We start from the raw sequence: 55,288 nt of genomic DNA, 5'->3' as shown, positions 1-55,288 counted from the left end.
ACGAGGGCGTGCCGGGCCACCACCTCCAGGTGGGCCAGACGATGACACGCGAGGACAAGCTCAACCGCTTCCAGCGCCAGATGATGTGGTGCTCGGGCCACGGCGAGGGCTGGGCGCTCTACTCCGAGCGGCTCATGGACGAGCTCGGCTACTACGACGACGACCCGGCCGGGCGCCTCGGCATGCTCGACGCCCAGGCCTTCCGGGCCGCGCGCGTCGTGGTCGACATCGGCCTGCACTGCGAGTTCACCATCCCCGAGGACAACCCGTTCGGCTGGCGGCCGGGCGAGGCCTGGGACGGCGAGAAGATGCTCGAGTTCATGCGCGCGCACACCCGCACGATCGAGGACGACATGCTCAAGTTCGAGGTCAACCGATACCTCGGCTGGGCCGGACAAGCACCCTCGTACAAGGTCGGCGAGCGCCTCTGGATGCAGGCCCGCGAGGACTACAAGAACCGCAAGGGCGAGGCCTTCAGCCTCAAGGAGTTCCACACCGACGCCCTGAACCTCGGCTCGATGGGCCTGGACCCCTTCGCGGAGGCCCTCGGCCGCCTGTAGGGGCGATTCCGGCTCCGCCGAACGCGGCGTTCCAGGGCCGCCAGCGCCAAGTGGCGTTGGCGGCCCTCCTTCATACTGGTCGATCAGGCCGCACGTCCAGGTTGGAGAACGATGCACCCCGAAACACGCCTTGAGCCAGCAGCCGAAACACGGCGATGAGCGTTCCCGAGTACCGCGCGCTCCTCATCGGGAACAGCGATTTTCCCGAGGACCCTGCGCACCTCCTCCCGCTCGGGCCCGCCCCCGCCAACGACCTGAACCTCCTTCGGTCCGCCCTCATCGACGACCACATCGGCCTCTTCGACCGCAGACAGGTCACGCTGCTGCCCGAGGGGAGCCGGCGCGAAATGGGCATCGCGGTCCACGAGTTCTTCTCCGCGGCACGCCCGGGGGATGTGCTCCTGCTCTACTACAGCGGTCACGGCGTCCTCGACATCGACGACAATCTGTACCTGTGCGCGAAGGACTCCGTCGCCAGACTGCAGCATGCGACCGCGCTGAGCTCCAGCGAGATCAGCACTGCGATCTACCGGTCGCCCGCCACGACCGTCATCATCGTGCTCGACTGCTGCTATGCGGGATCCTTCAAGTCCGGCGGCCTCCCCACCGGCCAGCTGCAAGGCACCGGCCGGTTCGTACTCAGCAGCTGTCGGGCGAGCCAATTGAGCATGGCCGGCGCCAGTTCGAGCCTTTTCACGGCCGCACTCGTCGAAGGCCTTTACCGAGCCTCCCCGAACACCCAGCTCAGGCTCAGCGATCTGTACCTCCACGTCCACGAAGTGATGGCCGCGGGCGGCAGCGGCCAGGTGCCGAAATTCGACTTCAAGGGGGAAGGCGACGTCGTCATCGCACGCCGGGTCATCAGGCAGCCGCAGGCCCGTGACCGGGGCGACGACCGGTCACCGGACATCGACATCCGCAGCTTCGACGCCATCCCGGGCTTGTCGGTGCCGACCCGGTTCCGCCAAGGGGGCATGCGGCGAATCGACTGGATCGCCGACAGATACGTCGAGGACACCATCGCCCTCAGCCCCTTGACGGCGACCGCGATGGGCCTGCCGGGGCACGATCACGAACTCGACGACCTGTCGCCCGCGGGTTTCGCGTCCCAAGCGTCGCTGGACCGACACGCCGTCGCCGACCTGGAATCGACCGATCCGGTCGACGAGCGCGAACGCATCGCCAAGGACTCGATGTTGGAACGTCTGCGGCTGCGAGTGGAGCGGTACGACTCTGGCGACACCTACATGGACCTGAACGTCCTCGCCTCGTCAGTGCACAGCATCCGCCAGATCTTCGACCTGATGCCCAGAGACGGCAGGGAGGCCGCCGAGAACATAGCGTCGCGCCTGGACGCGGTACCCACCGCGATCGAGCAGTACACCGAGACGCTGCGCGCCGAGGCCGCCGAAGGCCGCGTCGCCGCCAAGCGGCAGGTCCTCGAAGTCGCCACGCACTGCGACAACTGGAACGGCGCCAAGGGCATCGAGACCGGCTTCTGGGCGAACCTCGTGAACTCGGTGACCATGGACGGCGAGCCGATCAAGACCGGGCCCCTTCACGTCGCCCTGAGCCTCGCCTCGAATCGGGCACGGACTGCGATGGGGACGTTCGCCGCCTTCCTGCGAGACGAACTGGCCCCGCAGGCACCGTCGAACGACGCGATCGGCCTGAAACGGTATGCGCGGGCCTCCCGATTCTTCATCGGAGCCGAAATCGACCTTGAAGCGACCTATGCGTGGGCGTGGAAGGAACTGGTCAAGATCAAGGCCGACATGGCGTCGACGGCGGCGCGCATCCACCCTGGCAAGACCATCGCTCAGACGATGCAGTTGCTCGATATCGATCCTGACCAGAACATCACCGACAAGGATGTGTTCCTCGGCTGGATCCAGGAGCTCACCGACCAGACCCTCGCCGACCTGGCCGACTCCCATTTCGACATCCCCGAACCGCTGCGCCGAGTCGACTGCAAAATCGCTCCCTCGGACGGCGGAGAGACGTACTACACCGGCCCCAGTGAGGACTTCCAACGACCGGGAGCAATGTGGTGGTCAATTCCGCCCGGTCAGCACCTGTTCAGCAAATGGCGCGAGAAGACCACGATCTTTCTCCTCGGCGTGCCCGGCCACCACCTGCAGACCGGGCAGACCATCGCCCGCGCCCACCTGCTCAACCGGTACCAGCGCCAAATGATGTGGTGCTCGGGGCACGGGTCCGGCTGGGCCCGGTACTGCGAACGGCTCATGGAGGAACTCGGCTACTACGAACGCGATCCCGCCGGGAAGCTCGGCATGCTCGACAATCACGCATTCCAAGCGGCCCGCGTGATCGCCGACATCGGTCTCCACTGCGAGTTCACCATCCCCGAGGCCAATCCCTTCGGGTGGCGGCCCGGTCAGCAATGGGACGGCGGCAAAATGTTCGAGTTCATCCGCATGAACACAAACACGGTTGCAGACGACATCCTCGGATTCGAGGTCAACCGGTACCTCGGATGGCCGGGGCAGGCCCCGTGTTACAAGGTCGGCGAGCGTCTGTGGATGCGCCTTCGCGAAGAGTGCGCCGCCCGCAAAGGCGGCGACTTCAGCCTGAAGGACTTCCACACGCACGCGCTGAACCTCGGCCCCATGGGGATGGGGCCGCTTGCGGACGCGATGAAGCGCTACTGACGGCGTGCCTCAGTGCTCGTGATCGAGCACGAGCTCCATCTCCGGCTTGCCGAACCAGGCCCGAAGGCGGTCCGCGCCGCGGCGCAGCGCCGCGATCTCCGCGGCGGTGAATCCCCGCACTCGCCACGTCTCGATCAGCAGGCTCTCCCGTTTGGGCGTGGCCTTCCAGTTCCCGATCAGCCGGCCGTCCAGCAGGATCGCCGAATTGAACTTCGGCCGGTTCGGGAATCTCGTGCGCGGCACCGAATGATGCAGCACCAGGTCCTTCGAATCCGTGTAGGAGCACAGCATCTCGTCGAAGCCCTGCACGAAGTCCACCACCGGGCCGCGCTCCTCGATCTCGGGAGGCTCGGCGCTGCAGTAGAGCGTGCGGCCGTCGATCTGGAGCTCCTCCAGACCGAGCCCGTCCAGCGCCGCCTTCGCATCGGTGACCTTCAGCGTCGCCCACCGGGTGAAGTCCTTCAACGTCGCCGGCCCGCGCGAAGTGAAGAACCGCAGCGCCAGCGCCCGGATCGCCTCGTCCTGCGCGACCGGCCCCGCCGGGACGCGCTCGTCGAAGTTCGCGTACGTCTGCTTGCCGCCCTTGGGGTTCCCTGAGCAGATGGCCGACCGCAGCTCGGCGTGCATCAGCAGATGCATCAGCCGCGAGCCCCTCGGGTCAGCGATCCCGGCGGTCGCCAGCGCCTCCGAGGCCTCGTCGCGGGTCAGGTGCCGCCCGCCCGCGGTGACCGCGGCGAGCACCTCCGTCGCGCGTCCGAGCTCGGCTGCGCTGAGCCCCCAGTTGCGGTTGTTCGGGTTCATGGACTGCAGGACGCGGTCGGAACTGGCGGCGAGCATCATGCGCAGGTCCTCGACGGGCACGGTGTGCCAGGTACCGCGGAGCACGTGCGTGCGCACCACCGCGCCCTGGTCGATGACCGCGTCGACCGCCTCGACGCTGCCGAACGCGAGCCCCTCGCCGTCAGGTTCGGTGCGCATCGCGGGGGTGAGCTTCGAAGGCTGGTACTCCTGGGACTGGACCGCGCCGAGGTGCTTGAACGCCTCCATCGGTGTGGCGAAACGCTCGCCCCAGAGGCGCTGGGAATGGGCTCGCCAGGCGGCGACCGCGCCCGGCTCGAGGTCCGTGCCGGTGCGGCCGGTGGGTGTTGCCATCCGCTCATGCTAACCGCCCCATACGACATGAGCGCTCCGCCGAACCGCTCGTCCGCCCGCGCCGGACCACATGCCACGAATCACCGGCCGCAACCTCGAACGATCGGGTGGACGTGGTTGCGAAGAACGGCCACAATTGCGGCATGTCCCTACCGAACGCGGTCCTCAGGCTCTCCACCGACGTCCTCGCCGAGATCAACGACGACGAGCGCCTCGCGTTCGCCTACGCGCACGGCCCCGCCCTGTCCGGATTCGGGGAGGACGCCGAACTGGTCTGCGTGTGGGAGACCGGTACCGTGCCCGCCGAGGCCAGCGCCGAAGCGGTGCACCTCACCGTCGAGCGCTTTCAGGAGCACCTGGACGCCCTCGACCGCGGCGAGGGCTGGCAGCGGCCCGGCGACGAGGCGCTGCACGTGATCGCGCGGTTCGCCGAGGGGACGCTCCTCGCCGACGACTCCGAGCTGGGCTCCAAGGCCCGCGCCGAGGTCACCGAGTTCCCGCAGGCACTGGCGGACGCTTCCCGCGAGGCCGTGGCCGGCGAGGTCGAGGCGCTTGCGAAGCGCCTGGGCGACGCGGCGGACCCGTGGGAGCTGGCCGAGACGCTCACCGAGGGCCTGCACCGCGCCTATGTGGCGCTGTTCGCGGCGGGCGGGTACTTCTTCCCGGGCCATGAGCACCGCGCGGCGTTCGTCGAGCGCTACGTGCTGGGCGACGAGGTGTCGGAGGCCGAGGCGGCCGTGTGGGCCGCGGCGGGAGCCCCACTCCCGGAGCGTGCCGAGGCGCTGCCCGCGGCTTGGCGGGCACTGGCGAAGACCGTCCTCGACAACTGCTGACCACCGGCCCGTCTGACTACGGATCAGAAGGTCGGGGGTTGAACTCCCTCGCGGCGCATGCCGCAATCCAGGCGCAATGACACAGCGCACATCCGCTTACCCGGTTGCAGATCGGTTTTCGCCCCAGGTAAGGTTATGCCCGGTCCTGATCGTAACGATCAAGCCGACCTGCGCCGCTAGCTCAACGGATAGAGCATCTGACTACGGATCAGAAGGTTGGGGGTTCGAATCCCTCGCGGCGCACCATCGAGAAAAGCCGGGTCTTCGACCCGGCTTTTCTCGTCTCTTGAGGATTCGCCTCAGAGGGCCTTCGGACTCAGGCCGTGCAGGTGACTTCCGGCGGTGCAGACGTGCCGGTGACGGTTCCTTGGAGACCGAAGACGACGCTCTGGCCGGCCGCGAGGCTCCCGTTCTGGGCGACGGCGGTCACGTTCTTGCCGGACTGGGTCAACTGGGCGCCCCACGAGTTGTAGACCGCCTCGTCCCCCGTATACGTCCAGTTCGCGGACCAGCCGCTCAGCGCCGTCGATCCGGTGTTCTCGACGGTCACGTTCGCCTGGAAGTTCCCCGGCCATCCGCCGGTGATCTCGTACGTGGCCTCGCAGTCGCCACTGGGTTCCGCTGGCGGGGAAGAGGTCTCGCTGCCTTCGCCGTTGCCGACCGGCGGCACCAGGTGCGGTTGGAGGATGTCGTACTTCGGCTGGTTCACGGTCCACCAGTCGTTGTCGACAAGGCCGCCGGTGTCGCCCGAGTTCGGGTTCCACGCCCAGAACGTGAACGACATCCCGTTGTCGGTCATGTAGTCCATGAGGGCTTCGAGCCACTGCCGGTCCAGCGGGTTCGCCAGCGTGCTGCCGAACTCGCCCACCAGGACCGGTGCCACGTCCTGCTTCTGGAGGTCGCCCCAGAAGTGGTCCCATACCGCGGGCAGGTTGTTCGGGAAGTCCGGGTCTTCGAACCACGGCTGCCTGTCGTAGACCGAGATCGCGTAGTCGTGGGCCGAGTACACCAGCTTGTCCGGCACGTCGAGACGCACCGGGAACTCGAACGCGGCGCTCAGGTTGCCGCCCCACCAGGTGCTCTCGTCATCGGTGGAGGGATCGTTGTCCCATTGGTTCGTCAGGCCTCCCGAGACCGTGCTGACGCCTTCGACGAGGATCAGCCAGTCGGGGTTGACGTCGAGGATCGCGTTGCCGATCCGTTCAGCCGCCAGTCGCCAGTCCCGGGCCTGGACGCCGCAGCCCCAGCACGCGCCGGTCGCGTTCGGCAGGGTCCCTTCGGCGTGCGGCTCGTTGAACAGGTCCGCGCCGACGACCGTGGGGTTGCCCGCGTACCGCTCGGCGAGCATCGTCCAGTCGTCGATGATGCTCTGCTCGGAGACCTGCGGCGTGTACCAGAGGGCGGTCTGGCCCGCGGCGCTCGGCCGGTGCCGGTCCAGGATGACCCGCATGCCGAGGTCGCCGGCGTGCTCGATGACGAGGTCGAGGATCTCCAAGGGGTGCAGGCCGACGAGGTCGGGGTTGGTGTAGTCGTTGATGCTCGTGGCCTCGGCTTCCGGGCGCAGTGAATCCCCCGTGTAGGGAATGCGCAGGGTGTTGAATCCGAGCTCGGCCATCCGGTCGAGCTGGCCCCGCCAGGTCGCCGGGGCGTTGGCCCAGAGGCCGTGGAACGTGTGGTTGTCGGTCTCCATCCCGAACCAGTTGATCCCGGTGAGCCGCACCTCCGCGCCGGTCGCGTCGACGATGCGGCTCCCGTCGGTGCTGAGGTAGCCGCTGCCGGTTCCTTGCGTCTGGGCGCTGGCGGACGCCGAGGGGAGCCCCAGCACGAAGAGGCCGGCCGCGACGAACACGACGAGCACGACGAGCACGACGAGCACACTCAGCATCGCTGCTGTTGCGGCTCTATGGAATTGGCTGATTCTGGTCACGTGCGGCATGCCGGTGCTCCTGACGTGAGACTGGACTGGGAGCGATCCCAAGAGTATCGTCCCTACATATTGATAGATCTAGATACATCTGTCAAGGTGGAGCCCCGCATCCGCGATCCCGGGCGCACCAGAGCCGACGGAGGCCGATCCATGGAAACCCGAGGAGCGCAACGGCGCAGGCGGCGGCTCACCGCAGTCGCCACGGCGTCCGGAGCACTGATCGCCGCGACGGCGGCGTTCGCGGCGGCGAGCCCGGCACACGCCGCCGCGTGCGAATCCGTCCAGTACAGCGTCGTCAGCAGCTGGAACGGCGGTCACCAGGCGAACGTGTCGCTCACCGCCGGATCCGAAGGCGTCAGCGGCTGGACGATCGGGTTCGACCTGCCCGGCACGGTCCAGAGCGCTTGGAACGTCGACTGGACCCAGTCCGGGACCACGTTCACCGGCTCAGATGCCGGGTGGAACGCCACCGTTTCGGCCGGCCAGACCAGGGAGCTGTTCGGGCTCATCGTCAGCGGGCCCGCAGCGGTACCGGAGTCATTCACCGTGAACGGCATCGCCTGCGACGAGGTGGAGGCCACCGACTCTCCCACCGGCGCCACCACACCACCGGAGGAGACCACACCGCCGCCGAGCGGCGAGGGCGACACGGGGAACGCGACCCACTTCAGCGGACTCGGATCGCCTTACGGCGGTTGCGGACTGCCGCAGTCCGAGCTGGAGACACAGGACTTCGTCGCGCTCAACGTCTACGACACCCCGGGCGACTACGACTTCTACCCGAGGCCGATCCCGCCCGACCTGGCCGACAAGATCGGGCTGTGGGACAACGGGCGCAACTGCGGCAGGTGGGTGCGCGTGAGCATCGGCGACTACTGCACCGGCATCAACGACGGCGCGCAGAGCCAGCCGTTCTGCCGCAACGGGTCCTGGACCGCCGACGAGTACAACGGCGCCACCCTCGACATGATCGTCGCCGACAGCTGCGGTGACGCGAACGCCTGGTGCCGCGACGACCCCTACCACCTCGACCTGGTCACCTCCTCCGTCAATCGGTTCGAACTCGGCGGCGAACCGGCCGGCGACCTGCTCGACCACTGGAACAACCGCCAGGTGTCCTGGTCGTTCATTCCCGCGCCGGACTACAGCGGCGACATCAAGATCGGGTTCCTCCAAGGCGCGCAGAAGTACTGGGGAGCCGTGTCGATCTCGCAGCTCGCCAACGGCATCCACGGCGTGGAGTACTTCGCCGACGGCGCTTGGCATCAGGCCGAGATGAACAGCGACATGGGACAGTCCTACATCCTCGAACCGACCGCCGAGGCCGGCACGGACTTCCAGATCCGCGTCACCGACGTCGAAGACCAGCTGATCAACGACGGCAGGGTCTACGAGTTCTCGCTGCCCTCGTCCTGCACCCCGTGCAGCACGGCCTACACCGAGGTCGCCTACACCACCTCATAGGCTCGACCGTCTCCGCGGCTGAGACCGAGAGCCCCTCGGATGCTGCTCGGAGGCCATTGTGGCCAGGTGGGCGGTCGTCCGCTTGGTCATGCGGTGGCGCCGATGTGGTGGGCGAGGTCGGGGACGAGCGGGTAGGGGTGCTCGGTCGGGAGGGCCTGACGGGCTTGGTCGGTCCGGTCGGCTTCGCGGTGGTCGGCGATCTGGTGGGCGAGTTCGGTGACGTCGATGATCGCGGTGATCCACTGGCCGGTGTAGCGGTCGACGGCTTCGGCGGAGAGGCCGATCTGGATCGAGCGGTGGTCGAGGCGGTTCAGGTGGAGGTCTCGTTCGGGGTCCCATTGGATTCGGACTGGGGAGGCGTCCATGCGCTTTCGCCAGGCGTCGGCCGTTTCGCCTTCGGCGGGTTTGCTGAGGCAGGAGTTGGCGAGGGCCCATTCGAAGCCGTCGCGGGTGATCGAGACGGCGAGGACGCGGGTCTGGCCGGGCTTGGCGGCCCAGCCGCAGCGGTACATCATCCACAGGAACGAGGGTTTGATCCAGGTCATGCGTTCGCGCTTGAAGGGCGGGACGAAGGTCTGGGCGGCGAGCGCGGGTTCGGCGATGGCGGGGTCGTACGCCTGGTAGACGGTGATCGTGTCGGCGTCGTAGTGGGCGCGGATCTGGCGGGGCGGGGTCATGCGGCGGAACTTACAAGGGCGGGTGGCCTTCGGCAAACGTTTTTGGGGACGGTCGCTGGACTCCGGAGTCGTGGTTCGCGGGCAACCCGCGGCCTGGGTGGGTGCGTAGGTTTTTGGACTGGTTTCGATGTCGCACACTGTTGGTGGTTCGCGGCCCGGATCGGGAACGGACCCTCCCTACCCCCACGAGGAGCAGCAATGAAAAGGCGCAACCTTCTTCGAGCGGTCGCCATCGGGGCGCCCCTGGCCGCGGCCGGGGCGGTCGGTGTCGGCGTCGCTTCGGCGGACACCGCGAACTTCAAGGTCATGGTCACCGAGCAGGTCACCAACAGGGTGTTCGTGTTCGACAAGAACAGTTCCTTCAGCGACGCCAACGCCTACAAGTGGTGGAGCCCCGGCACGGGCGGTTGGTCGAACCTGTCCGACTGCCGCATCAGGGACACGGCGCAGTTCGGCGCGATCGGGCTGGCCGCGGCCTCCGGCGGCAAGGTCGGGATCTGGAACATCACCACCGAGCGGGAGCAGGAGCTCAACGATGTGCTGTGGAGCGCCTCGCCGGGCGGGAACCCGCATGCGCTGGAGCGCATCCCGGAGATCGGCGCCTTTGTCGCGGCATCGTCGAACGGGTACTTGACGGTGTACGGGCCGACGGCGGTCTCCGACCCGTCGACGCTCGCGGCGGTGCAGACGGTGTCGCTCGCGGGCGCTCACGGCGTCGTGTGGGACCCGAACAACAAGCTGCTGTGGGCCTGCGGCGACAAGGTCGTGCAGGCGTACACGGTGTCGGGCACGTACCGGAACGTGCGGCTGAAGGCGTCGAGCAAGAAGGTGGCGCTCTCGGGCCTCGGGCACGACCTGCAGCCGGACTTCTCGAACTCGGCGAAGCTCCTGGTCTCGGACTCGTACGGCGTGTACTCGATCGACAAGACGACGCTGGCGAAGACGACGCTGCACACGACGACGCGCATCAAGGCGTACGTCAAGATGAGCACCGGCGAGTACTTCTACGTGCGCGGCGACAACGCCGGCTCGCGAGACTGGGGCAGCCCGACGGTGGTGTTCTCGCAGTCGGCCGACCGGACCCGGGACGGCGCGGAGTTCTACAAGGCCCGGTATTACACGACCGCCTACAACTAGCGCTGTGTAGTGACCGGCCCGTGCAGTGCTAAGTGCTGCACGGGCCGTTCACTATGCGGTGACGGCGACCTGGTCCCCGGTGGTGACGGTGCCGACCGCGAGGATGTCGGCGTAGAAGCCGAAGCAGGTGGCGCGGCCGAAGCCGGGCACGTCGAGGCGGTGGTGCCGGGCGAGGGTCTGCAGCAGGCCCCTGTCGGCCGGGGCGGGGCCGTGGGCGAGGGACGGGATGACGCAGCGCGGGGTCGGCACCGAGACCTGCACGACCAGGTCGGCGCCGATCGCGATCCGCTGCCCCGGACTCGGGTCTTCGGGCAGGTCGAGGATGAGGTTGGGGCGGAAGCAGGCCGGGTCCACTTCGGTGCCGTGCTCGGCGCTCAGGCGGTCGAGCGCGCCGGTGGTGACCAGGTGGAGCGCACCGAAGTCGAAGAAACGGCCGTCGCCGGCGCTGGACCGGACGTTCACGACGGCGTCGCCGCCGGGTTCGGCGTCGGCGGCCCATTCGGGGATCATGCCCGGTTCGTCGGGCCACCAGTGGTGTCGGCGCAGTTGCGGCGGCGCGGTGCGGGTGAGGCTCACGGGGCGCCCGAGCCAGGCCGAGACGGCGGCGTCGGCTTCGGGGCTCCCGGCGAGAGCGGGTGCCTGATCGGGGACGACGATGTGGACGTCGCCCGCTTCCCCTTGGGCCGGTACGTACTCGGCGCGCACGTCGAGGAGGCGCCCCCACAGGCGCGGCTGCTTGGCGGAGCCGATGGTGCCGTCGGCGTCGAGGCAGGTCCAGGTGCGGTCGCCGTCAAGGCCGTGCTTGCCGACGAAGGCCGCGGTGACGGGTTCGGCGGCGGCCGATTTGAGCGGGTGGCGGCGGATGCCGAGGACGCGGTTCACACCGGTGATCCTATGCCGCCCCGACTACGACCCGTCCGGGAAGAAGTAGAGGACCGGCGACTCGGCGACTTGCGCGGGAAGCTCTGTGTCCCACTGGCTTTCGCCGTCGTAGCCGATGAAGGAGACCGAGGGGCCGTCGCGGGACACGAAGCCTTCGTCGTGGAGCGTGTTGCAGCCGGAGCCTTCAGGGCCGACGGCCGCTCCGGACGCGAGGTCGACCACCCGCGTGCCGGATTCGGCGCGGATGGTGAAGCCCCCCTTGGAGGCGCCGTAGGGCCCGTAGTTGTCGACGACGCAGGCGTAGCGCCCGGTCGGGTCCACGTCGACGAGGCCGATGATGACCGGTTCGGCGCCTTGGAGGCCCGAAACCTGGATCGTCTCGAGCAGTTGGCCGTTCACGTCGATGCGGTACAGCTCCGTGAATTCCAGGTCGTGGTAGATCGCCTGGACCGAGCCGTCTTCGGAGGTGTACCAGCGCAACCGGCAGCCCTGCGGTTCGAGCGTCAACGTGGTGGGGAGCTGCCCGGCGTCGGGCGAGTACCACTCGGTGGCGCCCCAGGCCTGGACCGGGAAGGGGATCTCGTCGGTGTCGGCCCTCGTGTCGGGGTCGGTGTCGGCGCCCCAGACCGGGGCCCGGTGGGCGAGGACCGCGGAGCCGTCGGGGAGCCAGGCGGGATCGATGCACGCGTGGTCGACGGGGTACTCGACGGCGGTGGCGATCTCGCCGGTGTCGAGGTTCCCGAAGTTGAGCGCCGCTTCGGGGGTCCCTCCGGTGATCCACGCGGCATGGCGCTGGCGCGGGTCGATGCTCAGGGAGGACCGGAGGACGGAGCCGACGTCGCCTTCGCCGTCCCAGACGCCGCTGAGGTCGAGGACGGGTTCGACCGCGCTTTGATCGGTGCCGGGGTCCCAGCGGTAGAGCCGGTGGTCGTCGCCGAGGGCGTAGAACACTCCTGTGTCGGTTCCGGTATCGGTGCCGGACACGGAGTCGAGGTCGCAGGCTGCTGAGGCGCATGACAGCACGAGCGCCAGTGCGATCGTGAGGTGGCGCTTGCGTCGGCGTTGGAAAGTGCGGTGTCGGCGGGCGGTGGCGGGCGGGTGCGGGTCGTCCAAGGTGCGCTCCTTGCTGAAGGCCGGTCGCGGTCAGTCGCTTGCGACGGCGGCCTCATGTCGCTCGATGTCGTTGACTTTGTAGGTGCCGGCGTCCTGATCGGTCATGCCGTGCCAGCCGATGAGGTTGAGCCAGAGCATGGTGTTGGTGTTGGACGCGGTCGGATCGAAGTCTTCAGCGCCGAAACGGCTCCGGAGGGTCTTGAAGGCCGCGGTGGTCTTGGGTCCGAAGTCGCCGTCGATCGCCAGGTCCGTGACGCCGGCCAGATCCCGTGCGGCCCATTGGATGATGGTGGTGTCGGTCGTGTAGCCCCAGTTCATGGCGACGGCCTTGCGTCCGCGGTCGACGTGGATGTGGTTCCAGTGGGAGCCGTCGGGGTCGTTGTGCCGGTGCAGGACGATCCCGAAGTGCTTGCGGCAGGTGGCGATTACGGTCAGGTAGCGGCGGCGGAGATAGCGGCGGGCCCCGCCGTGGACGGCGGTGTCGACGAAGCAGTCGGAACCCCAGTCGAACCTGGTGAAGTCGATGGCGGCGCCGTACCGGTGGTAGCCGGGCTTGCAGACTTTCGCTCCTGCGAGACCGGTCCACTGATACGCGCGCGAGACGCCGGCGTAACCGTGGTACTTGCCGAGGGAGTGCAGGTCGCGGATGACCTTGCCGGCCTGGGTGTGGGCCTCCTCGTGCATGGTGAAGGAGGTGACGTTGGGGTGGACGCCGAAGCCGTTGCGGTCGTATCCGCTGCGGTAGCGCATCTTCCAACCGGTGTCGTAGAACCAGTTGCGGGTGATGTCGGGGTACTCGCAGGTCGAACGCGCGAACGCCGTGCTGCTGCTGGGGAATGTCATCGATCCTCCTTCAGGGTTCGCCCCTAGTCGGTGCTTCGGATGTGGATGGTGCTGCCGTCGGTCTCCAGCCACGTGCCGCGGCGGCCGGGGACGGCGAGGATCTCGCCGCGGCAGCCGCAATCGGGCGAGGATTCGAGGACGTCGCCTTCGGCGGTGAAGCGGGTCTGAGCGACGGTGCCGTCTCGGTCGGAGAAGACGCTGACATGGTCGGACGCTGCCACCGCGGCCATCGGGCGGCCGGCATCGGGCAGCCTGGCGGCTTGTTTGAGGACGCCGGTCTTCCCGGTGGTGCGGACGGTTTGGGTGCCGTCACCGTCGACGACGGCGATGAAAAGGCCGTGGTCAGTTTCGGTCAAGACGGTGCCGTAGCCCTCGCCGAGCCCGGAGGCGAGGGGCCGACCGGTCCAGGTGCGGCCGTGGTTCTTGCTGACGGCGAGGTGGCTGCGGGAGATCGCGGTGAGATGCGGGTCGGGGCAGCCTTCGATGACGACGGCGAGGCCGCGGTCGCCGACGGGCGCGATGGCGGTGGCGATGCCGGATCGGATCGCCTTCGGGACGGGAAGCTCGGCGTATTCGGCGGTCGCTTCGTCGATCCAGATGAGTGCGGGTCGGACCTCGCCGGGGACGCGTTCGACGGCGCCGGTGATCCAGAGGGCGTCGCCGAGCGCGGCCATCGAATGCGGGTGGAAGCCGGCGGGCAGGGGCAGCGGGAGCGACGGGCCGAGTTCGGCGGTCCCCTCGGGATCCGCTGCGGCTGTGAGGAGCCGGAGGGCGAAGTCGGTTTCGGTCGCGGGATCGGCGGTGAGGACCAGGAGTTCACCGCCCCGGCCTATCCAGCCCGCGGCGGCGGCGCGGATCTGCGGCAGCGCTGCGGCGCGGGCGGGTCGCGGGACGGTGAGGCCCGCGGTTCCAGCGGCGAAGAGGGCGGCGGCACCGGTGAGGACGGTGCGGCGTGTCAGGCCCAGTGGTTCAGGAACGGCCATCTGAGCACTATTACCAACGATGCCGCTCAATACCGGCGAATCAGCAACATTCATTCCATAGTGGGGGTGGGGCCGGCCGTCCCCACCTGAACGACCGGCCCCAGGGAATCCCGCGGCGCAGCCTGGAGCCGCGCGCCGCGGGAGGTTCAGGATCCGGGATCGGCGATGAGGGCGCGGGCACGCTCCAGGATCCAAGGGCACCACTCGTCGCCGCGCCACGAGCCGCGCCAGTCGGGGGTATCGGTCGGGTCGATGGTGAACCGGCAGACTTCGCCAGGACCGACCGGGTCGAAGCAGTCGATGAGGAAGTGGGCCGGTCGGTTCGGGTACCGGCCTTGGTCGAGCGGGATCGCATAGACGACGAAGAGGACATGGCCCCTTCGGAACTCGCCGAGGTAGCCGATCGACGCGGGTTCGCCGTCCGAGCGGAGGCTCTGCGGGTCAGCCGGATCCGGGCTGACGGTCAAAGCGCTACCCATCGCAGAAACGCACCCGGTAAGGACCGTTGCCGTTGTCGTCACCGCCGTCGTCGTCACGGACGTCGAAGGCGTGGCCGTTGTAGAAGACCTTGAAGGCGGCGTCCTCGATCCAGACCTTCCAATCTGGAGCGTAGGTACGCCACTCCTGACCCCAGGTCGCGTGGAGGTGGCCGGAGATGAGGCCGGACACGATCATCACGATGTCGGCGCAGTTGTCGTTTGCGAAGACCTGGAACGAGTCCGGCGCGGATGCGCTCGAAGCGCGGACTGTGTATTTGGTGTGCCCATCGGTGAATCGACCGCGCTCCAAAGGATCTCGCGGTGAGGGCTCGGTGCGGACGGCTTCGGTCATGTTGGCTCTCCTCCCGACGGAATGTGTCGTGGTCAGCTGAACACAACGTAAGCCCAGTTCAAGGGAGACTTCCAGATCGATTTGCGGTGCTCCGAAAAGGTGCCCCGAAAGCCTGCTCCGAAAATCGGTGCACCGAAATGGAGTTCCAAAATGGTGCACCGGAAGTCGCAACGGAATCGCCGCGCCCGAGGGTTGCGTTTTCGTTGCGGACTGTCATCATGAGTCGATGCGCAATTCACACATGATCCCGCGCCGGATCGGCGCAATCCTCAAGCGCTACATGGTCGCTCGCGAGCTGAGTGTGCGCGAGGCCGCGCGGTTCCTCGGCACGAACGCCACCAAGCTCGACCGATACCTCAAGGGGGAGAACCAGAAAGTCGAACCGGGCCTGATCATCGGCTGGCTCCACATGCTCGGCGCACCTGAGGAAGTGGTGCGAGAGGCCGAGGCGATGGCGGTTCAGACTCGCAGCCGGACCACGACGGGCTGGGAGAGCTCCTTGCCAGAGTGGTTCAGCCCCTTCGTCGGACTGGAGTCGGTGGCGACCGCTATCGACAGCTACCAACCCGAAGCGCTGCCCGGCATGCTCCAGACACGTGAATACGCCGAGGCGATGGCCGAGGCCAGCGTTCTTCAATCAGCCGAAGACGCTCAGGCCTCGATCGAGATTCGGCTTGCTCGCCAAGAGGTGCTGGAGCGGCAAGAAGGGCGCCCCTCTATGCGGTACGTCCTCACCGAGCAGTGCCTAAGGGTGATCGGGCAGTATGACTTCTGCGATGCCCAGATTCGGCGTCTCCACGAAATCAACGAGATCGACAGGGTTTCAGTCCATGTCGTTCCCACTAGCGCAGGTCTCCATGCTTCGGCGGGTGGACCATTCACCATCATGACCTTCGACGACACCCCCGACCCGGACACCGTGTACCTCGAATCCCAAAACGGGGCGCGTTACGAGAGTGCCCCGAAGCTGGTGGCGGGTTATCGTAGGCTTCTCACGGCGACCCTTGAAGTCGTCGATCCGTTGGAAAGGAGCCCGTGGATGTCCAAGTGGCGCAAGTCGACTCGCAGCAATCCCCAGGGAGATTGCGTGGAGTTCCGCAGCGCGAACGGAAGCTTCCTGGTCCGGGATTCGAAGCTTGGCGAATCTTCGCCGGTCCTCGGTATCGATTCGAGCAGCTTCACCGCGATGCTCGACAACCTGAAGCGGCGCTTAACAACTGAAGGCTGACCGGCCCCGAACGCTCGGGGCCGTCGCCATAAGTTCCACATAAGACCTGGCGACACACCGGTTCTGGGGGTTGACAACCCTGCGATCGCTGTTCATCCTGAAACCCGACACATTCTGTGATCGTGTCGCATCAATCGCATAGGCGTTCATTCGTAACGCCGCCCAGTGGCCTCACAGCTACCAACTTTGAACCACCGGGCGGCTCAACAGAGAAGGACTAACCTCAATGTCGTTCACGACAGTACCGCAGTCGACGCTGCCTGAAAACCGCCCGACACGGCTCGAAACCCACCCATCCGCGCCGCCCGAGCCCGTACCCGGTCCTCCTCCGGCACTTCCCCGAGTTCGTCCCCACCGAGCTCAGCCCCCGCAACTCCTTGGCCGTCGAATACGACCGCCCGCGACCTGAGCCGCGCACCGGCCGCCACCGCCGAGACGAGCGTCCCGCTCCGACCGCCGAAGAGGCCAATGCCGCCAGGCTCCGGGAGATCGCCTGGGACCGTTCCTCAGCAAGACTGCCGATTTCCCCGCGGCTCATGCGTGCCAACGCAAACCCTCGATCGCCGTCCGCATCGCCAGCGCGATCAAGCACGCATTCGCCACCATCACGCGCCGCTCGTGCACCCTCCCCACTGCCACCGCCTGACCCCTGCCGAAGCCCTGCCGCGCCCAGGCGGCAGCAAAGAGAAGGGAGGGCGCGTCCATGCCCCCTGGTAAACGACATGAGCTCATCACCGAACTGGTCGAACAGTCACCAATCTTGCTTGCCGGCCTGATCGAGGTGGAGTCCGGGAAACCGGTCCCCGACTTCGACAAGGTCTGGGCCGGAAAGGAGTCGGCCAATATCCGCTATCCGCAGGAGTTCCGCTCAGACGCGGTTCGCGTGTTCTTCCAGGATTCAGTCCCGCAGCTCGCGGTCATCGTCGAGATGCAGCACCGCCCGGAGAAGAAGAAGCGGATCGACTGGCCGCACTTTCTGTTCACCACCCGCGCCGTCTACGGCGGGTGCCCGACCTTCATGGTCGTCATCACCGTGTCGCGAAAGACCGCGACATGGGCCCGGGAGCTGATCGACGGTGGCGGCGGCATGGCGGTCATGCGGCCGATCGTGGTCTGCCTCGGCGAACTCGAACCCGGCGACGACCTCGCGGCCGTCCTGCTCGGCATGTTCGCCGAGAACGCCACTACCGAGGGCCTCCGAGAACTCGCGGAGGCCCTCGCGACCATTCCTGAAGAACCGGCCAAGCAGTATGCTGACATTCTGCTCGCCTGGCTTCAGGGGAAAGCCTTCGAGACGTGGAGAGATCTCATGAAGTATTCCGACATCCGATACCAGAACGCCTACGCCGAAGAGCTCCGCGCAGAAGGCGAGGCCCGAGGCGAGGCCCGAGGCGAGGCCCGTTCGATCCTCAGGGTGCTCGCTTCTCGGGGCATCGATGTCCCCGACCGGCTTGCCCGGAAGATCCTTGCCTGCCAAGACTCGTCCCGGTTGGAACACTGGCTAGATCAGGTCGCCTTCACCGACGACGTCGAGCGGCTCTTCAGCGAATAGACCAATGCCTGCTGATGGCGCGGCCGCAGAGCGGCCGCGCCATCAGTCGATCAAGCGCGCTTTCGCCACCGTCACGCGCCGCTCGCGCGCCCTCCCCACCGCCTGATTCCAGCCCATTTCCTGCCGCTCTTCTGCCGGTGTCTCGCCTTGTAAAGGCCCCCTGCCGTCTACCAGACTGTCCCTGATAGACCGATATTCGAGCATCACTCGTTATCCCAGTGGCAAAGTGACATCGACAAGATGTGCGTCCTTAAAGGAGAAACAACATTATGACTATGCGCCTCAAGGGAAGCCTGAGGAGAATGTCGGCGGTGCTCGCCGCATTCGCCGTCGCGTTCACCATCTCGGGACTCACGCTCGCCGGCACCGCCTCGGCCGCTCCGTCCGCCCCGGCGGACGAAGTCGGCGTTACGGCAGGGGTCTCTTGCTCGAAGGGAACCGGCTCGAGCACGGAGGGCAACGAAGTCATCCGATATGCCTGGGCGAAGTGCAGCGACGACTTCGGTGGCCAGTTCTACCGTTTCCGGCTCCTCTGGAGCTGCTCCGGTGAAAGCTGGGAGCGCACCACCACCTGGTACCGCGCCGACGGCCGGACGATCGTCGGGGCCTGCCCGGCGGGCAAGTTCGTCGACAGCACCCGAGTGATCACGGACTACGACGCTTAGGCGACACTCGATTCACGATCTGGCCGTTGGAGCTGAGAGCAGGACACGGCCAGGCTCGACCCTCTCCGCGCCGCGGGCGTCCTTTCGGGACTCCTGCGGCGCGCTGCTGCGGTGGGCCGCAGGGCGGCTTCCTCAGCCCTTGGCGACGGTGAGCTTGTCGCCTTGGTCGCTCGTGCCGACTTTGACCGTGTCGCCGTCGACCACCTTGCCCTCCAACAGTTCCCTGGAGAGCGGGTCGCCGATGGCGGTCTGGATCAGGCGGCGCAGCGGCCTCGCTCCGTAGACCGGGTCGAAGCCCCGGTCGGCGAGCCAGGACTTCGCCGAGTCGTTCACATCCAGCTTGAGGCGCCGCGTCTCCATGCGGTGCTCCAGGAAGCGCAGCTGGACTTCCACGATCGACTTCAGCTGGTCGTGCTCCAGGGCGTGGAAGATGACGATGTCGTCGAGGCGGTTCAGGAACTCCGGCTTGAAGTGGGTTCTGATGGCCGCCATGACCTGGTCGCGTTTGGCCGTGTCTTCCAGCAGAGGGTCGGTCAACGCTTGGGAGCCGAGGTTCGAGGTCATGATCAGGATGACGTTCCTGAAGTCGACCGTCCGGCCCTGGCCGTCGGTGAGGCGGCCGTCGTCCAGGACCTGCAGGAGGGTGTCGAAGACCCTCGGGTGGGCCTTCTCGACCTCGTCGAGGAGGACGACGGAGTAGGGGCGGCGGCGGACGGGCTCGGTGAGCTGACCGCCCTCTTCGTAGCCCACATACCCGGGCGGGGCGCCGATGAGGCGGGCCACCGAGTGCTGTTCGGTGTACTCCCCCATGTCGATGCGGATCATCGCCCGGTCGTCGTCGAACATGAACTGCGCCAGAGCTTTTGCGAGCTCGGTCTTGCCGACGCCCGTAGGCCCGGCGAAGATGAACGAGCCTGTCGGGCGGTTCGGGTCCGAGAGGCCCGCCCTTGCACGGCGGAGTGCGTCAGAGACGACGGTGACCGCTTCGAGTTGGCCCACAACGCGTTCGCCCAAGACCTCTTCAGCGTGGAGGAGCTTGTGGGATTCGGATTCCTGCAGGCGGCCTGCCGGGATGCCGGTCCAAGCGCTGACGACGTCGGCGATCTCGTCGGCGTCGATCTCCTCTTTCAGCATCGGCTGGTGGGCCGGGTCGGTGTCGGCGCTGGCGAGTTCGGCTTCGGCGGCCGTGAGCTGCTGTTCGAGTTCGGGGATGCGGCCGTAGCGGAGTTGGGCCGCCTTCTCGAGGTCGTATTCGCGTTCGGCCCGTTCGGCTTGGGTGCGGAGGTCGTCGAGTTCTTCCTTGAGGTCGGAGACCTTGCCTATGCGGTTCTTCTCCGACTCCCATTGGCGGGAGAGCGCGGCGAGTTTCTCGCGCTCGTCGGCGAGTTCGCGCTGGAGGAAGGCTAGGCGCTCGGCGGAGGCCGGGTCGTCCTTCTCGTTCTGGAGCGCGGTCTCCTCGATCTCGAGGCGGCGGACCGCGCGCTCGATGGTGTCGATCTCCTCTGGGCGGGAGTCGATCTCGATGCGCAGGCGGCTGGCGGCCTCGTCGACGAGGTCGATGGCCTTGTCGGGGAGCCGGCGGTCGGGAAGGTAGCGGGCCGAGAGCTGCGCGGCGGCGACGAGCGCGGAGTCGGTGATGCGCACGCCGTGGTGGACCTCGTAGCGCTCCTTGAGGCCGCGGAGGATCGCCACGCTGTCCTCGATGGAGGGCTCGCCGACGTACACCTGCTGGAAGCGGCGTTCGAGGGCGGCGTCCTTCTCGATGTGCTCGCGGTACTCGTTGAGGGTTGTCGCGCCGATCATGTGGAGCTCACCGCGTGCGAGGGCGGGCTTGAGCATGTTCGAAGCGTCAAGGGAGCCTTCGGACTTGCCCGCGCCGACCATGGTGTGCAGCTCGTCGATGAACGGGATGATCTCGCCGTCGGAGGACTTGATCTCCTCCAGGACGGACTTGAACCGCTCCTCGAACTGGCCGCGGTACTGCGCGCCGGCGATCATGCTGGCGAGGTCGAGGAGCATGACGCGGCGGTTGCGCAGCGACTCGGGGACGTCGCCGGCGACGATGCGCTGGGCGAGGCCTTCGACGATGGCGGTCTTGCCGACGCCGGGTTCGCCGATGAGGACCGGGTTGTTCTTGGTGCGGCGGGACAGGACCTGGATGACGCGGCGGATCTCGGTGTCGCGGCCGATCACCGGGTCCACTTTGCCGGAGCGGGCGGTCTCGGTGAGGTCGACGGCGTACTTCTCGAGGGCCTTGTAGCCCTGCTCGGGATCGGCGGTGGAGATCTTGCGGTCGCCGCCGCGCAGGGTGGGGAAGGCGCTGATGAGCTTCTTGTCGGTGGCGCCCTCGGCGGTCAGGAACGTGCCGACCTCGCCGCCGGCCTGGGCGAGGCCGGTGAGGAGGTGCTCGGTGGAGACGTACTCGTCGCCGTAGTCGGTGGCGATCTTGTCCGCGGCGTTGATGGCGCGCAGGGAATCGCGGGCCATGGACGGTTCGGAGACGGACGGCCCGGAGGCGGACGGGAGCTCGTCGATGCGGCGCTCGGTCTCGGCCGAGACGGTGCCCGGGGTGACGCCGACGAGCTGGAGGAGGCCGGGCGCCGTGGAGCCGTCGACGGTGAGGAGCGCGTCCAGCACGTGCCAGGGTTCGACCGCCGGGTTGCCGCCTGCGGCGGCGGTGCGGGCGGCCTGGGAGATCACTTCACGGCTCTTGGTGGTCAGACGGTTGACGTCCACTGTTCCCCTGCTCCTTTACGCTGTCCCCAGGATTGCGGGCCCTCATGCGCTCAGGCGGCCGACGCACCGGGGCACGGCTGCCGAAGCGACCCGAAGTTGAGTGTATCCGACTCAACTTCGACGGAAGATCCGATCCGTTTCGCCCGTAGCGTAAAGCCTCGGGCAGGTCGGCCCGAGGCGTATGCGTCAGCGTGGCGGCCTCGGCCAGATTCGCCCCTCGCCCGGGTTTCGGTCCCGCGCGAAGTACTCCTGCAGGAACGCGTTTCCTTTGGCGCCGTCCGGGCTGGCGCGGGTCTCCTCCTCGAAGAGCAGGTGGAGCACGTACTTGCAGGCCTGGTGCTCATCGGCGAACCGGCCCACGGGGGTCATGTGGCCTTCGAACTTCGGGCTGACCACCCACGCGTCGCCGTCCTGCAGGATGTTGATGGAGTTGCGGAGCGGGACGCCGATCGAGTAGTGGGCGCTGCCGTACCCCTTGGCGGCCAAGCGAGCGGGCAGGTCAGAAATCTGCATTCGTCACCTTATTCGCCTTCACGAACGCCGGTTTCGGGTGGGACGGAAACAGGTCCCCTTGCCGGAAGGCACGGGGACCTGTTCTCGTCGCTGTACTACTTCTTGGCGCCGGTCAATCCGAAGATCGACTTGATCTTGGCGAGGAGGCCCGGCTTGGCGGGCTTCTCGTCATTCTCGATCTCGGGGGCCTCCGCCTGGGACGGGACCACCTTCTCGGGGTCGTCCGGAGCTTCCTCCGGCTCGTCGATCGCCTCGGCGACCGGCTCCACGACGTCGTCGGCCTTGGGCTCGGCCGCTTCGGTTTCGGCCTCGGCGACTTCGACCGCGGGTTCGGGATCTGCGGCCGGCTCGGGCTCAGGTTCGGGCTCGGGCGCCACTTCGGCGACCGGTTCGGGCTCGGCCTCGGGCTCGACCGCTTCGGCCTCCACGACGTCGGGCGTCTCGACCGTTTCGGGCTCGGTCTCGACTTCGACCTCGGCGGGGGCCTCGACCTCGGGCGCTTCGACCTCAACCTCGGCCTCGACCGCTTCCTCGGCTGCTTCGTCGACCTCGTCCTCGGCACCCGCGACCAGCAGGTCCTTGAACTCGGCGAACGAAAGGACCGGCACGCCGGCCTCCTCGGCCTTCTTCAGCCGCGCCTCGGTGGGCTTGACAGTGTCATCGACGACCAGGTGAGTCACGGTCTTCGTGAACTGTTTCGCGAGGGCGACGTCAGCGTCGGACTCGGCGATGAGGCGGGCAGTTTCGGCGTCGGGGCCGGTGCCCAAGACGATGATCCGGACCTTATCTCCCGTCTTCGTCGGCACGGGGGACCTCCCTTATTCGGTGGTTAGCGGCTTGCAGGGGCACTACGGGCTACGCGCAAAGCTTTAGTTCAAGAGCGTACCGGGTACCAAGGGAGCTCCGGGCCAGCGGAGAGGACTTATTCGGACTCGATCCCTCGCCTTTGTTGCAGGGCGGTTTCGATGCCCTTCACTCGGTCGGACAGCAAGGTGATGGCCCCGACCGCCCTCGACATTGGATCGTCGCTCGAACCGCCGAGCGTCTGCTCCCTGCGGAACGCCTCTTTCACGGCCTCCCAGCGCGCCGCGCGTTCGGCGTCGAGGCGCCCGCGCAAGGAGCCGAGTTTCAGCAGATTGGCCTCCGCGCCGGACGCGAGGGTCTGCGCCTCGCCCGCGTAGTGGTCGTCGATGACGGCTTCGAGCTCGTCGTCGTTCATCACCGGAACCACTCGTTCGGCGAGGCGGTTCATGTTCCGGTAGGAGCCCTGGAGGAGGAACGGCGGCTCGGTGCGGGCGCTGTCGTCCATCGCCGCGGAGGCGATGTAGGCGAGGTTGTTGCCCAGCACGGTCTTCTGGATCCGCACGAGTTTGCGCAGCACGGAGAGGAGCTGGTCGAGCTCGCCCGCGCTGTAGGGGTGCTTCAGGTTCTCGGGGGCCGCGGTCGGGTCGCCGGAGGCGAGGCGGATGAGCAGCGAGGTGTCGGACCGCTCGCGTCCGGCGAGGGGCGCGGTGACCTTGTTGGAGGTGAGCGCGTTCTCGATGTAGGACTGGGCGAACACCTGGTCGCGTCCGGAGAGGACGTCGCCGAGGTTCCACACGTCGGCGCGGTTGGCGAGCATGTCGGGGATGCGGAACTTCTGGCCGGCCTCGGTGTACGGGTTGCCGGCCATGCACACCGCGAACCGCTTGCCGCGCAGGTCGTACGTGCGGGTGCGGCCGTTCCAGACGCCCTCCATCTTGCGCTGGGCGTCGCACAGCGAGATGAACTTCTGCAGCAGTTCGGGGTTGGTGTGCTGGATGTCGTCGAGGTAGAGCAGCACGTTGTTGCCGCATTCGAGCGCGAAGTTGATCTTCTGGACCTCGGCGCGGGCGGTCGCGTTCGGCGCGTCGTCGGGGTCGACGGAGACCGTCTCGTGGCCGAGGGCGGGGCCGTTCACCTTGACCAGGAGCATCCCGAGCCGGTCGGCCACGTATTCCATGAGCGTGGTCTTGCCGTAGCCGGGCGGGGAGATGAGCATGAGCATGCCGGACTGGTCGGTGCGGCGGCCCTCGCCCGAACCGGCGCCGATCTGCTTGGCGAGGTTGGAGCCGATGAGCGGCAGGTAGACGTCGTCGATGAGCTGGTTGCGCACGAAGCCGGCCATGGTCTTCGGCTTGAACTCCTCCACGCGGAGGGTGCGGCGGTGGCCGTCGATGAGTTCGGCGCGGCGGCGCTGGTAGGCGCGGTAGCCGGGGAGCACGGTGCGGCGGAACTGCGCGGTGCGGGCGAGGAACTCGTCGAGGCGCAGCGGCAGGACGCGGTTCTCGATGCGCGCGTGCGTGCCGAGCAGCCCGATGACGCGGCTGGAGAGTTCGGCGGTGACGTCGTAGGAGTCGACTTCGGCGAGGATCACGGCGAGGGCCTCGGGGAGGTCCGCTTCGTCGAAGCCCTCGGGTTCGGCCTGGTGCAGGAACGATTCGAGCCAGACGGCCGCGAGCTCCCATTTGGACATCATGTCGGATTCGAGGGCGCGCAGGTCGGATTCGAAGTCGGCCTTGGCACCCGGGCCGATCTGACGTTCGAACGCGGCCAGGAGCGAGCGGGCCCGCTGGGAGACGGCGAACCCGCCGGTGGGGTCGGCGAGCTCTTCGGCGAGGTACTCCCCGGCGAGGTCGGGGTCGACCTCGAGCGGGATGAGCGAGTTGTTGAGGTAGTGGTTGACGGCCTCGCCGAGGTCGGCGGCGAGTTCGGAGAGGGCGTCGGCGCGGCCGAACACGGCGCGGGCGCGGGCGAGCGAACGCGCCTGGGTTCGGATCGCGATCCGCTCCTCCTTCGGGATGCCGTGTCCCCAGTAGAGCTGGGCGGCGGCGCGTTCGGCGGAGCGGTAGCGCAGGAGCCCGGAGGCGGCGTAGAGGCGCAGGGCCTCGGCGAGGATCGCGGCGGCGTCGGCGTCGTGGACGCCGCGTTCGTAGCCTTCGTCGTAGCGTTCGGCCGCGGCGGTGGCGGTGAACGCCGGGAGGTCCTCGGAAAGGAGCTTCGCGGGGCCGTGCTCGGCGAGGAGTGCGGCGGCGAGGTGCTCGGCGCGGTAGACCTCGGGGTTCTCCGAGGGGAGGAACTGGTGCCAGTACGGGCGGGTGTCGGCGAAGCCGGGGTCGGTGACGACATGGCGGTAGTCGGTGCCGGTGAGGGAGAACGCGAGGTTCTCGCCGGAGGGAACGAGGGTGAGGTCGAGCGGCTGGGTGTTGACGGGGATGCGGTGCTCGCCGAACTTGACGGCGTCGCCGTCGAAGAGGTCGAGGCGGTCGGAGAGGGCCCGGCCGGCTTCGGCGCGGGCGGCGCTGATGCGGCCCTCGATCTCCTCGGCGCGCACGGTGTCGTCGAGGCCGCGCAGTTCGGCGATGACCTTGCGGAGGCGCTCGACCATCGGGTCCGTCGCGAAGTACGTGTTGACTTCGTCCAGTGAGGACAGTGTGGTGGTGCGGCGGGCGACGGCCTCGAGGATGCGGTCGGCCGACTGCGCGAGCTGCTCGGCGCGGCGGGCGGCCTCGTCGAGCAGGTGCTGCTTGCGGCCGGAGAAGGCCTCGTAGACGTCGGTGCGCTTGTTCGTGAGCTGCGTCAGGAACTCGTCGAAGTCGGCGAAGCGGGTCTCGAGGTTCTCGACGGTGAGCAGGAGCCGCCCGAGCTGCTCGTCGCACGCGGCGGGCGTGTCGGCGGCGCTGATGGCGGCCGTGACGGACTGCCCGAGGAGCGCGAACTCGGCCGCGAACTCCGCTTTGCCCTCGCCCACGGCGAGTTCGCGGCGGCGCGCGGCGAGGGTGGCGCGGGCGCGGTTGACGGCGGCGAGCACTTCGGAGACGCGCCCGAGGATCGCGGTGCGCACGACGGCGTCGCCGATCTCCAGGGTCGCAACGACTTCGGTGAGCGTCTCCAGGCCCCGCTGGCGGTTGTCGAGGTCTTCGAGGAGCGGGTCGGATTCGGCGACCGAGGCGATGGCTTCGGCTTTCCGTTCGAGGTCGGCGATCTGCTCGAAGTACGCGGTGAACGCGTCCTCGCGTTCGAGGAACGCGACGGCGCGGCGGCCCGTGCCGTCGAGGGTCTCGGTGACCTCGGCGGCGAGCGCTTCGATCCCGGGGAGGTCGATGTAGCGGGTCTCGCGCAGGGTGACGAGGTGGCCGCCGGCGCCGCGCAGTTCGGCGAGGAGCGCGACCCACTGCTCAGCGGACTTCGGGGCCTCGCCGCGGGCGCGGCGCAGCAGCTTGACCGTGTCGGTCTGGGCGAGCTCCAAGGCCTTCTGGGCTTCGGCGGTCAGTTCGGCCACGGTCGCATACTCGTCGAGCACGGCCTCGGCGGTGTCGCGGACCTTGGCGAGGCTCTCGTCGAGGCCGTGGAGTCCTTCGTCGCCGAGCCACGGGTAGTCGTCGAGGCAGCGGGTGGCGGTGGCGATGAGCGCTTCGAAGACCGCTTGGGCCGGTTCCATCTCGCGGACCATGCGGGCCACGGAGAGCGCGTCGGAGACGGCGCGCACGGCTTCGGCGTTGCCGATGCGGTGCACGGGGGTGTCGCCCGTTTCCGTTGCGGCGGCGTGGGCTTCGGAGACGAACGGGGTGGACCAGATCTGCATCGGGTGGACGCGGGTGGCCTCTTCGCCGGTGAAGCGGAAGGCCGCGAGGGTGCCGTCGTCGAAGACCGCGTAGCCGTGGACGCTCATCGGCGCGGCCACTTCCTTGCGGATGACGTTGTAGGGCAAGAGGAGTGAGCGGCCGTCGGCCTCGTGGTAGAAGACGAAGAGGACGTCTTCGCCGTTGGGGGAACGGATCACGCGCTTGAACCGCAGGTCCGTCACGTCGTGGTCGAAGGTCTTGAGCTTGCCTTCGTTGAGGTAGTAGCCGCCGGGGAAGATGAGGCCGTGGTCTTCGGGGAGTCGCCTGCAGGCCTGGCCGATCGCGTCGGCGCGCACGATGGTGCCGGTGCGGGAGTTGAAGATCAGGTAGCGGGTGACGGTCTCCTTGTAGGGGAGGATCCGCAGGAGGATGAGCGGCCCGATGCGCGCGTACGCGATGTCGGCGTCGGCGAGGGACTGGAGGGGCTCGGCGACGGGCTCGGAGTAGACGCCTTCGCCGGACTCGGTGTTGTCCTCGATCTTGACGGTGAGGTCGCCGTTGATGCACTCGACGAAGATCTCGTCCTCAATGGAGACGTGCGGGTGGCGGCCGGTGACGTGCTGCTCGCGAGTGGTGGCGACCCACTCGAAGTCGTAGGGCTCGGGCCAGACCGCGTCGGCGTCGCCGCGGGCGTCCATATAGGTCGCGGTGCCGTCGGCGGCGAGCTGCCAGCGCAGGACGCGCTGGTCGGTGAGCTGCTCGCCGATCTTGAAGACGGCGAGGAGGCGGCCGTCGACCTCGCGCACCTGGAGGAGCTCGGTGGAGCGGTAGTAGCGGTACATCTCGGTGAAGTCGGCGGTGAACTTCGGCTCGTCGAGGAGGTGGCCGGGTTCGGTGACCTCGGTGAAGGCGAAGTCGGATCCGTCGCGCTTGAAGTCGTGCAGGGCGAAGACGTCGGCGACGTTCGTGTGGGACTTGAGTCCCATGTGGACGTTGTAGCCGAAGAGGAGGCGGTCGTCGACGCGGGCGATGTCGCGGGGCACGCAGTTGTTGGACGTGCGGATGCGGGTGGTGCCCAGGAGGGTCAGGCCGGTGGAGCCGAAGGCTTCGGTGCGGGCGGCGTTGAGCGCTTCGGCACGGCCGGCGAGGTCGGCGGCGAAGTCGGCGAGCCGGGAGGACAGGACCTCGTACGTGCCGGCATCGAGAGTGCTGGCGGCGGGAGTGTCGGCGGTGTTCGCTTCGGCCATGAATTCCCCTGGTGGCGTTCGATTGCGGGCTTTCGGGCGGAGGCGCGGGGCAGAGCACCGCGCGGGCGGGCGGGATATAGGGCGTGCCCCTTCCCACCCGCATCCACCTCCGACCAACCGAAGAAATGGGACGACTCTCCCACACGGGTCTGACATCGACCGTTTCGGCTGGTCATCGGCGCGGACCTGCCGGCCCGCGCCGCTCATTGCATCGTGCGCGGGCTTGAGCACGCGCGCCGCTCAGTGCGTCGCGGGCGCGGGCCTCGCGGCCCGCGCCCGTTCGACTACTTGGCGATTTCGAGGGCCGGCTTCTCGGCGACGCCGAGTTCCTTGGCCTTGCCGAGGAGACCCGACAACATGTCGTGGTCGCCGCCGCCCTGCATGAGCTTGACGAGGGCGGCCGAGACGGTGAGGTTCTTGACGTCCTCGCTGCCGACACCGCTGAGCACACCCTTGAGGTCCTCGGCGAACGACGTCGAACCGTTGCCCCAGTTGGCGGCCACGGTCTGGGCGACCTCGGAGTGGGCCACGAAACCGTCCACGGCCTTGCCGTAGCCGATGGCGCCGACGACCCGGTCGAAGAACTCGGTGTCGCCGCCGACGATCGAGATGTCGGCACCGGTGAGTCCCGCGGAGATGACCCCGGCCTGCTGCTCGGCGATCGAGCGGCGAGCCTCGATCTCCATGCCCCGCAGTTCCTTCTCCATCTCCAGGCGCAGGCGGTACTCCTCGTGCCCGCGGCTGGCGTCGGAGAGCGCGTCCATCGCGACGGCCTTCTCGGTGAGACCCGCGGACTCGGCGAGGAGCTTCTCGCGCAAGGCGTTCGCCTCGGCAGTGCCCTTCGCGGCCGTCGCGGTCGCCTCGGCCTTGCCGATGGCGGCCTGGGCTTCGGCCTCGGCCAGGCCCTTCGCTTCGGCGGCCTTCGCCTCGGCGAGCCCGCCCTTCTCGATGGCGTCGGCCTCGGCCTCGCGGACCTGGACGGCGGCCAGACCCGGGGCGGCCGCGATGGCCTGGTCCCCTTCGGCCTGGCGGATCTTGGCGCGGGCCTCGAGCTCGGCGGCCTGCTGCGCGGCCTCGGCCTCGGTCAGGCGCTGACGGGCGAGGTGCTTGGACGCGGCCTCGCCGGCTTCGGCCTTCTTGATGTCCTTGACCAGGCTCTCCTGGGCTTCGGCCTCGGCGAGGATGATGACGCGCTGGCGTTCGCGCTCGGCCTCTTCGGTGGCGCGCAGGCGCTTGATGCCCTCTTCCTGCTCGGCGACGGTCTTCTCGACGGCGATGCGCTCGCGGATGACGTCGGCGATGTCGCGCTTCTGCGCCTCGAGCTCCTTCTGGGCCGCGATGCGGGCCAGCTCTTCCTCGCGTTCGCGGCCGACGACCTCGAGGATGCGGTCCTTCTCGATGCGCTCGGTCTCGACGGCGATCACGCGCTCGCGGTTCTTCTCGGCGACGGCGATCTCGCGGAGGCGGTTCTCGTGCTGGATGCCCGTGGCCTCTTCGGTCTTGATCCGGGCGGTCTCGCTCTTGAGGCGCTCCTCGGCCTGGACCTTCTGGACCTCGGCGCCTTCGCGGGCGCGGAGGGTCTCGATCTCGCGCTGCTGGCGGATCTCGGCCTCGGTCTGGCGGCGCTCGAGTTCGAGCACGGCCTCCCGGGCCTCGACGTCCTGGCGCTTGATCTCCTTCTCCTCGGTGCGGCGGTGCTCGTTCGTGGTGACCGCTTCGATCGCGGTGAGCTGGGTGATCTTGCGGATGCCCTGCGCGTCGAGGATGTTCTTGGGGTCGAGCTGGTCCATCGGGGTCTGCTCGAGGTAGTCGATGGCCGCGTCCTCGAGCGAGTAGCCGTTGAGGTCGGTGCCGATGACGTTGAGGATGCGGTCGCGGAACTCGTCGCGGTTCGTGTACAGGTCGGTGAAGTCGAGCTGCTTGCCGACGGTCTTGAGGGCCTCGGCGAACTTGGCGTTGAACAGCTCCTGGAGCGTGTCCTGGTCGGAGGCGCGCTTGGTGCCGATCGCGCCGGCGACGTTGAGGACGTCCTCGACGGTGGCGTTGACGCGCACGAAGAACGTGATGGAGATGTCGGCGCGGATGTTGTCCTGGCAGATCAGGCCGTCTTTGCCCGCGCGGTTGATCTCGATGGTCTTGACCGAGATGTCCATGTACTCGGCGCGGTGGATGATCGGCAGGACCAGGGCCGAGGTGAAGGACACTTTGCGCGTGCGCAGCTTCGTGACGACCAGGGCCTGGCCGGGCGCGACCTTCCGGTAGAGCCGGATGACCATGAGCAGTATGCCGAGGAAGACGAGCGCCGCGACCACGAGCGTGATCAGCGTCGCCGAGTTGGTGGCGTCCATGCGGTGGTTCCTAACGAGACTTCGGGGGAACGGGGACTTGGGGGCGGCGCGTGCGCGGCCGCTGGAGGGCCGGTCGCCGCTGCGGGCGTGACAACACCCTAACCGGGGCGGTCCAGTCGCGTGGTACACGAGATGCCTGACGGCACGAAATGGTGAGAGTCAAAACCGGTAATACCGTGGGATTACGGTCCGGTCCAATGTGATGCGGGGCTGGGCCCTGACGCTAGGGCTCCATGACGGCGAGGTCCGGCGGCAGCGACACCGGGACGACCAGGAAGACCCGGTCGATCTCGTCGTAGTCGAAGACGACGACCTTGGAGTGGCGCGCGAAGAGCTCGGGGTCGATGCCTTCGGGCTCGTGCGGGGAGCGGCGCACGTTGATGAGCAGCAGTTGGCCTTCCTCGTCGGTGATCTCGGCCTGGCCGGAGTCGAGGGTGACGGTGCCGGTGCGCACCACGCAGACCTTGCCGACGAGGTCGGCGTGCGCGGTGGCGGGCGCGTCCTCGAAGAGCTTCGCGAGCGGCGCCGTGAGCAGTTTCGCGCCGAGCATGCCCACGCCTATCCCCGCGACGAGCACGGCGGTGCCCGTGGCGGCGGGCGGGATGAACATGTCGGTGCTGCGCACCCAGGTGGTGCCGAGCACGGTCACTATCCAGCCCAAGGTGATCCAGAGCGAGAGCACGACGGTGAACGGGACCGCGCCGATCCCGAAGGCCGACCAGAAACCGCCTCCGGCGTCGAGCTCGGTCTCCGAGCCGACGTCCACGATGTCGACGTCGAGCGCGCCGACGATCACGGTGATCCAGTACAGGACCACGATGACGAGGCCGAAGGAGAAGACGACCGGCGGGAAGGATAGGGCGATATCCAGAAACTCACTCATGGGGCACGGGTCCTTCTTGGCGAATCCGAGGGGCGGCCCGCGGGCGCAGATGCGGGCTTCTTCGGTGCTGTACAGATTTACGGCTCGCGAGCTTCGCCTGGTCACATTTACGGCTCGCAAGCTTCGCCGAGGCTTGACTGCTCGCACGTGAGCTGCGCGCGGGCGGGCGGGCGTTGGCAGTCGGACGGATCTCTACGGGTCAGCGAGATCAGGCCTGCTTCTAGGGTAATGCACGCGCTCCTTCGGGGGAAGGTTGCGCAAAGCGGACTATCGAGCCGTGCGGCGGCCACTGCGGCCCGGCCGACATGGCTCCCCGCGATATGGTGTGACCGGTCGAACAGCCCCGGCTGCATCCACGAATCGCGCAAGGAGGTCCCGTGCCCGGTTTCCAGACCGCACTGGCGAACGCGGCCGCGGCCTGCGACGCGGCCCTCGCACGTCTCGGCCTCGTCGCGCAGCGCCTCGGCGACGCCGCCTTCCAAACCCCGGTGGACCCCGAACTCCTCGCGGCCGAACGCCAGATCGCCGACGCCGCCGCCGCTTCCGCGCAGCAGCTCCGCACCGATCCCGGTCTCCTGCACGCCGGTCGAGTGCTCCTCCATGAAGGACGATCGGTGCCGCTCATCGTGCCGTTCGGCGAACGCGGGCACCTCGCGACCTCGGTCGACGCCCGCGTCGAAGGCGTCGCGAACCTGGTGCGGGCCGCGATCCTCCACGCCGTGGCCACCCGCGAACCCGGCGGGCTGCGCGTCGTCGGCATCGACACCGCGACGCTCGGCGCGTCGTTCGCGCCGCTGCGCCCGCTCGCCGACGCGGGCGTGATCGAAGCGGTCGCCACGGACACGCGCGCCGCCGCCGACGCGGTCGCGCTGGCCGAATCCCAAGTGGCCGAGCACATCGCGGGCCGCCGCACCGACCGCATGCTGTTCGTCGTCGCCTCTCTCAGCGAGGCGCCTCGGACCCTCGTCGAGCGCATCGACGCTTTGGCGCGTTCGGGTCTGGCGCACGGCGTCACGGTGCTCGGCTGCGGCCTGCCCGACCTGCCGCAGGCGGCCGTCATGCACGCCTTGGAAGGCCGCGTGGAGATCACGAACCCGCCCGCGGCGCCGTTCGGGCGCGGCGACCGCCTGGCCGCGCCGGTCGACTGGCCCGAGACCCCCGATCCGTCCTTCGTCGCCGGTGAGGCGCTGCGGCTCGCCGAGCGCGCCAAGGCCGCCGCGACCCTCACCTTCGCCGACCTCATCCCGCCGACCCCCATGGCCGCCAGCCCGGCCCGGGGTCTGGAAGTCCTCATCGGACGCGACGCGGCCGGGGAGGTGCTGCTGCGCTTCGACGACGCGACCCCGCACTGGCTCGTGGGCGGGCGCACCGGCGGCGGCAAGACCGTGTTCCTCCTCGACGTCCTCTACGGGCTCGCCTCCCGTTACGCCCCTTCGGATCTGGCGCTGTTCCTGCTCGACTTCAAAGAGGGCGTCTCGTTCACCGAGTTCATCCCGACCGAGCGGGACCCGAGCTTCATCCCCCACGCGCGCGCCGTCGGCGTCGAATCCGACCGCGAATACGGCCTCGCCGTGCTGAAGACGCTGAACGAGGAGATGACGCGGCGCTCCAACGTCATGAAGCGCTACGGCGTCAACTCCTTCGCGGGGCTGCGCGACCACGAGGCGTATCCGCGGATCGTGTGCGTCGCCGACGAATTCCAGGTGCTCCTGGCCGGGAACGACCGAGTGGCTTCCGAAGCCGTTGCGCTGCTGGAGAACCTGGCCCGCAAGGGCCGCTCGTACGGCGTGCACCTCGTGCTCGCCTCGCAGACGATCTCCGGCATCGAAGCGCTGTGGGCGAAGAAGGACTCGATCTTCGGGCAGTTCCCGATGCGCATCGCCCTCCCCGGCGCCCGCACCGTCCTCGAGCCGAACAACGATGCGGCGTCGCGCATCTCGCTCGGGCAGGTCGTCGTCAACACCGAGGGCGGCACCGCCGGAGCCGACCGCGTCGCCCGCTTCCCCGACACGGATACCCAAGTGATGCACCGGCTCCGCGAACAGCTCGGCGAGGAGCACGCCGGAGTCGGCGCGCCGCGCGTGTTCTACGGCTACCGGCCCGTGCACCTCAACGAGACGCTGCCGGGCGAACGCAGAACCGGGCGCGCCCTGCTCGGCCGCGAGGTCTCGCTGCGCCTCGACGCCGCCGGGATCGACCTCGACCGCCGTCCCGGCAGGCACCTGGCCGTCCTCGGCTCCGACCCGGTGGGCGGCGAAGCGCTCGAAGCCGCCGTGGAATGCTTGGCGGGCAACGGCACCCGCATCCTCGGCGTCGACTTCACCGGCAACGCCGACCTCCGCCGGACCGCCGACCGGATCGCCCCCGAGGCCTTCGCCGCGTCCCTCGACGCGATCCCCGACGGCACCGTCATCGCCGCATGGGGCCTCGACGCCGCGGCCCTGGACATGAAGGCGCAGAAGGCCTTGCGCGATCTGCTGCGCACCGGCCCCACCCGAGACGTGCACCTGCTCGGCTGGTGGCGGAACTTCCGCCGCTTCACCGACGACATCGGCGGCTCCGCCGGCCGCGAGGACGTCGCCTGCGCGCTCGTCCTCAACCTCCCCGGCGGAGAGATCATGGGCCACTTCGGACAGCAGTTCCAGCATTGGAGCCCCAGGGCCGGAAGGGCACTGCTCATCGACCGCCACGCCGACACCGGCGGCGGCAGGCTCCTCGTCCCGTTCTCGCGGCCCGACGAGCCCGGTCCCGGCCCCCAGCGCAGCGGTGACAGCGCGATCGAGAGGATCCGCCAGTGAGCGCCTTCGACGACTACCTCGCCCAGCTGCGCCGTCTCGACGAGGCGCGACGCACCGCCGACGAGACCGCCGCGCGCACCGCCACGGTCACCGAATCCCTCGGCCAGCGCACCAGCCGCCTCACCGACCAGGCCGGGGCGCGGCGCGCCGCCGTCGACGAGCTCGCCCGCACCGCGCGCACCGCGCCCCCGCAGCGCCTCCCCGCGCCGCCGCCCCTGACCGGCGACCCGAACGCGGACATCGCCGCCGCCGAAGCGGACTTGCACGTGGCCGCAACGGAACTGGAGGAGGCCCGGTACCTGGCGCACCGGCCGCCGTGGCTGCCGCGCTGGCGATCGGACGAGCGCAACGGGCTCATCTACGGGCTCTTCGCGGTCGTCTGCGTCGTGGTGCAGCTGTTCGTGCTCCGCAATCTGCGCGCCGAAGACGCGCTCGGCGCGGTCCTCCTCGCGGCGGTGCTCATCGGCTGCCCGCTCGGGGCGTTCGGCTTGGGCTGGTTGACGATCGGCGTGGCGGCCCGTCCGAAGATCGGGGACGAGGAGAAGCGGCTCGAACGGAACTTCCGGCTCGGCCTGGTCGTGTGCGGATCGACCCTGGTAGTGGCCTTCCTCGGGTTCTTCAGCTAGTTTCGGCGCGTTCCGGCCTCAGACGCGGACGACCATCTTGCCGGTGTTCTTGCCGCGCATCATGTCGAGGAAGGCGTCGACCGAGTGCTCGACACCGTCCACGATGGTCTCGTCGTAGGCGATCTTGCCCTGGCCGAACCATTCGGTCATGCGCGCGCCGAATTCGGGGCGCAGGTGCAGGTGGCCGCCGAGCGTGAAGCCCTTGACAGTGAGGCTCTGCTGGATGATCTTGGCGAGGTTGTCGGGCCCGGGGGCCTTCTCGGTGCTGTTGTAGAGCGAGATCGCGCCGCACATGGCGATGCGGCCGTCGCGGTTCATGACGTCGAGCGCGGCCTCGAGGTGGTCGCCGCCGACGTTGTCGAAGAACACGTCCACGCCTTCGGGAGCGAGTGCCTTGAGCTGTTCGCGCACGGGCGCGTCCCTGTAGTTGAAAGCGGCGTCGTAGCCGTACTTCTCGGTGAGCAGCCGCACCTTCTCGGGGGTGCCGGCGGAGCCGATGACGCGGCCGGCGCCGAGGAGCTTCGCGATCTGGCCCACGGCGGTGCCGACGGCGCCCGCGGCGCCGGAGACGAACACGGTGTCGCCTTCCTTGAGGCCCGCGATCGCGGTGAGGCCGACGTAGGCGGTCATCCCGGTCATGCCGAGGATGCCCAGGTTCAAGGAGAGCGGCACGCCCGGGATCTCGGGGACGGCGGTGAACCCGGCGGCGTCCTCCTGCACGAGGTCGCGCCAGCCGTACTGGTGAAGCACGACCGTGCCGACGGGGAGCTCCGCGACGGTGGACTCGACGACGCGGCCGATGGCGCCGCCGGTCATGGTCTCGCCGAGGTTGAAGGGCGGGATGTAGCTCTTGGCGTCGTTCATGCGCCCGCGCATGTACGGGTCGACTGACAGAAACTCGTTGCCGGCCCCGGACCTGGCCCGGGGCCGGCTCACCGAGGCTGACCTTCTCGGTGCGGAAGTCCTCGTGCGTCGGCCATCCCTGCGGGCGGCGGACGAGCTGGATCTGGGTGCTGACGGCCTCTGACATGGCGATTCCCTTCGTTTTTGGAATGATCGTTCTACTAATATATACTGGAACGATCGTTACGCAAAGAGAGGTTGGTCATGGGGCGCACGCAGACCTTCGACACCGATGAAGTGGTCCGGGCCGCCCGAGGCGTGTTCTGGAAGCACGGCTACGAGGCCGCCTCCGTCCCCGCGCTCGAAACCGCCACCGGACTGCGCCGATCGAGCATCTACAACGCCTTCGGCAGCAAACGAGGCCTCTTCGACGCCGCCGTCGCCTCGTACCTCGACGAGATCATCCGCCCGCGGCTGGAACCGCTCCAGGCCGAGCCACCGGCCCCGAACGCCATCCTCGATTACCTGCACGGCCTGCGCGCCGGGCTCGAACGCGCCGGCTCGTTCACCTCCGCCAACGGATGCCTGCTCATCAACACCGCCGGAGCGCCGATCGCCGACGACGCCACCGTGCGCGAAACGGTCGCCGCCTACCGCGCGGAACTGCGCGAAGCCATCGGCAACGGCCTCCGCACCCACCTCGCCGACCTGCCCGCCGACCAGGTCGAGCGGCTCACCGAGACCTGCACGGCCCTGGTCGTCGCCGCCTACGCGCTCACCCGCGTCGACAACGCCAGCGCCCTCAGCAGCATCGACACGGCCCTGGACCTCATCGACAGGGCCTGAGACCAGGCTCTAAGAGTCCTTGCGGCGCTTGAGGAGATACACGAGCCCGACCGCCGGGAGCACCAGCGGAACGTACCCGTACCCGGACCCGAAGTGCGACCACACCGACGGCTCGGGGAACCATTGCGGCACCGCGAAACTCAACGCGCCCACCGCGAGCACCCCGGCCATCTCGATGCCCACCGCCAGCAGCGCGAGCGAGGCCGCGCCGCGGATGATCGCGATCGCGGCCACGAGGTAGATGAGCGCGGCGATCGCGCTCAACGCGATGCTCACCGGGGCGTCGCCGAACTTCGTCGCCACCTGGAACAGGGCCCTGGCCCCGGCCGAGACCGCGAAGACCACGTAGACCAGCACGATCAGCCGGCCGAACCCGGCCGCGAGCGAACGCGGCGCCGCCGCAGTGTCAGACATGGATCTGCAGCTCCCAGATCTGGTGGATCCGCAGCATGAGAGCGGCCACGATCAGCCCCGACGCCGCTACCGTCCCGATCCCCCAGCGGCTCCGGTCGATCGACCCCCAGAAGCACGCCGCGATCGGCACCAGGATCGTCGTCACCAGGTAGGAGAAGAACAGCGCCTGCCCCTCCCCCGCCTCGCCCGGGACGATCGCGATCGACACCGCGAGCTGCGCGAGCAGCAGCAGTTCCAAGACCACGACGCCGATGAGATGGCGGCGGCCCACCAGCTCTGAGCGGGCCGTGTCGACGAAGAACCAGGCGCTCATCGCCAGCGCGGCGGCCTGGACGGCGAGGTAGAGCCATTCGATCACGCCTCGACGCTAATACAGGCCCGCGGCGGCGAATCCGGGACCGCGCCCGGAAGTGGCCGCCGCGTAATCTTGCTCTGCCCGACAACCCCTCGGGCCCCTCCACAACTTCAGGAAACGGAGTCGCCGCATGCGCGCCTTCAAGTTCAGCGCCGCCGCGCTCGCCCTCGCGGTCTGGTTCGGCCTCAGCGCCGCGGTCGTGGTCTGGTGCGTCGGCTACCTGTTCTGGGGCGAGTACCGCACGGTGACCGCGACCGCGGACGGCGAGGACCCGAACTGCGTCGGCACCTGGTGCACCGACGGGTCCTGGATGCGCTCACCCGCGACCTACCAGGGCGAATCCGGCACCGAGACGATCACGATCATCGGCGACTACGAGCCCGGCATGCAGACCGACGTGCTCGTCGGCCCGCTCCCCGGCCTCGGCCTGCCCTCCCGGTTCGAGGCGATCCTCCCGCTGATCATCGCCTTCCCCGCGACGCTCACCTCAGGCCTCGCGAACCTCGCCTTCTGGACCTCGCGCAAGGACGACTGAGCGTCGGCCGCGCGGAAAGTCGGCGGTGTCCCCTGCCGCGACTAGACTTCGCGGCATGGCAGACCTCACGCATGTCGACTCCCACGGCGCAGCCCGCATGGTCGACGTCTCCGAGAAGGACGTCTCGCACCGTTCGGCGCTGGCTACCGGGCGGCTGAAGACCACCCCCGAGGTGGTCGCGGCGCTGCGCGAGAACTCGCTCGCGAAGGGCGATGCGCTGGCGACCGCCCGGATCGCGGGCATCATGGCGGCCAAGCGGACGCCGGACCTCGTGCCGCTGTGCCACCCGATCGCCGTCAGCGGCGTGAAGGTGGACCTGACAGTGACCGACGAGGGCGTGGACATCGCCGCGCGAGTGAAGACCGCCGACCGGACCGGCGTCGAGATGGAGGCCTTGACGGCCGTCTCGGTGGCGGCGCTGACATTGGTGGACATGGTCAAAGCGGTCGACCCGGCTGCGGTCATCACCGACATCCGGGTCGAAGAGAAGCTCGGAGGGAAGACAGGCTCATGGCACCGATAAGCGCGCTCGTCGTGGTGGCCTCGAATCGGGCCGCCGACGGGGTTTACGAGGACACGTCCGGGCCGATCCTTATCCAAGGGTTCGCGGCCGCCGGTTTCGACGTGGCCGGGCCGGTCGTCGTGCACGACGGCGAAGAGGTCGCGCAAGCCCTGCAGGACGCGGTCGACGACGGCTTCAACCTGGTCGTCACCTCCGGCGGCACCGGCCTCACCGAACTGGACCTCACCCCGGAGATGACCAGCCGGGTCGTGGACTTCCACATCCCGGGCCTCGCCGAGGCGATCCGCGCGGCCGGGCTCGCGAAGACGCCGCACGCGGCGCTCTCGCGCGGCATCGCGGGAGTCGCGGGCAAGACCCTGATCGTGAACCTGGCCGGGTCCCCGGGCGCCGCGAAGGACGGCCTGGCGGTGCTCACCGCCGAGCTCGTCGGGCACGCGGTGTCGCAGCTGCACGGCGGCGACCACACCCGCGCCGACGCGCCGGAGAAGGACGAGAACCCGGGTGCGCACAGGAGGCAGCCCTGATGACGAGCACGAGCCCGCTCCCCTGGGCTGAGGCCCGCGAGACCGCTTGGGCCGCAGGCTATGCGGCCCGGCCCGCTGCGGTCGAGCTGCCGTTCGCCGAAGCGGTCGGCTCGGCGCTGGCCGCCCCGCTCGTCGCCGTCTCGGACCTGCCCGCGTTCCCGACTTCAGCCGTCGACGGCTGGGCTGTGGCCGGTGCGGGTCCGTGGCGTATCGACGGTGAGGTGCTGGCCGGCCAGGTGCCGAAGGCGCTGGGGCTCGACCAGGCGGTCAAGATCGCGACCGGCGCGCAGGTCCCCGAAGGGGCCGAGGGCATCATCCGCTTGGAACACAGCAAGGTCGAAGACGGTCTAGTCGACGGTCCCGCGGCGCGCGAATGGCGCGAGGCGGGTGAGGAGGCCGTGCAGGGCGAAGCGCTGTTCGCGGCCGGTACTCCGATCAGTCCGCCCGTGGTCGGACTCGCCGCCGCAGCCGGGCATGCCACGCTGCCCTCGCACCCCAGGCCCGCTACGCGCGTCGTCGTCTTCGGCGACGAGCTGCTGACCTCAGGGGTCTCCCGCGAGGGCCGCGTGCGCGATTCCTTGGGGCCCATGGTCCCCCACATGCTGACGGCCGCCGGGGCCGCGGCCGGGCCGAGCATCGGACCGGTCGAGGACACCCTGGAGGCGCACGTCGCGGCGCTGCGCGAGGCGCTCGCGGACGCCGATCTGGTGTGCACCACCGGCGGCACCATGGTCGGCCCGGTCGACCACCTGCACGCCGCGCTCGCCGAGATCGGCGCCGAGTACGTGATCAACACCGTGGCCGTCCGTCCCGGGTTCCCGATGCTGTTGGCGCGCACCAAGGACGGCAAGTTCATCGCCGGGCTGCCGGGCAACCCGCAGTCCGCGGTGATCGCGGTCGTCTCGCTCGTCGCGCCGCTCCTGGCGGGCCTGCGCGGGCTGGCGCTGCCGCCGCTGGGCGCCGCTCGGCTCGCCGAGGACGTGCCGGGACGCGGCGGCTTCACCCATCTGGCCCTGGTCGACAGGGCCGGTCACCGGCTCGGCCACCACGGTTCGGCGATGCTGCGGGGCTTGGCCGGCGCCGCCGGTTTCGCCGTGATCGGCCCCGAGCAGGCCGGTGCCGCAGGCCAGACAGTCGAACTCGCCCTCGTACCTGGAGTGTGACCCCATGATCCGCGCACGCGTACTGGATGCCCCGCTCGACGTCGCCGAGCACGAGGCGGCCGTCTCCGCCGCCGAGGCCGGGGCGGTGGTCTCGTTCTCGGGCGTCGTCCGCAACCACGATCACGGTCGGGGCGTGCTCCGGCTCTCCTACGAGGGGCACCCCTCTTCGGATGAACTGCTGCGCACCATCGCCGAGGAGATCGCCGCGCGCCCGGGCGTTCGGGGCGTCGTCGTCTCGCACCGGGTCGGTGACCTCGCGATCGGCGACCCGGCCCTGGTCGCGGCCGTCGCCGCGGAGCACCGGAAGGAAGCGTTCGACGCCTGCGCCGACCTCGTCGACGAGGTGAAGGCCCGCCTGCCGATCTGGAAGCACCAGTTCTTCGACGACGGCACCGACGAGTGGGTCAACTGCCCTTAGGGCGTGTTGTCCCCATCGGCTTTCGGCTTGCGGCCCACGGTCTTCACGAGGACCACGCCGACCACCACGACCACGAGCAGGCCGAGCAGGATCGCGGCCAGCGCCGCGCCCGCGTTCGATTCCTCCCCTTCCCCGTCGACGCCGTCGGGCATGCCTCCGGTCGCCCGGCTCGTCGTCTCCGAAGGCGTCGGCTCGCCGGTCGCCGCGGCATCGCCAGTGGGCTCCGAGCCCGGCGCGTACAGCCCGTCGGGGATCGACTCGACGGTGAACGTCAGCGTGTCGTCCACCCGGTGGCCGTCTTCCGAGATCACCCGGAACGCCACCGTGTACTCGCCCGGGGTCGTGTACAGCATCGGCTGCGTGAACGTGTCCCCGTCGTAGGTCGGGTCGGCGACCTCGACGACCGCGCCGGTCGGGTCGGTCACCGCGATCTCGGTCGATGGCCCGTCGAGGAGTTCGGAGAACGAGGCCGAGACCGCGGCTGGCGCCTCCGCGATCACCGCGCCGTCCTCGGGGTCGGTGCCCGTCAGCGCCGCGTGCGCCGAGACCGGGGAGGCCAGGGCGAGCGTCAGGACGCCGCCGCCGGTGGCGGCCAGCGCGAGCGCGATGAGGCGCTTGGTTCCAGGGCGGTGTACGGGAGTTCGTTGCATTTCGCCATAGTGCCACGAACCGGTCGGTTCCCCATTGCGGGAAAGCTCACATCGCTTACCAGTTCACGGGTGAGACGTCGCGCATCGTGAGCACCGAATGCGAAATTGGCCCGGTTGGCGGAGATAGTACCGCTGACCCTCGTGTTGACGATCGCCTGAAGTTGTGGTGTGCTTACGTCCATGGTTGAACCGATCCGATGGGGAATCCTGGCGACCGGTGGAATCGCATCGACCTTTGTGGAAGATCTTGCCCTCCTCGACGATTGCCGCGTCACCGCTGTGGCCTCTCGATCGGCGGAGCGCGCCGCCGCGTTCGCCAAGAAACACGACATCCCCAAGGCCCTGGAATCCGTCCAGGCCCTCGCGGCGGACGACGAGGTCGACATCGTCTACGTCGCCACCCCGCACTCCCACCACTATCTGCCCACCTTGCAGCTCCTCGAAGCCGGCAAGCACGTCCTGTGCGAGAAGGCGTTCGCCTACAACGCCGCGCAGGCCCGCACCATGTTCGACGTCGCCCGCGAGCACCAGCGGTTCCTCATGGAGGCCATGTGGACCCGCTGCAATCCGGCCATCCGGGAGATGCGCCGCGCCATCAAGGAAGGCATGATCGGCGAGGTCGTGTCGGTCCACGGCAACTTCTCGTTCTCCGGGGACCTCCCCACCAGCCACCGGCTCCGCAACATCGAGCTCGCCGGGGGAGCGCTCCTCGACCTGGGGGTCTATCCGATCACCTTGGCGCACTTGGTGCTCGGGAAGCCCGACTCGGTCGTGGCCACCAGCGTCAAGGACACCACGGGCGTCGACGCGCAGACCGCCATCACCCTGCGCTATCCGAACGCGATCGCGCAGCTCTCCTGCTCCTACCGGGGCGGGCCCGCCAACGAGGTCACGATCTCCGGCACCGAGGGCCGCATCGAGCTGCGCGACTACGCTTACCGCCCAAGCGGTTACACGCTCGTGCGGTACAACGAGACGCCTCGCGAGTTCGAGGCGCCCTACGTCGGCCACGGTTACGTCCACGAGGCGCTCGAAGTGCACCGGGCGCTGCGCCAGGGGCGGCTCGAGTCGACGCTCGTGCCGCCGCAGGGCACCGTCGAGGTCATGCAGATCATGGACGAGGTGCGCACCCAGATCGGGCTGCGCTACCCCGGCGAGACCCACCCTAAGTAAGTCAGCTTTTCCTGGGCCCCAGGGAGATCAGTATTCGATCTCCTTGCGGGCCTCTTCTCGTTTCGCGGTGATCGCCGCGTGCTTCTCGCGCAGCCAGGCCACCCGGTTCTCGGCGGTCTCGATCGCGGTCTGCTCGGCCTGCTCGACGAGGACGCCGCGCCGTGCGGCCTCCTCTCGGAAGACCTGGTCGAGGTTCGGCAGCAGGGCCATCACGGGGCCGGTGAAGAAGCCGGTCTCGGCCTCCTTCGTGCGGATCCAGCCCTTGTACTCGATCTCGCAGACCACTTGGCGCCGACCGGCTTCGGGGTCGCGGATCGCGAGGTCGGCGACCATGGCCCAGATGGTGAAGATCGCTGACGTGGCCTTCTCGGAGACCCAGCCGCGGCCGGGCACCGGCGGCAGCAGGTTCTCGATGCTCTCGGTGAACGTGTCGGTGGAGAGCTTCTGGATGATCCCGTCCAGCGAGCGGGTGCGGATCGCCTTCACCTTGTGCCACTTGGCGGTCGAGCCGTCGAAGCCGACCTCTTCGGGGCCGATGTCAATGGTGCCGAAGTTGTCGAGCAGGCCCAGGAGCATCCCGGTCCCCATGGGCGGCTTGTTCCCCGAGGTGATGAGCTTGGCGAGGCTCCACTGCCAGTCCTGCTCGACCGGCGAGGAGGGCAGCGGCAGGCGCTTCAGCAGTTCCTCGAAGTCGCCTTCTTTGAAGGCGGACTTCGTGTCGCTCGCCAAGTTGACGGCGCCGTCGCGCTTCTCGACGGCATAGCCCGTCACCGCGTCCACTTTGCTCTTCGCGAAGCCGGTCGCGGCGTCGCGCTTCTCCCGTGCGGCGTCGACACCGACGTCGACGACCATCTTGCCCGCATCCTGCGCGCGCTGCTTCATCTGCTCAAGGCGGTCCTTCATACCCATGCGAGCAAGATACAGGCCTCGGGCTACAACGGGGTGACCCAGAGGAGCCGCGGTGGCCTACCTTGTCCAGAGCACTCGGTAACCCCCGTCGAGAGGACCCCGATGACGCCTGCCCGCGACGACCTGCCCCGGTACAGCCGCAACGGCCGGACGCTGAGCGCCTACCGAACCCGCGAGATCGCCTACCCCGCACCGCGTCCGCTGCGCGTGGGCGACAACGAGATCCGCGTCGTGAACGAGAACGCGACGGCGAAGGCCCGACCGTCGCGGCCCGCCGACGACCCCCGCACCGGCCTGCCGGACCGCAAGCCGAGGGCGGCGCTCCGCGAACCCGACCTCGTACCCGGGCCCGGCGAAGGGGTGCTCTCGATCCTGGTCGCGGGTGGCGACACCGCGCCGGTCGTCGGCGTCGACGGCGTCCCCGTCTCGGTCGGCAACGGCCAGCTCGACCTCGTGCTCCGCGCCGGGCCGCACACGGTCGAGGTGCAGAACCTCTCCACAGTCGACCCGGTGGTCGTAGATGTCGCGGAGGGCGGCGCGCATCGCCTGCAGTTCTTCGAGAACTGGATGGTCGGCCACCGCGTCCTCGGCGACCTGCCCGAGACCTTCGCGTTCGTGTCCACCAACGCGGGCTGCTGGTTGTGGCTGGTGGTGACCTCCCTGATCTGCGGCCTGCCGGTCGGCGGGATCATGAGCCTCATGCCGACCGAGACCTGGCATCTGGTGTCGGGCATCGTCATCGGCGTGCTCGCGGTGGCGTTCATCGTCTCCTGCTGGCCCCTGTACCGCCGTGCGAAGGCCAAGTACCAGCGCGACGTCGCCGCGCAGCACCGCACGATCATGCGCGAGCCCGTGCCCTACACCCCGGACGCGATCCTCTTGGGCGCCAACCCGTCAGCGGTGCCGCCGATGCCGGTCGGCGCGGCCGCGATCGACCTGCACCTGGAATGCGGCAGGCACTTGTGGGCGGGGCACCGGAAGATGGCGATGGGCTCGTTCCTGTCCCGCGCTTGGACGCGGCCGCCGCGCGTGCGCATCGACGGCGTCGAGCAGCCCGCGGCCTGGGGCCACTGGCGCTACCACGTGCCGCCTGGGGCGCACCAGATCATGGTCACCGTCGACGGCCGCCCGCTCGACCTCGACATCCCGGACCGCCACACCGGCCCGTCCGAGAAGCACCGCGAACGCACTGTCGAAGCCCGTGCGGGCCAGGCGGTTTCGGTCAAGGCCGAAGCCCACGTCTACGCGGTCTGGCGTCCCGCCACCGGCGACATCGAAACCTTCGAGCCCCGCCTCTGGCTGGAGACCGCCTAGTAGTGCTGCGGCGGCGGGGCCTGCTGCTGGGGCTGCTGCTGCGGCGGCGCGGCCTGATGGGGCGGGAAGCCCTGCTGCTGAGGATGACCGGGCTGCTGCGGGTACTGGGCCTGCTGCGGGGGGCCGGGCTGCGGGGCGTACTGGCCCGGCTGGACCGGCTGCGGCGCAGCGGGCCCGGCCTTGCGCCCGCGCAGGACGAGCACGAGAGTGATGGCCCCGAAGACACCGGTGAAGCCAGCAGCGCACTGAGGCTCCCTGTCGGGGGGTGGGGGCAAGGCATGACCGAAGCGACTATATGCATCCGCCGCAACCACGATCGGCTAGTCCGCGCTGATCGCGGCTACTTCCGGTACCGGCGCAGGTCGATGCTCGAGCCGTCCGCGAAAGCGATCCGGCGGTACACGCCGGCCGGTTTGAACCGCCGCAGGATGCGGGTCCGGCGGAGCCGGTCCACCTCGCTGTCGTATTGGTATTGGTTGTCGCGCACCTCGATGAGCGTGCGGATCGACACCGGCTCGGCGAACTCGCCCGGCTTGCCCGAGCCGCTCAGGAACTTCCCGTACGTGCGGCCCTCGACCGCGATGAACGCGATACGCCGGTCGGTGAACACCCACAGGCCGCGGCACCGCAGCGCGGGCGTCACCATGCGGCCCAATATGGACTCGCGCCCTTGTCCGCGCAGGACCACATTGGGGCCCTTCAGCTTGCGACCGTCGGGCCCGTCGACGCTCGCGCCGCTGAGGCCTTCGGCTAGGAAGGCGAGCACGATCAGGATGATCACGGAGCCGATGATCCACGCCAGCGCCAGCCATAGGAACTTGGCGATACGCCAAGCAACTTGCTCGAAAGTCCAAGGGGGCCTCGGGATGCCGTCGAACGCAGGCAGCTTCCACTGTGGAATCCAGTCGATGAGCCGCTCGCCGGGTTCCAGCCATTGGCGTTCGAGCATGCCCGGGGAGTCGAGCTTCAGGTCGAATCTAGGGGTTCGGGGCATCAGGGGGCCTTACTACCTGGGGGTTACACAACCTGCGCTTGCGGTCGAACTCGGGGCGCAGGTTCTCAGGCTGGGTCCCGCTCAAGCGCGGTTGATCGCCGCGTACTTCTGCTGCAGCGCAACAAGCTTGTGCGTGAACAGGTGGTCCTGCCTTTTCTTGGAATCCGCTCCCTCCACGAGCTGCGGGGTCGCGTAGACGAACCACCCGCCGCGCGCCATCCACACCACGCGGCGCATGTTGGGCTCGCCCTTCGCGGCCTCGGCCACGGCCTGCGCGGTCCCGGAATCTCTGGCCCACACAGTGACCTGCACCGAGGTGTCCAGGAAGTCGTTGACCTTGCCCGCGATCGCGCGCCCGATCAGGCTCTTCGTGAACCGGCCCTCCTTGATCACGGGCTTGTCCGCCGCGAAGGCCGTGGCCTTCGCGAACGCGCCCGGCGCATCGCACCAGGCGACCTCGTCGGGCACTTCGCCACGGCTGGAACGGTAGTCGCAGACCAGGTCGGGCATCGGCGCGGCGGCGGGCAGGACCCAGATCCGGTACGGGATGACCTTCCCGTCCTCGTCGGCGTCGCACACGCACAGGTTGTCGAACCGGACCCCGCCGCTCTCGCCGCGCACCAGGCTCCGCACCCGCTGCATCGGCAACCCGAAGGCGCGCAACCGCTCCAGCAGCGGACCCCACTGCGGCAAGGCGAACGCTTCGGCATCGCGCTTCACATCGACGTACTCGAGCCGGTTGAGGCGGGAATGCGACTTCCACAGCCGCGCCGCCTCGTCCACCTCGTCGATCTTCGTCGAGGGCCGGTCCAACGTGGCGTCCCCGAAGACCAGGTCTGTCACATAGACGAAGTTCTCGAGCTTGTGCCAGCGGCGCTCGTCCCCTGCGCCGCCCCACTCACCGGTCCCCGACAAGGCGCTATCCGACCTGGATCTTCGGGACGTTGATCATCTTCTCGAGGAACGGCAGGAACACGTTGAAGATGTCCCGCACCAGGTCGGGGGTCTCACCCAGGTTCTGCACGAACTGGACCGCGGCGTTGATGGCCTGGATCGCGCCGAGCACGAGCCCGGCGATCTGGGCCACGGTCATCGCGATGCACAGCGGGATCATCGCACCGAACGTGGCGGTGGAGGCGACCACCTGCGGCACGATCGTCTTGATGATCCAGGAGACGCCCTTCGCGATGAGCTTCTCCACCTGCTCGCGGAGCGACCGGGCGACACCGGCCATCATGTTGAGCACCTGCTGCATGCCCAACGCCAGGAAGCCCATGGCGTCCATCATGAGGCCGAGCTCCATGACGCGGGTGCGGGCCACGTCGCCGTCGTCTCCCAGCCGGCTCGCAAGCTCGCCCTCGACCGTCGAGTTCATGCAGTCGGCGATCGGTGGCATCGAGTTGCCGACGCCGTTCCAGTCGATCGACTGGAGGTCGTTCTTCAGCAGCGTGCCGCCGGCCTTGAGGGTGTCCTTGTTCTTGTACGCCTGATAGCCGGCCTTCAACGGGCTGTTCAGCTTGAAGCCCTGCTGCCCGAAGCCCTGCTGGTCGAGGGTGCTCAGCGCGCCTTGGCCGAAGTCGGCGCTCCAGGTGTCCTGGTGCCCCGGGGAGTCGGAGAAGTCGTTCATTCCGTGGTCGCTCAAGGGGCTTCCCTACTTCTGGACCATCGGGACGTTTTGGGTGTCCTTGGAGTACTCGTTCGCGGCGCCGGCCAAGCCGGTCGCAAGCTTCGTGAACTCCTCGCCCATCAGCGTGTCCACGTCCTCCCAGAACGCGCCCGAGTCCTCAAGGCCGGTCGCGACGCCGTCGATGCCCCCGCCCGCCTTGGTGAGCAGGTCGCGCCAGCCGTCGGCGAGCGAGAAGTAGAGCATCGACATCGGGATGCCGGCGATGCCCCACCTCCACGGGTCAGGGTCGGCCTCGGTCGAGTACTCAGCGGCCTTGTCGGCGTATGACATCGCCTCACACAGCTTGCCGGCCGCAGCGCGCAGCAGCTCGGGCTCGATTTCTTTAGCGGGCATGTGCTTCCGCTGCCAGGATGTCATCGGATGGGATGCGAGCACTGTCCTCCACGGTGCCCACGGCAGGTCAGCTCGGCCGCTCGGGCGAGATGCGGTCCAGCAGGGCCGTCATAGCCGGATCGGCGCTGAGGAACTGCTTGGCGAGCTCGGCGCTCTTCTCGGCGTGGGCGATCCGCGCCTGGGAGACCAGGGCGATGATCGTCGGCGCGAGCGACTGGCGCCTGCGCATCGCGTACTCGTCGATCTTGATCTCCGTGACCCGGGCGTTCCCGTCGAGCTTGACGCCGATGAGTCCGTCCTCGGAGTAGACCTCGAGCTCGGTGCTGGCCGCCTCCTGCATGTCTTCGTACCGGCGCAGAGTCTCCTCGGCCTGGCGCTGCATCGCCTCGAGCCGGGCCATCATCTCTTGCGGGTTCGGGCGTGGTTGATCGCTCATCGACGCTCCTCCTCTTCGGCGAAGGCACCGAGCGAACCCATGGCCGCCTGGATCGCCGACGTCAACTGGGCGTCGAGTTGCTCCTCGGCGGTGCGCAGGGTCGACACGATGACCTCACCGAGTTCCACACCGCTCAGCTCGAACGCGCTCATGCGCAGGTCGAGCTCCTCGATCCGGCCACCCGCAGCGGCCACGACACGGACCTCGCCGTGCTCGCTGACGGCCTCACCGCGAGCTTCGACGGCCATCCGCTCGATCTCCCTGGTGCGGGCCTGAATTGCTTCGCCGCTGTCGGACATCGGCTCTCCCCTCCTTCGCGCAACGCTCGGGTTCTCCTGCGCGCGGTCTCCCTGCGATGCTATAGCGCGCTGGCCAACGACCCCAAAGTACGCCCCACCTGTGGTTATGCTGGTCCAACGCGGCTGGCCCGCCGCGAACCGCCGAAATCCGGACGTGGCCGAATCATCCCAATTCGTCGACCAAACCCTTCACCGTCGCGAGCGTCTCGAACAGCTCGCGTTCCCAGGTCTCCCGCTCCCGGTATTGCGGCTCCATCGTGAACACGACCAGCCGGCGGCCGCGCACGGCCCAGCCGAACTTGAACGCCCCCGCGGCATCGGCCCAGGAGGACAACCACTCGTCCCGGCCGGGCGAGGCACTGTGCAGCCTCGGCGCATCAGGGGTGAGGAACGAGTCCACCGCGCCGACGAGATCCCTGCCCACCGCGGTCCGGCTGAGCCATCCGCTCCCCGCTTTACGCGGCTTCTGCGGCGGCAGCGGGCCATCGACGACCTGATATTCGCCGAGCTGCGGATACCAGTCCAGGTGATAAGGGCGTTTGCTCAAGAGCGCTCGGTCGTACACGAGATCCGGCCGAGTCCGCGACAGCTCTGCGCACACGAACCGGTAAGGCCACTTGGAACCGCCCGCGCCGAAGTTCCAAGCCGCGTAACTGATGAACGGCACCTCGTTCCAGCGGCCTTCAAAGAGGCCGCCGACCTCATTGAGCGGCAGGCACAGCTGCCGCATCTCCGCGAAGAACGCTGAGAGCCTCTGGTCCGCGGCGATCTCGGCTGCGGTCAGGTCCGCGCGATAGGGGAATCCGTACTCAGCGGCGAACTCGCCCCACTTGCGGTTCCGCTGCCGCGCCACCTGCTGCGGCGAGGGCGAACCGTCCCCGTCTTCCCCCGAGCCGGTGGCACTGCCGTCCGCGGTCGCGATCTGCGCCGCGATCTCCAGCGTCTTCACCAGGGGTCGGGTCTTCTTCTTCGGTTTCGGACCGTACGGGTAATCCACCTACGCCTCCTCACTCATAGCGGCAGGTGCGGCTTCGGGACCTGGACGAGCTCGGCGATGAACGGCTCGAAGATCGTGAAGACGTCCTGGATGAGACCGAGCAGGGCGCCGAGCCCCTGGAAGATCTGGATGGCGCCCTGGATCATCTGGATCGTGTCGAGCACAAGCCCGGCGATCTTCGCGACGGTCATGGCGATGCAGACCGGCGCGGCGGCACCGAGCGTCGCGGCGGACAGTGCGAGCTGCGGAGCGATGTACTTGATGACCCACACGACGCCGTCCGCGATCTTCCCCTGCACATAGGTGCGGAGCGCCTTGGCGAGACCCGCCATCATGTGCAGCACCATCTCCATGCCGCCGGCGAGGTGCCCCATGACGTCGAGCATGAGGCCCAGCTCCATGACGCGGGCGCGCGCCGCCGAACCTGCTTCGCCCTCCCATTGAGCGAGTTCACCCTCGACCACCGTGATCATGTGGTCGGCGATCGGCGGCATGGCATTGCCGACCTCCTGCCACATGTTGGCCGAGACGTTCATGCGAGCTTCGTTGCCGGTGACCACACCGAGAATGTCCTCAAGCGGCTGGAAGGTCTGGACGAGGAAGTCGACGATAGTGCCCGCCAGCCACTTGAGCGGGTCGATCCCCACCACGCCTTTGGACTTGTGCAGGAAACTCTCGTACTTGCCCTTCTGCCGATCCGCTTCCAGGGAGACGTCCCTGGTGCGGTCGTTGATGGTGTTCCAGTCCATCTTCAGATCCGCGCCGAGTCCTTTGGCGCGGTCCATGAAGCTGCCCCGGCCCTCGCCTCCCGCGAGGTCGGACCGCATCTGGTTGAGCCCGCCCTTGAAGGTGTCCCGGTTTTCGAAGACCGAGGTCGCCATCTTGAAGGGGCTGCTCACCAAGCGCTGGTGGTCGAGCACGTTGAGGGCGCCGTTGCCGACGTCGGCGATATTCCCGTTGGAGTCGTGGCCGAACTCGCCTTGCTGCGGCGAATCGGAGAAGTCCTGCATTCCGTTGTCGCTCATCGGTTCGTCGTCCTCAGGTGGTGGTGATCATCGGGGGGTTCTGGGTGGCGTCCTTGTAGTCGCCGTAGGCGCCGGAGAGGTCGGTGAGCAGGGAGCCGAACTCCTCGCCGATGACCGAGTCGATCTCCACGTAGCCGTTGCAGCTGTCCTCCAGGCGCTGGCTCAGGCCCTCGATGGCTTGGCCGGTGTCAGAGAGCAGGCTCCGCCAGCCATCCGCCAGCGCGAAGTAGATCGGGGCGGTCACGACGCCGGGCAGGCCCCACATCCACCATTCCGGGTCGGCCTCGGTCGAATACTCGGACGCCATGTCGGCGTATGAAACCGCTTCGCGCAGTTTTGATGCTGCCGCAGTCAGATCATCGGGATTCACGTCGATCGAGGGCATTGCGGGACCTCCTGGGGTGCGATGGGCTACACCGCAATAGTACAAATCGTGCGCCAACGAATGCGCGGTAAACGGTGCGTGGTGTGGGAACAGGGACAGCCCCGTTTCGATGTGAGAGGTCAAGTCCCGCGTACCGGCATCGGAAGTCGAGAGGCCGGCCGGCGCGCATGAACCGGTCGCCTCTGACCGGCTTGGTGAAAGCCGAAGGGGCCGAAGGGATGTCTCCCATCGGCCCCGTTCAGGTCTCGCTATGCGTAGGGGTCGGACTCTTCGTTGCCGATGCCCCACACGTCGTCGTCCTCGGTCAGCCAGGTGCCGGACTCTTGGTCGCCCTCACCTTGCCCGCCCATGCCGCGGCCGCCACCGGCGCCGCCCATCATGCCGCCCATGGCACCACGACCGGCACCCATGCCCTTGCCCATGCCCTTGGCGCCGCCTCTGCCACCGGCTCCAGCGCCAGCACCGCGGCCGCCACCGGCGCCGCCCATCATGCCGCCCATACCGGCGCCCATGCCGCCACCGGGCATGCCGCCACCGGCGCCACCGCCGAGGCCGCCACCGGGCCCGCCGCCGGGCATCCCGCCGCCAGGACCGCCGCCCAAGCCACCGCCACTGAGCCCGCCGCCGCCTCCGGAGGCCAGACCACCGGAAGGAAGATCGGGGTCGGTCGTCGAGGGCTTCCAGGGGTCCGAGTCGCCGGTCCCCGGTAGGTCGCCGACCTTGCCCGGATTGGGTTCGTAGACACCGTCCTCGCCGAGACCGCCGCCGTCGATTTCACCCATCGGAGGGGTGTCCATCCCGGGGTAGTCACCGGGGCCACCCGGCATGCCGCCACTGGGCATCCCGCCGCCGCCGCCACCGCCTCCTCCGCCGCCACCAGGCGGCGTGAGGTTGTTCTGGTTGTTGGCGGCGCCTGTCGCCTGCTGCTGGGTGGTCGGGTCGTTGTGTCCGGAGTAGGCCGAGTTCGCGTTGTACTCGCGGGTGAGGATGTCGTTGTTGATGTCCTCCGAGGCCTGCACGTAGTCCGTATTGACCTGGCTCATGGCTTCTTCGTTCTCGAGCAGGTACCGGTCGCGCTGCTCGACGTACAGGTTCTCCCAATCGGTGGACTTGTACGGGTAAATGCCGGGGGTGCCGCCCTGCTGTACCCAGCGGTCAATCTCGTCGTTGTGCGCCTGGTTGGCCTGCTGTTGTGACCTTGTCGCTTCTTCGATCTGCGTGTTGTACTCCTCCATGGTTCCCTGGGGGAACCCGACCATCTGGAGGGCGTAATCGGGGGTGATGTGGTTGCATTCCCCTTCGCTCCACCACGGAGGACGGCAGTGTGCGTAGTCGTCTTTGAAGAGGCCTACGAACCAGTTCTGCTCCTTAGTCCACAGTTGTGGAGCGGGGAACGCAATAAGGCCCTCGGAACCGCCCTGGGCGTCCCAGATCTCTCGAGCCTCTTCCATGAGCATCACACTGATCGCGTCAGCGCTGTCGACGACTTCCTGGGCGATCTTGATCATGCCTTCGACGTTCTTCTCGAACGAGTCGAAGTCATCGCCGGTCCACTCCTCGGCAAGCTGACCCAGGTAGGTCCCGAGCAACCCGGGAAGCTCCTGAAGCTTGACTACAACATCGACGTTCCACGCTTCCGCGATTCCGTCAAGGGCATGGTCCGCACAGCCATCCGGACGGATGGACCTGATGATGCGATCAAGGTCGGCCTTCTTGGGCATCGCGTGGGAGAGGTCATTCTCCGGGTACAAGTTGCTGCCATCAGCATAGGCGCCGTATGGAACCGCAGACATCAGGTTCTGCCAGGCGGTCTCGACCTCGACGTTGTTCTTGAGGGGGCATCCGTCTTCACCGCATGCAGAGCTTGAGGACTGGGTGTTGACGCTTTGCAGTGCCTCTGTATCCCCGGCGTGCCCGAGCTTCTCGAGTGTGACGGGTTTGGTTTCAGCCTCGAATTGATCTTCGAATGTCGGTCCTCTGTCACTCACCGGAGCTCACTCCCGCTTCTTCCAGACGTTCCGCAACCGCGCTCTGCACACCCGGCAGAGTCACATCCAACAGGTGGTCCCTGGCCTCATCCACTGTGAAATCAGCCTGGGTTCCGTCGCCACCGGCAACGAGCTGGCTGCCAGTCTCGAGCAGTACGACGATCAGGTACGAGCCGTCTCGCACGATTGCCGTGAATGCATCACCGACGCCGTAGTCCCCCAGGAACAGGGTGCCCTCATCCCAACCGTCGATTGGAATCTCCGCCACTGTGTCGCCATAGAGTTCTTGAGAACTCGTGACCAGTTCGGCGTAGCGCGTGGCTGCTTCCTCTTCGGAAGGCTTCGGGACGAGCGAAAGGGTCACGAGCCCGTCGGCATTGCTCGACGCATATTCAGGATCCTCAGCCCAAACCACGGTATTTGAACACATTGCATGGTCCGGAAGAATGCCGCCACCAGTCGGCTTGCTCAGGAGGTCGCCGGCCGAGACGCTGTTGAGGGATTCGACCAGTTCGTTGTAGCTGTCACCGAGGACCTCGCAAGGGTCCCAGCTGCTGATCTCAGTGTCGATCGCGGCGGCGCCGGAGTCCCCTCCGCCGTCTGCCGAGGTCTCGGATCCATCGGCGTCGTTTCCGCCGGGCGGGGTGGCGCCATCGTCGCCGCCCGTGCCACAGGCACCGAACATCAACAAGGCCGCCACTGAAACCGCAGCGGTGCCGGTTGCTTTGCGGATCTTCATTCAGCGCTCCTTGAAATGATTCGATACTCGGGATTTGCTTCTATGGTCATGACAGGCCTACATCAGCGCGTTCGAGTAGTCTTCCGAGCTGGCGCTGCTGTCGCCGCCGCCGCTTTCCGCGGTATTGCCCGAGGTGCTGCTGCTCGAGGCGAACTCGTCGTACTGGGTCTTGAAGTCGTCGACGTTGTATTCCTCGGAGGTCTCGTGGCCTTCGAGCGCCGCGTTCAACGCCTGGATGGTTCCGAACAGCGACTGGCGCAGCGCCTGGATGTTCCCCCACGCTGTCTGGTGCGAAGTCGCATACGTCGATGCGGCGGTGGTGCCCTCGGCGGTGGACCCGAAGGCCGGAGCCTTCTTCAAGGCCCCATCCTTCATGGAAGAGACTGGGCCGCCCTCGGCCTCGATGACGTCCTCGAGCCAATACAGAAGGAAGTCTCTGTACCGGGCTACCGCGTCAGGGTCGAACTTGCGCTCTGCCATGGGGGTCCTCCGGGGGCGGGGCTTACGGATATCAGGTCAAATTCAGGTTAGCAAAGGCTCGCAACCCGTGCAGGTCTGGCAAACAGGAGCTAAACGCCAGCTCAGCTGCACGATGCGACAGGCCTTACTCGCCGCCGGCGGCCAGGCGGTCGAGGGCGCGACTCGCCTCCGCGTTGGCATCCTGCGATCACCCTTGCCCCACAGAGGAATTCAAACGGGCCCAGACCCGTTGCACGCCAGCCGAGACAAGATCTAAAGGCTTGATTGATGCCGCCGACCTGGCGGCGTGCTCGATCTTCGCGCGGTAGGCCGCACGGGCTTCCTCGTCGATCGGCTTCTCGTGTTCGGCGCGCAACCCGGTCCGGCCGTCGAGGCCCTCGCGCAGGATATCGGCGTGCCCGGCATGCCGGATGGACTCGCCGAGGACATGGACCATGATGAGGAACAGGTTCGTGTCGGCATACGGCTCCCGCCACCACGGCACGCGGCCGGGGGCGTCAATGGGCAGCTCGCTGATCGTCGCGTCCGAGTGTTCCCAAGTGCGCCGGTAGAACCCGATGATCTGATCGCGGGTCTCGTGCTCGGTCGCCCACTGATCGCTGCCGTCGGAGTCCTGCCACCGGGGCAGCGGTTCCGGGGAAGGGCGGCCAAAGACCTCACCGAAGTACCTGGCCTCAACAGTGGCCACGTGCTTTACCAGGCCTAGGAGATTGGTCCCGGTCGCCGTCAAAGGTCGGCGGGCATCGTACTCGGACAAACCGTCGAGCTTCCATAGCAGCGCCTGGCGGTCCTGACGAAGTCTCCCATGGAGGTTGTCCTTCGCGAGTTCATCGATCATGTGGCGAGAGCCTGCCATAGACCGCTCGCGGTCTCAAGATCCCGCACATGGTCCGCAATGACCGGCTGCCGCTGTCGGTAGTGAGGCTGCCTGGCCTGATCAGGGAACATCCCGACCTGGCCTATTGGCAACCCGGATACGAACGAGCTTGCAGAACCTCAGTCGGTGAGTTCGATGCCGAGGTCGTCGTCCACACCCAAGACGAAGCCTGCTTGAGGGTTGTACATCGTCAAGCCCAGGGGGTCCCCGAGCGCGTACACTTTCGCCACAGTGTTCGCGGGGAGGCTGTCGTCGAGTTGCAGGACCAAACCCTCCTGCGAATAGCACTCGGCCGCAGAGGTCGGGCCTGGGTCACTTTCGAATCCCGGACCACCGAACTCGATGTCAGAGAAGGCCGCATGAACGTCTGACGCGAAGGTTTGAAGCTTCGGGTCGAGTTCATTGAATGCAACCGGGGCCTGATCGCTCAACGCACGTTGATAACGCGCTTCGGCCGCATCCTTTTCCGAAAGACCGACTTCGCTCCAGAACAACAATCTACGCATGACATCCATTCCAGCAAGCCGTGTATTCGAGACCGAGCGCCACATTCTCATGTCTTGAACGCCTTCGAGGAGTCCGTCGCCAGTCGTCATGGAGTTTCCACGCTGGCGAGGGCGTCACGTAGTTCTCCGACGAACGGACTCGGTGGAGCGTGACCTACAGCAATGCCCCGCGCTCCAGCAGGGTTCGCCAGGTATCCACATACCGGCCCTTGCGGTCCCGGCAGTCGTACAGCTCCCGGCCGATCACGACCTCCATCAGCTCCGGATACCTTGGCCCGAGCACGAATTCGTCAAAGAACTCGATGACACAGGCGTCGAACTCCCAGGTTTCGACTTGGTCGGGGTTCGCATAGCAGAAGGCGTAGTCGTCGCCGTTGAGATAGTAGACGCCGCCGTCTTCACGGTCGACCCGTATCACGGGCTCGCCAAGGAAATAGGGAATGTCATCCGGCATGCCCAGCTGCTGGTACCCGATGTCGAAGGGCTTGCCGAGCGGGCAGTCGGGATCCTCGTCGCGTTCCGCCCATGCCTCCGCGCTCGTGATCGACTCCGGCCGCACGAAGCGGAGGCAACTGCCTTGGAGCAGGCGGATCAAGCTGAAGACCGCCGTGAGGTCATCGAA

53 protein-coding genes, 2 tRNA genes and 1 pseudogene (2 of these 56 running past the window's edge) are annotated in these 55,288 nt (G+C 68.0%); 20 read left to right on the top strand and 36 right to left on the bottom strand.

The window, feature by feature from the left end:
• Together ACFO8M_RS12780 and ACFO8M_RS12775 are read left to right on the top strand one after the other, a co-directional pair.
• A protein-coding gene (locus tag ACFO8M_RS12780) for a DUF885 domain-containing protein (RefSeq protein ID WP_387975587.1) crosses the window boundary here: on the top strand, positions 1 to 560 show its final stretch. Its footprint begins 1,138 nt before the window's first position; only the last 560 of its 1,698 coding nucleotides appear in the window; the start codon falls outside the window, past its left edge; its stop codon occupies positions 558 to 560.
• 155 nt (positions 561 to 715) lie between these two features.
• Positions 716 to 3,232: a DUF885 family protein gene (locus ACFO8M_RS12775; RefSeq protein WP_387975584.1), complete on the top strand. Its 2,517-nt coding sequence runs from the start codon at positions 716 to 718 to the stop codon at positions 3,230 to 3,232.
• A 9-nt stretch (positions 3,233 to 3,241) separates the two neighbouring features.
• Here ACFO8M_RS12775 and ACFO8M_RS12770 read toward each other — a convergent pair whose 3' ends face one another.
• The gene (locus ACFO8M_RS12770; RefSeq protein ID WP_387975581.1) at positions 3,242 to 4,384 is read right to left on the bottom strand and encodes a winged helix DNA-binding domain-containing protein; all 1,143 of its coding nucleotides are present in this window, start codon (positions 4,382 to 4,384) and stop codon (positions 3,242 to 3,244) included.
• Between the two features lie 143 nt (positions 4,385 to 4,527).
• On the opposite strand from ACFO8M_RS12770, the gene ACFO8M_RS12765 reads away from it, so the two are divergent.
• From ACFO8M_RS12765 to ACFO8M_RS12755, 3 genes are all read left to right on the top strand, one after another.
• A complete protein-coding gene (locus ACFO8M_RS12765; RefSeq protein ID WP_387975578.1) occupies positions 4,528 to 5,217 on the top strand; it encodes a hypothetical protein in 690 nt (229 codons plus the stop codon).
• Positions 5,173 to 5,275 (top strand) — tRNA-Arg (locus ACFO8M_RS12760). The genes ACFO8M_RS12765 and ACFO8M_RS12760 overlap by 45 nt, the downstream gene beginning before the upstream one ends.
• 112 nt (positions 5,276 to 5,387) lie before the next feature.
• Positions 5,388 to 5,463: transfer RNA gene (locus tag ACFO8M_RS12755), tRNA-Arg, on the top strand.
• A gap of 70 nt (positions 5,464 to 5,533) precedes the next feature.
• Here ACFO8M_RS12755 and ACFO8M_RS12750 read toward each other — a convergent pair.
• Positions 5,534 to 7,102: a cellulase family glycosylhydrolase gene (locus tag ACFO8M_RS12750; RefSeq protein WP_387976375.1), complete on the bottom strand. Its 1,569-nt coding sequence runs from the start codon at positions 7,100 to 7,102 to the stop codon at positions 5,534 to 5,536.
• A gap of 192 nt (positions 7,103 to 7,294) precedes the next feature.
• Here ACFO8M_RS12750 and ACFO8M_RS12745 point away from each other — a divergent pair, with 192 nt between their 5' ends.
• Positions 7,295 to 8,608 carry a cellulose binding domain-containing protein gene (locus ACFO8M_RS12745; RefSeq protein ID WP_387975576.1) on the top strand — a complete coding sequence of 438 codons (1,314 nt, stop codon included), beginning with the start codon at positions 7,295 to 7,297 and terminating at the stop codon, positions 8,606 to 8,608.
• Positions 8,609 to 8,694: 86 nt separating this feature from the next.
• Here ACFO8M_RS12745 and ACFO8M_RS12740 read toward each other — a convergent pair whose 3' ends face one another.
• Positions 8,695 to 9,285, bottom strand: a complete 591-nt coding sequence (locus tag ACFO8M_RS12740; protein WP_387975574.1) for a DUF4291 domain-containing protein — start codon at positions 9,283 to 9,285, stop codon at positions 8,695 to 8,697.
• A gap of 198 nt (positions 9,286 to 9,483) precedes the next feature.
• Between ACFO8M_RS12740 and ACFO8M_RS12735 the strand changes: the two genes are divergently transcribed.
• Entirely contained in the window at positions 9,484 to 10,422 is a 939-nt protein-coding gene (locus ACFO8M_RS12735; protein ID WP_387975571.1) for a DUF6528 family protein, read from the top strand.
• A 51-nt stretch (positions 10,423 to 10,473) separates the two neighbouring features.
• Here the strand turns inward: ACFO8M_RS12735 and ACFO8M_RS12730 are convergent, their stop codons facing one another.
• The 6 genes from ACFO8M_RS12730 to ACFO8M_RS12705 all read right to left on the bottom strand — a co-directional run bounded on the left by ACFO8M_RS12730 (position 10,474) and on the right by ACFO8M_RS12705 (position 15,074).
• Positions 10,474 to 11,304 (bottom strand): MOSC domain-containing protein, encoded by an 831-nt coding sequence (locus tag ACFO8M_RS12730; protein ID WP_387975568.1) that lies wholly within the window; start codon positions 11,302 to 11,304, stop codon positions 10,474 to 10,476.
• A gap of 24 nt (positions 11,305 to 11,328) precedes the next feature.
• The gene (locus tag ACFO8M_RS12725) at positions 11,329 to 12,417 is read right to left on the bottom strand and encodes a hypothetical protein (RefSeq protein WP_387975565.1); all 1,089 of its coding nucleotides are present in this window, start codon (positions 12,415 to 12,417) and stop codon (positions 11,329 to 11,331) included.
• A 30-nt stretch (positions 12,418 to 12,447) separates the two neighbouring features.
• A complete protein-coding gene (locus ACFO8M_RS12720) occupies positions 12,448 to 13,260 on the bottom strand; it encodes a hypothetical protein (protein WP_387975562.1) in 813 nt (270 codons plus the stop codon).
• Positions 13,261 to 13,283: 23 nt separating this feature from the next.
• The gene (locus ACFO8M_RS12715; RefSeq protein WP_387975559.1) at positions 13,284 to 14,243 is read right to left on the bottom strand and encodes a hypothetical protein; all 960 of its coding nucleotides are present in this window, start codon (positions 14,241 to 14,243) and stop codon (positions 13,284 to 13,286) included.
• A gap of 146 nt (positions 14,244 to 14,389) precedes the next feature.
• Complete coding sequence (locus tag ACFO8M_RS12710) at positions 14,390 to 14,722, bottom strand: hypothetical protein (RefSeq protein WP_387975556.1); 333 nt, start codon at positions 14,720 to 14,722, stop codon at positions 14,390 to 14,392.
• Positions 14,715 to 15,074: a hypothetical protein gene (locus ACFO8M_RS12705; protein WP_387975554.1), complete on the bottom strand. Its 360-nt coding sequence runs from the start codon at positions 15,072 to 15,074 to the stop codon at positions 14,715 to 14,717. The genes ACFO8M_RS12710 and ACFO8M_RS12705 overlap by 8 nt, the downstream gene beginning before the upstream one ends.
• Positions 15,075 to 15,300: 226 nt before the next feature.
• On the opposite strand from ACFO8M_RS12705, the gene ACFO8M_RS12700 reads away from it, so the two are divergent.
• From ACFO8M_RS12700 to ACFO8M_RS12690, 3 genes are all read left to right on the top strand, one after another.
• On the top strand, positions 15,301 to 16,302 hold the full coding sequence (locus ACFO8M_RS12700; protein WP_387975551.1) for a Scr1 family TA system antitoxin-like transcriptional regulator: 1,002 nt from the start codon (positions 15,301 to 15,303) through the stop codon (positions 16,300 to 16,302).
• A 760-nt stretch (positions 16,303 to 17,062) separates the two neighbouring features.
• Positions 17,063 to 17,854 carry a hypothetical protein gene (locus ACFO8M_RS12695; protein ID WP_387975548.1) on the top strand — a complete coding sequence of 264 codons (792 nt, stop codon included), beginning with the start codon at positions 17,063 to 17,065 and terminating at the stop codon, positions 17,852 to 17,854.
• A 269-nt stretch (positions 17,855 to 18,123) separates the two neighbouring features.
• Positions 18,124 to 18,519 carry a hypothetical protein gene (locus tag ACFO8M_RS12690; protein ID WP_387975545.1) on the top strand — a complete coding sequence of 132 codons (396 nt, stop codon included), beginning with the start codon at positions 18,124 to 18,126 and terminating at the stop codon, positions 18,517 to 18,519.
• Between the two features lie 132 nt (positions 18,520 to 18,651).
• On the opposite strand, the gene clpB is transcribed toward ACFO8M_RS12690, so the two are convergent.
• From clpB to ACFO8M_RS12660, 6 genes are all read right to left on the bottom strand, one after another.
• The gene (clpB, locus tag ACFO8M_RS12685) at positions 18,652 to 21,255 is read right to left on the bottom strand and encodes an ATP-dependent chaperone ClpB (RefSeq protein ID WP_387975543.1); all 2,604 of its coding nucleotides are present in this window, start codon (positions 21,253 to 21,255) and stop codon (positions 18,652 to 18,654) included.
• 186 nt (positions 21,256 to 21,441) lie between these two features.
• Positions 21,442 to 21,768 (bottom strand): hypothetical protein, encoded by a 327-nt coding sequence (locus ACFO8M_RS12680; RefSeq protein WP_387975541.1) that lies wholly within the window; start codon positions 21,766 to 21,768, stop codon positions 21,442 to 21,444.
• A gap of 95 nt (positions 21,769 to 21,863) precedes the next feature.
• Positions 21,864 to 22,574, bottom strand: coding sequence for a hypothetical protein (locus tag ACFO8M_RS12675; protein ID WP_387975538.1), 711 nt, complete (start codon positions 22,572 to 22,574; stop codon positions 21,864 to 21,866).
• A 116-nt stretch (positions 22,575 to 22,690) separates the two neighbouring features.
• Complete coding sequence (locus ACFO8M_RS12670; protein WP_387975536.1) at positions 22,691 to 27,598, bottom strand: DNA repair ATPase; 4,908 nt, start codon at positions 27,596 to 27,598, stop codon at positions 22,691 to 22,693.
• Positions 27,599 to 27,882: 284 nt separating this feature from the next.
• Positions 27,883 to 29,946 carry a flotillin family protein gene (locus tag ACFO8M_RS12665; protein WP_387975533.1) on the bottom strand — a complete coding sequence of 688 codons (2,064 nt, stop codon included), beginning with the start codon at positions 29,944 to 29,946 and terminating at the stop codon, positions 27,883 to 27,885.
• Between the two features lie 223 nt (positions 29,947 to 30,169).
• Positions 30,170 to 30,829 (bottom strand): hypothetical protein, encoded by a 660-nt coding sequence (locus ACFO8M_RS12660; RefSeq protein WP_387975531.1) that lies wholly within the window; start codon positions 30,827 to 30,829, stop codon positions 30,170 to 30,172.
• 377 nt (positions 30,830 to 31,206) lie between these two features.
• On the opposite strand from ACFO8M_RS12660, the gene ACFO8M_RS12655 reads away from it, so the two are divergent.
• Together ACFO8M_RS12655 and ACFO8M_RS12650 are read left to right on the top strand one after the other, a co-directional pair.
• The gene (locus ACFO8M_RS12655) at positions 31,207 to 33,627 is read left to right on the top strand and encodes an FtsK/SpoIIIE domain-containing protein (RefSeq protein WP_387975528.1); all 2,421 of its coding nucleotides are present in this window, start codon (positions 31,207 to 31,209) and stop codon (positions 33,625 to 33,627) included.
• Complete coding sequence (locus tag ACFO8M_RS12650) at positions 33,624 to 34,253, top strand: hypothetical protein (RefSeq protein ID WP_387975525.1); 630 nt, start codon at positions 33,624 to 33,626, stop codon at positions 34,251 to 34,253. Before ACFO8M_RS12655 ends, ACFO8M_RS12650 begins: the two co-directional genes overlap by 4 nt.
• Before the next feature lie 18 nt (positions 34,254 to 34,271).
• On the opposite strand, the pseudogene ACFO8M_RS12645 reads toward ACFO8M_RS12650, so the two are convergent.
• Positions 34,272 to 35,283 (bottom strand): annotated as a pseudogene (locus tag ACFO8M_RS12645) (NADP-dependent oxidoreductase).
• Positions 35,284 to 35,360: 77 nt separating this feature from the next.
• Here ACFO8M_RS12645 and ACFO8M_RS12640 point away from each other — a divergent pair.
• Entirely contained in the window at positions 35,361 to 35,942 is a 582-nt protein-coding gene (locus tag ACFO8M_RS12640) for a TetR/AcrR family transcriptional regulator (protein ID WP_387975522.1), read from the top strand.
• A gap of 9 nt (positions 35,943 to 35,951) precedes the next feature.
• Here ACFO8M_RS12640 and ACFO8M_RS12635 read toward each other — a convergent pair whose 3' ends face one another.
• Together ACFO8M_RS12635 and ACFO8M_RS12630 are read right to left on the bottom strand one after the other, a co-directional pair.
• Positions 35,952 to 36,356 carry a hypothetical protein gene (locus tag ACFO8M_RS12635; RefSeq protein ID WP_387975519.1) on the bottom strand — a complete coding sequence of 135 codons (405 nt, stop codon included), beginning with the start codon at positions 36,354 to 36,356 and terminating at the stop codon, positions 35,952 to 35,954.
• On the bottom strand, positions 36,349 to 36,714 hold the full coding sequence (locus ACFO8M_RS12630) for a hypothetical protein (protein ID WP_387975517.1): 366 nt from the start codon (positions 36,712 to 36,714) through the stop codon (positions 36,349 to 36,351). Before ACFO8M_RS12630 ends, ACFO8M_RS12635 begins: the two co-directional genes overlap by 8 nt.
• A 127-nt stretch (positions 36,715 to 36,841) precedes the next feature.
• Here ACFO8M_RS12630 and ACFO8M_RS12625 point away from each other — a divergent pair, with 127 nt between their 5' ends.
• Genes ACFO8M_RS12625 through ACFO8M_RS12605 form a run of 5 tightly spaced genes read left to right on the top strand, consistent with a single transcriptional unit; the run spans position 36,842 to position 39,874 of the window.
• Positions 36,842 to 37,246: a hypothetical protein gene (locus ACFO8M_RS12625; RefSeq protein ID WP_387975514.1), complete on the top strand. Its 405-nt coding sequence runs from the start codon at positions 36,842 to 36,844 to the stop codon at positions 37,244 to 37,246.
• A 55-nt stretch (positions 37,247 to 37,301) separates the two neighbouring features.
• Positions 37,302 to 37,769 carry a cyclic pyranopterin monophosphate synthase MoaC gene (gene moaC, locus ACFO8M_RS12620; protein ID WP_387975511.1) on the top strand — a complete coding sequence of 156 codons (468 nt, stop codon included), beginning with the start codon at positions 37,302 to 37,304 and terminating at the stop codon, positions 37,767 to 37,769.
• On the top strand, positions 37,757 to 38,293 hold the full coding sequence (locus ACFO8M_RS12615; protein WP_387975508.1) for a MogA/MoaB family molybdenum cofactor biosynthesis protein: 537 nt from the start codon (positions 37,757 to 37,759) through the stop codon (positions 38,291 to 38,293). The genes moaC and ACFO8M_RS12615 overlap by 13 nt, the downstream gene beginning before the upstream one ends.
• Entirely contained in the window at positions 38,293 to 39,456 is a 1,164-nt protein-coding gene (locus ACFO8M_RS12610) for a molybdopterin molybdotransferase MoeA (RefSeq protein WP_387975505.1), read from the top strand. Before ACFO8M_RS12615 ends, ACFO8M_RS12610 begins: the two co-directional genes overlap by 1 nt.
• Before the next feature lie 4 nt (positions 39,457 to 39,460).
• On the top strand, positions 39,461 to 39,874 hold the full coding sequence (locus ACFO8M_RS12605; RefSeq protein ID WP_387975503.1) for a molybdenum cofactor biosynthesis protein MoaE: 414 nt from the start codon (positions 39,461 to 39,463) through the stop codon (positions 39,872 to 39,874).
• On the opposite strand, the gene ACFO8M_RS12600 is transcribed toward ACFO8M_RS12605, so the two are convergent.
• Positions 39,871 to 40,524, bottom strand: coding sequence for a copper resistance CopC family protein (locus tag ACFO8M_RS12600; RefSeq protein ID WP_387975500.1), 654 nt, complete (start codon positions 40,522 to 40,524; stop codon positions 39,871 to 39,873). The two genes, ACFO8M_RS12605 and ACFO8M_RS12600, sit on opposite strands and share 4 nt — an antisense overlap.
• A 180-nt stretch (positions 40,525 to 40,704) precedes the next feature.
• Here ACFO8M_RS12600 and ACFO8M_RS12595 point away from each other — a divergent pair, with 180 nt between their 5' ends.
• Positions 40,705 to 41,697, top strand: coding sequence for a Gfo/Idh/MocA family protein (locus ACFO8M_RS12595; protein ID WP_387975497.1), 993 nt, complete (start codon positions 40,705 to 40,707; stop codon positions 41,695 to 41,697).
• A gap of 27 nt (positions 41,698 to 41,724) precedes the next feature.
• Here the strand turns inward: ACFO8M_RS12595 and ACFO8M_RS12590 are convergent, their stop codons facing one another.
• Entirely contained in the window at positions 41,725 to 42,606 is an 882-nt protein-coding gene (locus tag ACFO8M_RS12590; RefSeq protein WP_387975495.1) for a hypothetical protein, read from the bottom strand.
• A gap of 102 nt (positions 42,607 to 42,708) precedes the next feature.
• Here ACFO8M_RS12590 and ACFO8M_RS12585 point away from each other — a divergent pair, with 102 nt between their 5' ends.
• On the top strand, positions 42,709 to 43,920 hold the full coding sequence (locus ACFO8M_RS12585; protein WP_387975492.1) for a hypothetical protein: 1,212 nt from the start codon (positions 42,709 to 42,711) through the stop codon (positions 43,918 to 43,920).
• Here the strand turns inward: ACFO8M_RS12585 and ACFO8M_RS12580 are convergent.
• The 16 genes from ACFO8M_RS12580 to ACFO8M_RS12505 all read right to left on the bottom strand — a co-directional run.
• Entirely contained in the window at positions 43,917 to 44,195 is a 279-nt protein-coding gene (locus tag ACFO8M_RS12580) for a hypothetical protein (RefSeq protein WP_387975489.1), read from the bottom strand. The genes ACFO8M_RS12585 and ACFO8M_RS12580 overlap by 4 nt on opposite strands.
• A gap of 65 nt (positions 44,196 to 44,260) precedes the next feature.
• Positions 44,261 to 44,914 carry a hypothetical protein gene (locus ACFO8M_RS12575; RefSeq protein WP_387975486.1) on the bottom strand — a complete coding sequence of 218 codons (654 nt, stop codon included), beginning with the start codon at positions 44,912 to 44,914 and terminating at the stop codon, positions 44,261 to 44,263.
• Positions 44,915 to 44,995: 81 nt separating this feature from the next.
• Complete coding sequence (locus ACFO8M_RS12570) at positions 44,996 to 45,829, bottom strand: hypothetical protein (protein WP_387975483.1); 834 nt, start codon at positions 45,827 to 45,829, stop codon at positions 44,996 to 44,998.
• A 4-nt stretch (positions 45,830 to 45,833) separates the two neighbouring features.
• Positions 45,834 to 46,556, bottom strand: a complete 723-nt coding sequence (locus ACFO8M_RS12565; protein ID WP_387975480.1) for a hypothetical protein — start codon at positions 46,554 to 46,556, stop codon at positions 45,834 to 45,836.
• 9 nt (positions 46,557 to 46,565) lie between these two features.
• Positions 46,566 to 46,934: a hypothetical protein gene (locus ACFO8M_RS12560; protein ID WP_387975478.1), complete on the bottom strand. Its 369-nt coding sequence runs from the start codon at positions 46,932 to 46,934 to the stop codon at positions 46,566 to 46,568.
• 67 nt (positions 46,935 to 47,001) lie between these two features.
• On the bottom strand, positions 47,002 to 47,370 hold the full coding sequence (locus tag ACFO8M_RS12555) for a YbaB/EbfC family nucleoid-associated protein (RefSeq protein WP_387975475.1): 369 nt from the start codon (positions 47,368 to 47,370) through the stop codon (positions 47,002 to 47,004).
• Entirely contained in the window at positions 47,367 to 47,669 is a 303-nt protein-coding gene (locus tag ACFO8M_RS12550; protein WP_387975472.1) for a hypothetical protein, read from the bottom strand. The genes ACFO8M_RS12555 and ACFO8M_RS12550 overlap by 4 nt, the downstream gene beginning before the upstream one ends.
• Positions 47,670 to 47,832: 163 nt before the next feature.
• Positions 47,833 to 48,618 (bottom strand): hypothetical protein, encoded by a 786-nt coding sequence (locus tag ACFO8M_RS12545; protein WP_387975469.1) that lies wholly within the window; start codon positions 48,616 to 48,618, stop codon positions 47,833 to 47,835.
• A 62-nt stretch (positions 48,619 to 48,680) separates the two neighbouring features.
• Positions 48,681 to 49,691: a hypothetical protein gene (locus ACFO8M_RS12540; RefSeq protein ID WP_387975467.1), complete on the bottom strand. Its 1,011-nt coding sequence runs from the start codon at positions 49,689 to 49,691 to the stop codon at positions 48,681 to 48,683.
• A 13-nt stretch (positions 49,692 to 49,704) separates the two neighbouring features.
• A complete protein-coding gene (locus tag ACFO8M_RS12535) occupies positions 49,705 to 49,998 on the bottom strand; it encodes a hypothetical protein (RefSeq protein ID WP_387975464.1) in 294 nt (97 codons plus the stop codon).
• A 326-nt stretch (positions 49,999 to 50,324) separates the two neighbouring features.
• Positions 50,325 to 52,064 carry a hypothetical protein gene (locus ACFO8M_RS12530; RefSeq protein ID WP_387975461.1) on the bottom strand — a complete coding sequence of 580 codons (1,740 nt, stop codon included), beginning with the start codon at positions 52,062 to 52,064 and terminating at the stop codon, positions 50,325 to 50,327.
• Positions 52,057 to 52,803, bottom strand: coding sequence for a hypothetical protein (locus ACFO8M_RS12525; protein ID WP_387975458.1), 747 nt, complete (start codon positions 52,801 to 52,803; stop codon positions 52,057 to 52,059). Before ACFO8M_RS12525 ends, ACFO8M_RS12530 begins: the two co-directional genes overlap by 8 nt.
• Before the next feature lie 57 nt (positions 52,804 to 52,860).
• A complete protein-coding gene (locus tag ACFO8M_RS12520; RefSeq protein WP_387975455.1) occupies positions 52,861 to 53,283 on the bottom strand; it encodes a hypothetical protein in 423 nt (140 codons plus the stop codon).
• Positions 53,284 to 53,470: 187 nt separating this feature from the next.
• Complete coding sequence (locus ACFO8M_RS12515; protein WP_387975452.1) at positions 53,471 to 54,121, bottom strand: DinB family protein; 651 nt, start codon at positions 54,119 to 54,121, stop codon at positions 53,471 to 53,473.
• A gap of 158 nt (positions 54,122 to 54,279) precedes the next feature.
• Positions 54,280 to 54,756 (bottom strand): hypothetical protein, encoded by a 477-nt coding sequence (locus ACFO8M_RS12510; protein WP_387975449.1) that lies wholly within the window; start codon positions 54,754 to 54,756, stop codon positions 54,280 to 54,282.
• A 64-nt stretch (positions 54,757 to 54,820) separates the two neighbouring features.
• Positions 54,821 to 55,288: the 3' portion of a hypothetical protein gene (locus ACFO8M_RS12505; RefSeq protein ID WP_387975446.1), read on the bottom strand. Its footprint extends 132 nt past the window's final position; 468 of the gene's 600 nt are visible here — the last part of the coding sequence; the start codon falls outside the window, past its right edge; the stop codon is at positions 54,821 to 54,823.

The organism is Glycomyces rhizosphaerae, from assembly GCF_042647865.1.
Classification (GTDB): domain Bacteria; phylum Actinomycetota; class Actinomycetes; order Mycobacteriales; family Micromonosporaceae; genus Glycomyces; species Glycomyces rhizosphaerae.
Note: the sequence above shows the minus strand (reverse complement) of the source record. Positions and strands in the feature narration are given on the sequence as shown.

What these genes read in the sequence shown, in the direction of transcription:
- ACFO8M_RS12775 (WP_387975584.1), top strand. Translation starts at nt 716, where the DNA reads ATGAGCGTTCCCGAGTACCGCGCGCTCCTCATCGGGAACAGCGATTTT.
- ACFO8M_RS12770 (WP_387975581.1), bottom strand. Translation starts at nt 4,384, where the DNA reads ATGGCAACACCCACCGGCCGCACCGGCACGGACCTCGAGCCGGGCGCG.
- ACFO8M_RS12765 (WP_387975578.1), top strand. Translation starts at nt 4,528, where the DNA reads ATGTCCCTACCGAACGCGGTCCTCAGGCTCTCCACCGACGTCCTCGCC.
- ACFO8M_RS12750 (WP_387976375.1), bottom strand. Translation starts at nt 7,102, where the DNA reads ATGCTGAGTGTGCTCGTCGTGCTCGTCGTGCTCGTCGTGTTCGTCGCG.
- ACFO8M_RS12745 (WP_387975576.1), top strand. Translation starts at nt 7,295, where the DNA reads ATGGAAACCCGAGGAGCGCAACGGCGCAGGCGGCGGCTCACCGCAGTC.
- ACFO8M_RS12740 (WP_387975574.1), bottom strand. Translation starts at nt 9,285, where the DNA reads ATGACCCCGCCCCGCCAGATCCGCGCCCACTACGACGCCGACACGATC.
- ACFO8M_RS12735 (WP_387975571.1), top strand. Translation starts at nt 9,484, where the DNA reads ATGAAAAGGCGCAACCTTCTTCGAGCGGTCGCCATCGGGGCGCCCCTG.
- ACFO8M_RS12720 (WP_387975562.1), bottom strand. Translation starts at nt 13,260, where the DNA reads ATGACATTCCCCAGCAGCAGCACGGCGTTCGCGCGTTCGACCTGCGAG.
- ACFO8M_RS12715 (WP_387975559.1), bottom strand. Translation starts at nt 14,243, where the DNA reads ATGGCCGTTCCTGAACCACTGGGCCTGACACGCCGCACCGTCCTCACC.
- ACFO8M_RS12710 (WP_387975556.1), bottom strand. Translation starts at nt 14,722, where the DNA reads ATGGGTAGCGCTTTGACCGTCAGCCCGGATCCGGCTGACCCGCAGAGC.
- ACFO8M_RS12705 (WP_387975554.1), bottom strand. Translation starts at nt 15,074, where the DNA reads ATGACCGAAGCCGTCCGCACCGAGCCCTCACCGCGAGATCCTTTGGAG.
- ACFO8M_RS12700 (WP_387975551.1), top strand. Translation starts at nt 15,301, where the DNA reads ATGCGCAATTCACACATGATCCCGCGCCGGATCGGCGCAATCCTCAAG.
- ACFO8M_RS12690 (WP_387975545.1), top strand. Translation starts at nt 18,124, where the DNA reads ATGACTATGCGCCTCAAGGGAAGCCTGAGGAGAATGTCGGCGGTGCTC.
- ACFO8M_RS12680 (WP_387975541.1), bottom strand. Translation starts at nt 21,768, where the DNA reads ATGCAGATTTCTGACCTGCCCGCTCGCTTGGCCGCCAAGGGGTACGGC.
- ACFO8M_RS12670 (WP_387975536.1), bottom strand. Translation starts at nt 27,598, where the DNA reads ATGGCCGAAGCGAACACCGCCGACACTCCCGCCGCCAGCACTCTCGAT.
- ACFO8M_RS12665 (WP_387975533.1), bottom strand. Translation starts at nt 29,946, where the DNA reads ATGGACGCCACCAACTCGGCGACGCTGATCACGCTCGTGGTCGCGGCG.
- ACFO8M_RS12660 (WP_387975531.1), bottom strand. Translation starts at nt 30,829, where the DNA reads ATGAGTGAGTTTCTGGATATCGCCCTATCCTTCCCGCCGGTCGTCTTC.
- ACFO8M_RS12640 (WP_387975522.1), top strand. Translation starts at nt 35,361, where the DNA reads ATGGGGCGCACGCAGACCTTCGACACCGATGAAGTGGTCCGGGCCGCC.
- ACFO8M_RS12635 (WP_387975519.1), bottom strand. Translation starts at nt 36,356, where the DNA reads ATGTCTGACACTGCGGCGGCGCCGCGTTCGCTCGCGGCCGGGTTCGGC.
- ACFO8M_RS12625 (WP_387975514.1), top strand. Translation starts at nt 36,842, where the DNA reads ATGCGCGCCTTCAAGTTCAGCGCCGCCGCGCTCGCCCTCGCGGTCTGG.
- moaC (WP_387975511.1), top strand. Translation starts at nt 37,302, where the DNA reads ATGGCAGACCTCACGCATGTCGACTCCCACGGCGCAGCCCGCATGGTC.
- ACFO8M_RS12615 (WP_387975508.1), top strand. Translation starts at nt 37,757, where the DNA reads ATGGCACCGATAAGCGCGCTCGTCGTGGTGGCCTCGAATCGGGCCGCC.
- ACFO8M_RS12610 (WP_387975505.1), top strand. Translation starts at nt 38,293, where the DNA reads ATGACGAGCACGAGCCCGCTCCCCTGGGCTGAGGCCCGCGAGACCGCT.
- ACFO8M_RS12605 (WP_387975503.1), top strand. Translation starts at nt 39,461, where the DNA reads ATGATCCGCGCACGCGTACTGGATGCCCCGCTCGACGTCGCCGAGCAC.
- ACFO8M_RS12600 (WP_387975500.1), bottom strand. Translation starts at nt 40,524, where the DNA reads ATGCAACGAACTCCCGTACACCGCCCTGGAACCAAGCGCCTCATCGCG.
- ACFO8M_RS12595 (WP_387975497.1), top strand. Translation starts at nt 40,705, where the DNA reads ATGGTTGAACCGATCCGATGGGGAATCCTGGCGACCGGTGGAATCGCA.
- ACFO8M_RS12590 (WP_387975495.1), bottom strand. Translation starts at nt 42,606, where the DNA reads ATGGGTATGAAGGACCGCCTTGAGCAGATGAAGCAGCGCGCGCAGGAT.
- ACFO8M_RS12585 (WP_387975492.1), top strand. Translation starts at nt 42,709, where the DNA reads ATGACGCCTGCCCGCGACGACCTGCCCCGGTACAGCCGCAACGGCCGG.
- ACFO8M_RS12575 (WP_387975486.1), bottom strand. Translation starts at nt 44,914, where the DNA reads ATGCCCCGAACCCCTAGATTCGACCTGAAGCTCGACTCCCCGGGCATG.
- ACFO8M_RS12560 (WP_387975478.1), bottom strand. Translation starts at nt 46,934, where the DNA reads ATGCCCGCTAAAGAAATCGAGCCCGAGCTGCTGCGCGCTGCGGCCGGC.
- ACFO8M_RS12555 (WP_387975475.1), bottom strand. Translation starts at nt 47,370, where the DNA reads ATGAGCGATCAACCACGCCCGAACCCGCAAGAGATGATGGCCCGGCTC.
- ACFO8M_RS12550 (WP_387975472.1), bottom strand. Translation starts at nt 47,669, where the DNA reads ATGTCCGACAGCGGCGAAGCAATTCAGGCCCGCACCAGGGAGATCGAG.
- ACFO8M_RS12540 (WP_387975467.1), bottom strand. Translation starts at nt 49,691, where the DNA reads ATGAGCGACAACGGAATGCAGGACTTCTCCGATTCGCCGCAGCAAGGC.
- ACFO8M_RS12535 (WP_387975464.1), bottom strand. Translation starts at nt 49,998, where the DNA reads ATGGCGTCCGAGTATTCGACCGAGGCCGACCCGGAATGGTGGATGTGG.
- ACFO8M_RS12525 (WP_387975458.1), bottom strand. Translation starts at nt 52,803, where the DNA reads ATGAAGATCCGCAAAGCAACCGGCACCGCTGCGGTTTCAGTGGCGGCC.
- ACFO8M_RS12520 (WP_387975455.1), bottom strand. Translation starts at nt 53,283, where the DNA reads ATGGCAGAGCGCAAGTTCGACCCTGACGCGGTAGCCCGGTACAGAGAC.
- ACFO8M_RS12515 (WP_387975452.1), bottom strand. Translation starts at nt 54,121, where the DNA reads ATGATCGATGAACTCGCGAAGGACAACCTCCATGGGAGACTTCGTCAG.
- ACFO8M_RS12510 (WP_387975449.1), bottom strand. Translation starts at nt 54,756, where the DNA reads ATGACGACTGGCGACGGACTCCTCGAAGGCGTTCAAGACATGAGAATG.